Below are 57,671 nucleotides of genomic sequence, written 5' to 3' on the forward strand. Positions count from 1 at the left end.
AGGGCCATTGCATTCATGACCGTGGCGAGCATGCCCATATAATCAGCCGTTGCCCTGTCCATTCCCATCTGGCTGCCGATCTTGCCGCGCCAAATATTGCCGCCGCCGACGACAATCGCCACTTCAACGCCAAGCTCGACAATTTCTTTTACTTGCCGCGCGACGGACTGGATGACCGTCGGATGAATACCAAAGCCCTGCTCTCCAGCCAATGCCTCACCACTTAATTTCAATACGACACGTTTATATTTAGGGGTGTCCATTTTGAACCTCCAATATGGTTATGTAAAATTGCCCCGGTCCATCTTTGCCGGTAAACGGGGCGTTTTTTTTGCAAGGTTAAAATCCTGCCTTCTTTTAAAAAGAGGAACACACTGTGTTCCCCTTTTAAAACTAGTTTTTCTTCACTTGATTCATGACTTCTTCAGCAAAGTTTTCCTGGCGTTTTTCAATGCCTTCGCCGACTTCATAACGGACAAAATCTGCCACTTTTGCATTATGGGAAGCGACGAACTGCCCAACCGTTTGATCCGGATTTTTGACAAACGCCTGGTCTGCCACACAAATTTCCTCGAAGTATTTCTTCAAGCGTCCTTCCACCATTTTTTCCACAATCTTTTCCGGTTTGCCTTCGTTCAGCGCCTGTTGTTTTAATACTTCGCGTTCATGGGCCACTTCTTCTTCCGAAACCTGGTCGCGGGAGATGTATTTCGGATTCATCGCTGCAACATGAAGGGCAACGTCTTTTGCAACAGAAGCATCGGTTGTGCCTTCAAGAACAGTGAGCACACCGATACGGCCGCCCATGTGGAGGTATTCGCCGAACGCACCGTTATCCGTTTTCGTTTTCAGGGCAAAACGGCGGAGCGAAATTTTTTCACCGATTTTGGAAATCGCCTGTGTAATAAAATCATTGACAGTCGATCCGTTTGCCATTGTTGATTGTAAAGCGGCATCCAGATCGGCCGGTTTGCTTTGAAGCAAATGTTCAGCGATTTCTTTTACAAGGTTTTGGAATTCTGCATTTTTTGCAACAAAGTCTGTTTCGGCATTGACTTCGAGAATGACGGCGTGGTTGCCTTCGCTTAATACGTAAGTGGTTCCTTCTGCAGCAACGCGGTCTGCCTTTTTCGCCGCTTTTGCGATCCCTTTTTCACGAAGATAGTCCACCGCTTTTTCCATATCGCCGTTCGTTTCCGTCAGCGCTTTTTTGCAATCCATCATGCCTGCGCCGGTTTTTTCACGAAGTTCTTTCACCATTTGAGCTGTAATTGCCATCGGATTTCCTCCTTCAAGTTTATGTACGTCTCCCTAAAAAAAGGTGATAAGCACAAACCTTCTTATCACCTTTTTTATTGGGATATTTTGGGTAAGGTGCGGCCGCTGTCAAACCCCGGCCGGAAAACGGATCAGGCTTCGACAGTCGTTTCTTCCGTGCCCGCTGTTTCGCCGGATTCGGCCGGAACTTCAGCGGCACCTTCTTCGCCCTGTTTTGCTTCCACAATAGCATCCGCCATTTTGCTGGTCAAAAGTTTGACCGCACGGATCGCATCATCGTTTGCCGGAATGACATAGTCAATTTCATCCGGATCGCAGTTTGTATCCACAATCCCGATAATCGGAATGTTTAATTTTCTTGCTTCCGCTACCGCGATGCGTTCTTTGCGCGGATCGATTACAAACAATGCATCCGGCAGGTTCCGCATATCTTTAATGCCGCCAAGGAATTTCACCAAACGGTCGTGTTCTTTTTTCAACTGGACGACTTCTTTTTTCGGAAGGACATCAAATGTGCCGTCTTCTTCCATTTTTTCGATTTGTTTCAAACGGTCAATCCGTTTTTGGATCGTTTCAAAGTTGGTTAAGGTTCCGCCAAGCCAGCGGTGGTTCACGTAAAACATGCCGGAACGTTCCGCTTCATCTTTAACGGATTCCTGCGCCTGTTTTTTCGTGCCGACGAACAGAATATTTCCGCCGTTGCCTGCAAGATCTTTTACAAAGTTATAAGCTTCTTCTACTTTTTTGACCGTTTTTTGCAGGTCAATAATATAGATGCCGTTCCGTTCCGTGAAAATGTATTTTTTCATTTTCGGGTTCCAGCGGCGCGTCTGGTGGCCGAAATGGACACCGGCTTCGAGCAGTTGTTTCATTGAGATTACTGACATTTTATTTCCTCCTATGGTTTTTTTCCTCCGCCCCAATCCTTTTCAAAAGGAGACCGCTTAAAAGCAGCACCGTCCTTTAAATCATGAAGCGTGTGTGATAACACCAACGATTACTATACCATAAAAAAAAATGCGAATCAAGCATTATCCGCGTCCTGTCTGAAATTTGAGAAGCAGCTCGATTTCCGTGCGGCCTTTATTTAATTTTTGGGCAATTTCATCAACAGTATACCCGTTTTGTTGCAAATCATTCACTTTTTGCAAAAGGCTTTTTTCTTCCTGAAGCTGCCCATCGCTTTGTTCCCCTGAAATTTGCCGGGCCGCATTCCGGTACGCCCGGTTTGCGGATACCTGGATGAGCGCATCTGACTTCAGTTCCGCTGTTTCTTCTGTCTCAGGCGGTTGTTTTGTTTCCGAACCCGGCTGTCCCGTTTCCGGCCCTGCTTTTTCCCCCGGGCTTGCCTCTTTCATCCTGCCTGCTTTCATTTTTTTGATGAAAGCATCGTTTTCTTCTTTTAACTCCATCAGGTATACGGAAAAGATGTCTTCAATTTCTTTCACCATTTTATTGACGTTTTGTTCTGCCCGGGCAAAGCGGTTTTGCCGTAAATAGAGCAGGATGATGGCAAAAATGGAGAGCACATTAAATAGGAAAGAAAGAATGAGGAAAAAAATAACCGTTTGATTCACCCCCTCTGATTACAGCAGCCGTTTTTCCAAAATATTCCGCAGTTTGTAAATGGCCTTCGAATGGATCTGGGAAATCCGGGAAGTGGAAAGCCCCATCACTTCGCCGATTTCTGTCAGCGTGCATTCTTCCTGATAAAAGAGGCTCAGCACAAGCTGCTCTTTTTCCGACAGGGCACGGATGGCCTCCGCCAGTTCCTTTACGGTTTCCTTTTTTTCCAGCTCGGATTCCGGCTGGCCGGCATTCCTGTCCCCGGACACGAACCGGGATGCTGCTTCCGGTTCATCATTATCGGTGCCCGTTTCTTCAATCGACAGGACATTGGCAAAAAACTGTTCATTCATCGTTGTGCAGACTTCCGTTTCTTCCATGCCAAGCTCCAAAGCGACTTCTTTTGGAGAAACGGTGCGCAAGTATTTCTGCTCGAGACTTTCAATGGCGCTTTCAATTTTTTTCGCTTTTTCCCTTGTGCCTCTTGACAGCCAGTCTTCTTTCCGCAGGCCGTCCAAAATCGCGCCGCGGATCCGAAAAGAAGCATATGTATCAAATCTCAGTTCGCGGGACGGATCAAATTTGTTTAATGAATCCAAAAGCCCGAACATGCCAAGGCTTTTTAAATCCTCTTTTGACACGTTGCGGGGAAGCCCGGCGGCAATTCTTTGGACATGGAAAGAAACAAGCGGCATATATCTTTTCACAAGGGCATTTCCGGCTTCCGGATCACGGGATTTAAGCCACAAATCCCAATCTTTCTGCTCCTCACCCTGTTTTGGCTCCTCCGCCATATCGCATCCCTCCTTGTTGCCATCGCTTTTCCCGAAAACAAAGGGGCGGCCTCGTCATATTTCGACAGAACCCTGGTTGACCGTTCTCACGGTCAGTACGGCATTTCCCGGGTTAAATTCAATCGTGCGGCCGCTATTTCCCCCGGTATCTACGGCCACCAATTGAATGCGGTACTTTTTCAGTTCCTGTTTTACAGCCTCGACATTGCGCGGCCCGATCCGCATCGCTTCATTCATGGAAGAAAAAGAAAACATTTCGGCTCCGCCGGCGATTTTTGCTAGCAGTCTGCTCTGGTGGCAGCCTGCGCTTTTCAGCATGCCGATCAGTTCAAAAATAGCGGTATCCGCAAATTTTGCTTTATTCATATGCTCTCCATTCTTCGCAATGAAGGATGAAGGCAGCATTACATGGGCAAGCCCGGCTGTTTTAGCCGGCAAATCGTACAAAACGACGCCAACGCATGAGCCAAGCCCGGTTGTCCTGATCAGGCCGGGAGAAGTGACGATCTTCATTTCCGCAATGCCCACTTTGACAATGTTCATTTCGCTATCCATCTAATTCAACCCTTAGCGCACGGAATAGGATTTCATAAGAATCCGGATCCGGAAAGAGGAAAAAATGCCCCTTCATATCGGAATTTTCCGCCTGCTCATCGCTCAGCACTGTATCAATCACGATGGCATAATCGCTGACCTGGGACAGTTCAATCAAACCATAGCTGATAATGGAACCGAACATATCAATGCTGAGTGCCGGGACGGAAGGCAGCATATCCAGCTTCGTAAAATCGGAAAGCGCCGTTAAATAAGACCCCGACAAAATATTGCCCAGTTCCAGCATCGCCGACAGCCCGAGCTCCGGGTATGGCGGCTTTTCAAAGGAGAACGACGGATCCTCGATCATTTCTTTAATGAATCTTTCGCCCTGGGCAACCGGCACGATGAAAAAAATATTGCCGGGCGCATCGCCTTCAATCCGCAAAAACACGCTCACCACAACGAGCTCAGCGCCGCCGATCAGCTCCATAATTTCTTCAAAGGAGGCAATATGGACATCCGGGACCGTCATTTTGATTTTTTTATGCAGCAATTTGGAAAGCGCCGTTGCGGCATGTCCCGCTCCGATATTCCCGATTTCTTTTAAGACATCAAGGTGAAGATTTGTGATTTTATTTTTAATATCCATTTAAAATACCCCTATTGTAATGGCGTTAAAGTTTTTTCTAAATCAAGCAGCAGCAAAAGCCTCTGGTTTATATTCGCCACACCGGAAATAAAGTCCTCTTTGCCCGCGTTTACCACTTCCGGCTCGGGTTCCACTTTTTTTTCGTCGATATCCAGAACATCCGTCGCCTCGTCCACAAGCAGGCCCGTTTCAATTTCTCCAAACCGGACGATGATCAGCTTGCGTTCCTCCTTATCAGCGTCCGTGTCATCCTCCATGCCAAACCGTTTTTTCAGATCAATGACCGGAATAATGATACCGCGTAAATTCATCACGCCAAGTATAAAAGGAGCGGTAAGCGGCACTCTTGTAATATGCTGCAGCTTTTCAATGGCCAAAACCTGCGTAACCGGCAGGGCATACTCTTTATCATTCAACTGAAATACGATCACTTTCTCCAACGATCTCAACCTCTTTCCTGGGCAATGAAATGGGCGGCAAGCGCCTTGTTTTCTATTTGATCAGCGCATTGCTGTCGATGATAAGGGCAACCTGGCCGTTTCCAAGAATGGTGGCGCCTGATATGGCAAATACATTCGTTAAATAATTTCCTAAAGATTTTAATACGATTTCCTGCTGGCCGATAAAGGCGTCCACCACAAATGCAGCCAGTTTTTCCCCTTTTCGCACAATCAGTACGGAGACATATTCATCATTTTGCTTTGCATCCGGAACTTCAAATATTTCATTCAAAAAGACAAGCGGCACCACTTTGCCCCGGAAATCGATCACTTTTTGGTGATGCGCTTTTAATATTTCGCCCTTCTTAATAATGGCCGTCTCTACAATAGAGGATAACGGAACAGCATATTTTTCCGTCCCGATTTCCACAAGCATGACGGAAATGATCGATAAGGTAAGCGGCAGCTGAATCGTAAAGACGGACCCGCGCCCTTCTGCGGAATGGACAGAAATCGAGCCGCCCAATGATTGAATGGTTGATTTCACCACATCCAGCCCGACACCCCGGCCGGAAATATCGGATACATGGTCAGCGGTTGAAAAACCGGATTCAAAAATCAGGTTATAAATCTGGCTGTCTGTTAAACTGCCGGCTTCTTCCTTTTTGACAATGCCTTTTTCAATGGCTTTTTCCAACACTTTTTCACGGTTAATGCCGGCGCCGTCGTCTTCAATTTCTATAAACACATGGTTGCCGCTGTGATAAGCTTTTAACGTAATGGTTCCTGTTTCCGGCTTCCCTGCCCGCTTTCTTTCTTCCGGCTGTTCAATGCCGTGGTCGCACGAATTCCGGATCAGATGGACAAGCGGGTCGCCGATTTCATCAATGACGGTGCGGTCCAGTTCTGTTTCGGCGCCGATAATGTCGAGATCCATTTTTTTGTGCAATTCTCTTGCCAGCTGGCGGACAAGCCGCGGAAAACGGTTAAACACCGTTTCGACCGGCACCATCCGCATGTTCAAAATAATCGTTTGCAAGTCGCCGGAAATTCTGGACATCCTTTCAACGGTTTCATTGAGCTCCGGATGGTTCACTTCTTTTGCAATTTGTTCGAGGCGCCCGCGGTCAATGACCAGCTCTTCAAATAGATTCAGCAGATTATCCAGCCGCTCGATGTTCACACGGATCGTCTTGGTTGTATGTTTCTGTTTTTGCGGATGCTTTTTTGCCGGTTTTTGCGGATGCTTTTCCGCTGCGTCCGGTGCTGCCTGTTTTTTCTGCTCTGGTTCTGCCGGTTTCTCCGATTCTGCCGTTTCCGGGTGTTGACCGCGCCCATCCTGCTTTGTGAGAGTCACGGTGCTTGCTTTAACATCTTCAATCTCTGACACCTTGCAGATTTTTTCGCGAATCTCTTCCCTGTCTTCTTTTGAGATCAGTGTCACTTTAAATTCATTGTCAAACTGTTCTTCTTCCAGCTGGTCGGCCGGCGGATCGGAATGGATGATCTCGCCGCATTTTTCAAGGATATCAAAGACCATGAATACCCGCGCCGCTTTTAATAGGCAGTCGCTGCGCAATTTTACCGTGAACTGGTAACAGTTGTACCCTTGTTCTTCCGATTGAACAATCACGGCCTGTTCGTACTGGTCAAATTCGTCTTCCTCTGTTTCCGCCTTTTCCGCTGTCGCAGCTGAAGTTTCTTTCTCCGTCTTCTTCTCTCCGGCTGAACCATGATCTACCGCTTCGAGGCGGGCGATCGTCCCGCTCACATCCAATTTGCCGTCCCCACCGTTTGCAACCGATTCCACCATCGCTTCCAGATGGTCCACCGCAGTAAAAATCACATCGATAATGTCCGGGGTTACAGACAGCTTCCCGTTCCGGATGGCATCAAGCACATTTTCCATCTTATGGGTCAGATTGGCGAGATCTTCATACCCCATTGTTGCCGACATCCCTTTCAATGTGTGGGCGGAACGGAAAATTTCATTGACAATTTGCAAGTCATCCGGGCTTTTTTCAAGTAGCAGCACATTTTCGTTTAACGACTGGATATGTTCCCTGCTTTCTTCAATAAACACTTCCAAGTACTGGCTCATTTCCATCTATACCACACCCTAATCACTAATAAATTTCATGATTGCCTCCGCAATTTTTTCCAGCGGCAAAACTTCATCCACCACTTTCGCGGCAATGGCACTTCTCGGCATGCCGTAAACGATGCAGCTTTCTTCCGCTTCGGCAATCGCTCTTACGTGCCCGCGATTCTTTAAGGCGATCAAACCTTTTGTTCCGTCTGAACCCATCCCGGTCATGATGATGGCAAGTGTTTCATAGTTTTTTAGCATGCTCACCGATTCAAATGTTTTATCCACAGCCGGCCTGTGCCCGTTAACCGGCGCGGATTGCTCAAGCTGGATAAAGAGATGTGCGCCGTGCGCCTCCACGCCCATATGGAAGTCCCCGGGCGCAATATAAACCGCCCCCGGCTTGAGCATTTCGCCATCCTCGGCTTCTTTCACCCTGATGTTTGAAATGGCATTCAGCCGGTTGGCAAGCGACTTTGTAAATCCGCTTGGCATATGCTGGACAACCAGAACGGGCGCTTCCAAATTCCCGGGCAGGGAAGAAAGAACGGTTTGCAGGGCGCGCGGGCCTCCGGTCGATGTTCCGATGCAAACCAATTTTTTCTGTGCTATCCGTCCGCTTTGAACAGGATCGGACAAAGGTTGCGTGTTTTTTTCCGGTTCGCTTCCTTTACGTTTTTCCCATTTCACAAATCTGCCCCCTGTTTTTCAAAACTGTCATTTCATTGCCCTGTTATTGTCATGCATGTTTAAGATTTCAACAAAAGCCCCCTCAGTTTCCGCATAAATACCGGTGCGCGCTGGCTGGGCCCGTCCGAATTGCCGGATACATAGCGGTTAAGCAATTCATCGATTCTTCTTGCAGCCGCTGAATGTGGAAATGCACTGTAAAACGGCAGCTGCCTTGATACAGCTTTTTTTACATGCGCATCTTCCGGCACAACGCCGAGAATGTTCACTTCTTTCCCTAAAAATTTCTTAACTGTAAATTGAAGCCGGTTTAACGTCAACATCCCGTCTTTTTCTTTTTCCGCCCGGTTGCAAATTAAATAAAGGGGGGCGCTGAATTGCTGCATGTAAATATATTTCATCATCGAATAAGCATCGGTAATCGCTGTCGGCTCAGGTGTTGTGACAATAAAAATATCATCAGCCGAAAGCAAAATTTTAAGGCTTGATGGCGCGGCGCCGGCACCCATATCGAAAATGATGTAATCAAAATCATACTGGAGCAGTTCGAGCTCTGTGACAAGCCTGGTTACAGCAGCTTCTTCCATCTCGACAATCTGGGCAAACCCGTTGCCGGCAGAAATATAAGAAATACCGGCCGGCCCGTCGCATATCATTTGGGCAAGTGGGATATTCCGGTTGATAAAGTCCGAGATCGTGTATGGTGCGTCAAGCCCGAGAAGGACGTGGATATTGCCCATGCCGACATCCAGGTCAAATAAAAGGACTTTTTTTCCCCTTTCTGCAAGTGCCATTGCCAAATTGACCGAGATGTTGGACTTCCCGACGCCGCCCTTTCCACTTGCGACTGCAAGCGTTTTTGCCGGAATCCCGTGTTGCATTTTTAACTTTGCGCGCAGCTGTTCTGCCTGGTCTCTCATTTGTCGTTCTCCCCAAATACGTATTCGGCAAAAATACCGGGGGTTGCCTCGAGCATATCATCAGGGACATCCTGGCCGTTTGTCACATAAGCACAGCCTTTTCCATACTGTTCCATTAAATTGATCGCAGCGCCGTAAGTGGATGTCTCATCCAGCTTGGTGAAAATAAACCGGTCAATCCTGATGCTTTGAAAACTGTCAAAAACGGCTTTCATATCTTTCTCTTTCATCGTTAACGACAACGTCAGAAAGGTTTCCATTTCCGCATGAAAATCGATGAGTCCTGAAAGCTCGCGGACATATTGCAGCTCCCTGTAATTCCGGCCGGCGGTATCGATAAAAACACGGTCAAAATCGGAAAATTTTTCGATCGCTTTTTTGAAATCGGACAATTTATAGACCACTTCGAGCGGCACATTCAGCAGGTTTGCATACGTTTTTAATTGTTCAATCGCTGCAATCCGATACGTATCCGTTGTAATGAAAGCAATTTTTTCTTTTTTTTCGAGCACGGCCTGTGCAGCCATTTTGGCGAGTGTCGTCGTTTTGCCGACACCGGTTGGGCCGATCAGGTTCACGTACTTTTTCTGGCTCCCCCCGTATGTCAAATGGGCGAGCTTTTTTTGAAGCAGTGCCTTCGCCTGCTTTAAAATTTCGTTTTCCGTCAGATTGCCGTTTGCTTTCTCCCATTCTTCATACAGGGCATCTCCGATCACAACCAGCAGCGATTCATCCAGCCCTTGCTGCAAACCTGTGTTTAATCGTTTTTGAATCGGCAGTGGATACTTTTGGTAAGCGGGATTCCCAAATTTCGACACTTCCTGGACCACTTTTTTCAGCGCTGCGATTTCTTTTTGCAGGCTTTCTTTTTCTGAACGGACGGAGGCATCCGGTGCGCGCGCAGGTTTTTCACCACGGGCAGGGGCCGTTTGTACCGGACTGTTTTTCCCGGCATCCGGGTCAACGGCTGCAATTACTTCGATGTTCCGCTTTTTCATAAATCCAAGAAAGCCTTTGTGCTGGACCACTTTTGAATTTAAAATGACGGCCTGGTCCCCAAGCTCAAGACGGATCTGTTTCATTGCTTCAGACATATTGGGCGCCATAAACTTTTTAATTTTCATTCTATGTTCACCAGCCCTGTGCTTTGTACCTCAACGTTTGCTTCCAGTTCATTATAGGAAAGAACCGGCACCTGAGGAAAGAACCGTTCAATCATTTGCCGCAAATACATGCGGATGGCAGGCGAACAAAGGATGACCGCGGAACTGCCGGTAAGCGATACCCTCTCAACCTGCTGTGCAACGGATTCCACAATTTTTTGCGACACGGACGGGTCCAGGGAAAGATAATTGCCATGTTCCGTACGCTGGATGCCATCCGCAATCAATTTCTCTACTTTCCCCGAAACGGTGATGACTTTTAATTGCCCGTCTTGCGCATATTGCGCCGTAATTTGCCGCGCGAGACTTTGGCGGGCGTATTCCGTCAGCAAATCGGTATCTGTTGTTAATTTACCATAGTCGGCTAACGTTTCAAAGATAATCGGCAGTTTTCGGATGGAAACATTTTCTTTCAAAAGATTCGCCAGCACTTTTTGGATCTCGCCGACGGACAACGGGTTCGGTGTTACCTCTTCCACAAGCACCGGGTACGACTCTTTCAAATGGTCAATCAACGCTTTTGTTTCCTGCCTTCCGAGCAGCATATACGCGTTTTGCCGGATCGTTTCCGTAATATGGGTCGAGACAACCGTCGGGGGGTCCACGACCGTATAGCCCATCATTTCCGCCTGTTCTTTTTGTTCTTCCGTCACCCATTTTGCCGGCATTCCGAAAGCAGGCTCGACCGTCTCAATACCTTCAACGGAGCCGTCATCTTCGCCGGGCGCCATCGCTAAATAATGGTCGAGAAGAAGCTCGCCTTTGGCAAGTTCATTCCCGTTAATTTTCAACCGGTACTCATTCGGCTCAAGCTGGATATTATCGCGGATCCGGACAACCGGAATGACAATGCCGAGTTCGATGGCGAGCTGCCTGCGGATCATGACAATCCTGTCAAGCAAATCGCCCCCCTGGTTGGCATCCACAAGCGGGATCAGGCCGTAGCCGAATTCGAATTCGATCGGGTCAATATCGAGCAGGCTCATGACGCTTTCCGGGCTTTTCAATTCCTCAGGCTGGAGTTCTTCCGCTTTCTCCGCGCTTTCCTGTTCCGTCTTTTTCGGGACTTGCTGGAGCCGGAAACCGCCGATGAACAGCGCCGCTGCCACCGTCATGGTTAAAAAATCATTAATCGGCGTAAACAAGCCGAGCAGAAAGATCGTGCCGCCCGCGACATATAGCATTTTGGGATAGGACAGCATCTGCGCCATTACGTCCTGGCCAAGATTGCCGTCTGATGCCGCCCTCGTGACCACGATCCCGGTTGCTGTCGAAATGAGCAGAGCCGGCACCTGGCTGACAATGCCGTCACCAACGGTCATCAGCGAAAACTGGCTCGCGGCATCACTAATGGAGAGGCCGAGCTGGGTCATGCCGATAATGATCCCGAAGATAAGATTAATGAGAACGATAATGATGCTGGCAATCGCATCGCCCTTGACAAATTTGCTGGCACCGTCCATCGCGCCGTAAAAGTCTGCTTCCCGGCTGACTTTTTCCCGGCGAGCGCGCGCCTCCTGATCGGATATCATGCCGGCATTCAAGTCCGCATCAATGCTCATTTGCTTGCCCGGCATCGCATCGAGCGTGAACCGGGCCGCGACTTCAGCCACCCGTTCAGCGCCTTTTGTAATCACAATAAATTGGATAATAATCAAAATCGTAAAGACGACTAGCCCGACGACGATGTTGCCGCCGACAACGAACGATCCGAACGTCTCAATGACCCCGCCGGCATTGCCGGTGGAAAGGATCGAGCGGGTGGTTGAGATATTCAGCCCGAGCCGGAATAAGGTTAAAATGAGCAGCAATGACGGAAAGACGGAAAACTGAAGCGGCTCTTTCATATTCATTGAGATTAAAAGTACCATCAATGCAAGAGAAATATTACATATAATTAAAAAGCTCAATGCCCATGTCGGAAAAGGGATAATTAGCATAGTGACGATTAAAATGACACCTGCGATCACGGGAATATCTCTCAAATCTCTTGCACTCATACGGTTTCTCTCCTAACTTGCATGAAAAAGCTTAAATTTTATGCTTGATTTTGTATACGTACGCCAAAATTTCCGCTACTGCTTTAAAAAACTGTTCCGGAATGCGTCCGCCAACTTCCACCTGCTCATAAAGCGCCCTTGCCAGCGGCCTGTTTTCCAGCATGACAATGTCATGCTCTTTTGCGATCGATTTGATTTTTTGGGCAAGGAAGTCCGCTCCTTTTGCCACAACGATGGGCGCATCGCTCTTTGTTTCATCGTAGCGGAGGCAGACGGCAAAATGCGTTGGGTTCGTAATGACGACATCGGCGTTCGGCACTTCCTGCATCATTCTCCGCATCGCCATTTCGCGTTGCTTTTGCCTGATTTTTGATTTAATCAGCGGGTCGCCTTCCATATTTTTAAATTCTTCCTTGATTTCCTGCTTGGACATCCGGATATTTTTTTCAAAATCGAAACGCTGGTACAAGTAATCAAGAACGGCGAGCACAAACAGGGCAACAGAAGCGCTGATGCCGGTTATGGCGGCGAGATGCCCGACTGCAGCCAGCGTATCGCCCGCGCTTTTAAACGGCAGGCCTGAAATATCCTGGATATTGGCCCAAATGACGTAAAAAGCAACAACGCCGACCACCGCCATTTTTAAAACGGATTTTAACAATTCCACAAGCGCCCGGATCGAAAAAATCCGTTTTAATCCGGCGACGGGATTGATTTTGTTTATATTCGGTTTCAGCCCTTCACCGGTAAAAAGGAGGCCGGTTTGGGCCACATTTCCGACCACGCCGGCCAAAAGGGCAACGGCCATAACCGGCAAAAGCATCGAAGCCAGCTGTTTCATGACGCCGGTCATCAATTTGCCAACGCTTTGCTCCGTGACATCCTGCAGCATATATTTTGAAAAAGCCTGGCGAAAGAGTGCCATCATCGGGCTTCCGATCGAGGAGGCCCCGAAATACAAGAACAGAAACACCGCAAGAAGCATGACAGCCGTTACGATATCCTGGCTTTTGGCTGTCTGCCCCTTTTTGCGGGCATCACGCCGCTTTTTCGGCGTTGCCTTTTCTGTTTTCTCCCCTGCGAAAAACTGCAAATCGAGTGAGAGGTGCTTCAAACGGATCCCCCCAACAGTGCCATACAATTCCGCATCGCAACAAACATCCATTCAAACAAATGTTCAACCGCGATATAAATCGTGCCCATTGCCACCGCCAGCGCGATCAAACTAACGGCAATTTTGACCGGAAAGCCGACCACAAAAATATTAAGCTGCGGTACGGTCCGGGCGATGATGCCAAGCGCAATGTCCGTTAAAAACAGGACGGCGACAACAGGTGCCGACATTTGAAAAGCGACGAGAAACACACGGGCCAAAAGGGTTGCCAAATATTTTGCGAGATTGAAAGACCCGAGATGGACCCATGCCTGATCGAGCGGGATAAACGAATAGCTGTAATAAATCCCGTCCAAAAGCAGGTGGTGCCCGTTCAGGGAAAGCAATAAAAGCAGCGCAAAACTGTACAAATATTCCCCGGTAAGCGGCGTTTGCGCCCCTGATTGCGGATCAATCACATTGGCCATGGAAAACCCTGCCTGAAAATCGATAAACGTACCGGCCAATTGCACGGCCGACAAAATGAAATAGGCTACAAAGCCAAGCAGCAGGCCGACAAGTGCTTCTTTAATCATCAGCATAAAATAGGCGCCATCCATGGTGAACGGTTTGGCATGGATCGTGTATGTCACAAGGACGGACAAAAAGAAGCCAAGGCCGATCCGGAACCGGGCCGGTACGCTCCTGTGGGAAAATAACGGCATCATGATAAAAAAAGTGGTGACCCTAATGAAAACGAGTAAAAATATGCTGAATGACGGAATCAGTTCATCCATATGTTAACCTATATATTGTGTTAAATTGGATAAAATTTCTTTTGTGTATGTAAGCATGTGGCTTAGCATCCACGGGCCAAGCAGTACAAGGCCGAGCAGCACCGCAACAATTTTCGGGACAAATGCCAGCGTCTGTTCCTGGATTTGCGTTGCAGCCTGGAAGATACTGACAATCATACCGACGACAAGCGCAATCAATAAAAGCGGACCGCAGACCATAAAGGTCACCATGATGCCTTTTTCGGCCAGTGAAATGACCATTTCCTCACTCAATCCATTCACCTTCTTTAAAAACTTTCAAGCAGCGACTTCACAACAAGATACCATCCGTCCACGAGCACAAACAGTAAGATTTTAAAAGGCAGCGAGATCATCACAGGCGGCAGCATCATCATTCCCATCGACATCAGGACACTTGCCACGACCATATCGATGACAAGAAAAGGAATGAAAATCATGAAGCCCATTTGAAAAGCCGTCTTTAATTCGCTGATTGTAAATGCCGGAACAAGGGTTGTCATTGGAATATCCTGCACCGACTTAGGCTGCTTTTTATGGGCATAATCCAAAAACAGCTGCAAGTCTTTCTGCCGGGTCTCTTTCGCCATAAATTCCTTAAACGGCTTCTGGGCTTTGTCATAAGCCTCTTCCAGCGTCAGTTTATCATGGAACAACGGCGTGAGCGCCTGTTTATTTACCTGTTGAAACGTCGGAGCCATGATAAAAAACGTCAGAAACAGCGCAAGGCCTACGATCACCTGATTCGGTGGGGCTGTCTGCGTGCCGAGCGAAGTCCGGACAAAAGACAGGACAATGACAATCCGCGTAAAAGAAGTCAATAGGATTAAAATGCTCGGTGCCAATGAAAGAACGGTCATAAGCAAAAGGATTTTGACCGAAAGGGAAACGGTATCGCCGGATGTGCTGCTTAATGTATTCAACAACTCATTCATCGTTCTGTTTCTCCTTCTCCCTTTGTTCCAGTTCTTTCATCGCCTGCGCCCGCTCCTCCCTGATCGCGCTAATTTGCGACTTCAGCAAATGCCCGAACGGGGTTGCTTCTGTTTTTGCCCCAGTTTCCCTGTTTTTCACCGCTTTTATGAGCCTTGTCGCAATATCGCGCGGTTCCAGTTGCTGCTCGAGCTTTTGATTGTACTGGTCAACGAACTGCCTGACCTCTTCCTCGTCATCAATTTCTTTGACAAGCTGCACATCGTCCCCGACACCTAAAATAAGAATCCTGTCGCCCGCTTTTACAATTTGCAGCGACTTATTTCCGCCCAAAGGCGTGCCGCCGAAATTCTGTATCATTTTACTGCTTTGATAGGCACGGCTTCTTTTGTTGACAAATTTTAAAACAAAGTATAGTAAACAAATCACGAAAATAAGTGCGAGGATCATCCGCGCAATATCCCCGAAGGTTACCGCCGGATTTGCCGTTTCCGATTGTGTAGCCTGGCTTTCGGATTTTCCGTCCGTTTGTTTTTGACACTGTTTCGGATGGTCGATACATTCTTTCACATTTCCGTTAAAAGAAGCCGCGAGGGCATTGCCGGGTGCCGAAAACCCGTACAGCAGGCACAGCAGAATCCCAAACAGCAAAAGCCCCTTCGTCACTTGGCTTTGCAAATCATTGTCACCTTCCTGGCATCGTCAGCCGAGCGTTTTTTGGATGGCCTCAATTACACGGTCAGCTTGGAACGGTTTGACGATAAAGTCTTTTGCACCGGCCTGGATGGCATCAATGACCATCGCCTGCTGGCCCATTGCCGAACACATGATGACTTTTGCATCCGGGTCGATTTTTTTAATTTCCTTCAGCGCGCTGATCCCGTCCACTTCCGGCATTGTAATATCCATTGTCACAAGATCCGGCCGGTGTTCCTTATATTTTTCGATTGCTTGTGCGCCGTCTCCCGCTTCAGCGACAACGTCATATCCGTTTTTTGTCAGAATGTCTTTAATCATCATGCGCATAAACGCAGCGTCATCTACAATCAAAATTTTCTTTGCCATTTGGATCTTCCCCCATTATCTCAGTTTTTTCAGCCGGTCTTTCTGGCTCACGATATCTGTCACACGCACACCGAAGTTCTCATCAATCACCACCACTTCCCCAATGGCAATTAACTGATGGTTGATGAGAATATCCACGGGTTCTCCGGCGAGCTTGTCCAGTTCCACAATGGAGCCGGCGCCCATCTCAAGAATTTCCCTTACTGTTTTCGATGTCCTGCCCAGTTCAACAGTCACTTCAAGCGGGATATCAAGGAGCATGTCCAGATTTTTCGTTTCAACGCGCGGCGCTGTTTCTTCAAAACTCGTAAAAACAGCTGGCTGCACATTTTGGTACATCTCCTGTTTTGCTGCATTTTGAGCAGGCTCAGCCGGTTTTTCCGCAGCATGGCCGCGCATATTTTGATCCGGCTGCTTTTCCTCTGCTTTTTTTTCAGCTTCGGCGGGTTGTTCAGGATGAATGAGATCGCGCGCCAGTTTTTTCGCAAACGAAAGCGGCAACAGCTGCATGATCTGCGAATCGATTAATGACCCGATCATAATCCGGAACGAGACTTTCACAAGCAAATCCTGGTCCGGAAGCTTGTCCGTGCCTTCGCCTTCCAAAATATTTAAAAGTGAAACGGCCGGCGGGGAAATATCGATTCTTTTATTAAAAACCGTAGACATCGAGGTAGCGGCAGAACCCATCATCTGATTCATCGCTTCCTGTACCGCGCTCAAATGGATCTCATCCAGTTCGCTGCTCGGATTTTCGCCGGTTCCGCCCAGCATCAAGTCGGCAATAATGGCGGCATCGGATTGTTTAATGACGAGCACATTCACGCCGGAAAAGCCCTCCGTGTATTTCACCTGAATGGCCACGTAAGGATGCGGAAATTCATCCGCCAGTTTGTCGTGCCGGACAATGCTGACCTCAGGCGTTGTAATTTCAACTTTTTGTGAAAGCAGGGTGGACAATGCCGTCGCAGAGCTCCCAAACGAAATGTTACCAATTTCCCCAAGCGCATCCCTTTCCATGGAATCGAGATAATCTTCCACACGGAGGGAATCTTTGGCGCTTGCGTCTTCCAGATTTGCAGTGCCGTTAAGAAGGGCATCAATTTCTTCTTGCGACAGCATATCATCGCTCATACTGTTCTTCTTCCCCTTCCTCTATGATATCAAGGATTTGGACAGCCATTTTAGTGCCTTGCTTGCCCGGCTGCCCGATGAATTTCGGAATTTTATCCACCTTGACAACCAACGGCTCTTCAATGGTTTGGTTCAGCCGTATACAGTCGCCAATTTCCAGATTCAGAAAATCTTCAATTTTTATTGTTGCCGTCCCCAGTTCGGCGGTGAGCGGCACTTTTGCCTCCTTAATGCCTTCTTCGAGCAGGCGGATATTATTCGGGTCCGGTTCCTTTCCGGCGTGCTGCATCCAATAATGCCCGGACAATTTCGGCATCATCGGGTCAAGCACCACTTGCGGCAGGCATAAATTGATCATGCCGCTTGTATCGCCGATGGTCGTGTTGAGAGAAATGACGACCACGGTTTCATTCGGAGAAATCATCTGCAGAAACTGCGGATTGACTTCCAGTTCAGTCAGAAAGGGATTGATTTCGATGATCTCGCTCCACGCTTCCTTTAACTGGTCGATGGTCTGGTCAAAAATTCTCGTCATGATTTTCTTTTCAATCTCAGTGAGTTTGTCAATTTTATTGATGCTTTCCCCGTACCCTCCCAACACACGATCCATCATCGTATAGGCAATGTTCGGGTTAATTTCCATAATAATATTCCCGTCAAGCGGGGGAACTTCATAAACCGTCAAAAGCGTCATTTTCGGTATCGAACGGATAAATTCCTCATACGGAATCTGGTCAGCCGATGCAACGGAAATCTGCACGTAAGTCCGGAGCTGGGCAGATAAAAAGGTTGTCAGAATCCTTGAGAAGTTTTCATGAATTCTTGTCAGGCTTCTGATCTGGTCTTTTGAAAACCGGAGTGCCCGCTTGAAATCATATACTTTGACTTTCCGGGTTTCCTCTTTTTTTATTTCCTCCGCGTTCATTTCCCCCGTTGACAGGGCGGATAGCAGCGCATCAATTTCAGACTGCGATAAAATATCTTCCGGCAAGTTTACCCACCCCCCTTGTTTACATACAGGCACAGGGGCCGGACTGCCTGCTGCGGCACTGCCTGTTTGCTGCACTCTGCCTTTATTGCTTCAACAGGCGGCATACTTTTATTGGATAACAAAGGAAGTAATATATACATTTACAACTTCGCCGTCCTGCATCATTTTATTTAACCGGTTTTTTATGTCTGTTTTGAACTTTTGTTTCCCCTTTTCAGCTTGCAAATCCTGCATGTTCATATTTGACAGCTCGTCAATCATAATGTCTTTGATTTGAAAATCTCTTTTTGTCAGTTCATCTTTTGCTTTTTTATTGTTTCCTTCAATTTTGATGGCAATCTGGACGATGTGGTTGTCTTTCAGATTGGTTGTCATCGTGTCAATGTCCACGGAAGAATCGACAACTTCATCAATGTTTGGCCCTTTTGCCTTTGTTGCCTCGTTCGATTTATAGATGACGATGATGGTGATGATGCCGGCCAGTAAAATGACGGAAATCATCACAAGCATGATCCGCACCATTTTATTCATTCCGGCCCCTCCTCCCCGGTATTTCTTCCAAGCAAAGAAACAGACCGGAAAAAGGCGGTCACTTTTTGCTCGATTTCTTTGCTCGACTCCCTAACAATATAAGCGTGTCCGTTTGTCAGGATGATTCTTGTATCCGGCATGCTTTCCACCGTTTCAATATGAATAGCGTTTATCCAGAATGCCCTGCCGTTTAATTTTGTCACTTCAATCACATTATGCGGGCCGGGGCTAGAGCCCTGGCCCCCTTCCCCCTATCGTTTCAGATTGACAAGTTCCTGCAGAATTTCATCGGATGTCGTAATAATTCTTGTATTCGCCTGAAACCCGCGTTCTGCTACGATCATATTGGTCAACTCTTCCGACAGGTCGACATTGGACATTTCGAGATAGCCGGATTTGATTGTGCCTGCACCGTTTTGTCCCGGCTGGCTTACTGTGACCGTCCCCGCATTGGAATTCGTTGTGGTATATAAATTGCCGCCGACTTTTGTCAGCCCGGCAGGATTCTGGAAAGTGGCAATGCTGATTGTTCCAATTGTATTGCCATCCTGATCGGTAATGGTTCCGTCTGTTGCGACTGAAAAGCTTTTGACATTTGCGCCAAGGGTGATGGCTTGTCCATTTGTACCCAGCACAGTAAAACCTTCTGAATTGACGAGTCTTCTGTTATTATCAAAGTAAAAATTGCCGGCACGCGTATAGTACGTGTTGTTGCCATCTGCTACTCTGAAGTACCCGTCTCCAGTAATCGCAAAGTCAAGGGGACGCCCCGTTGATTCCGGACTTCCTGAAGTATCAACGGTATCAATTGAACCGATCTGAGACCCAAGGCCTACCTGCTGGGCGCTTGTGCCGGGCGTCGCGCTGGCCAGCGTCTGGCTGATTGCATCTTTAAACGTCACACGCCCTTTTTTGTACCCGTAAGTATTCACATTTGCGATGTTGTTTCCGATTGTATCAAGTTCTGTTTGAAAGTTTTTCATGCCGCTTACACCTGAATATAATGAACGTAACATTGCATTAACCCCTCTCCATTTTTGTTTTCAGCTGCGTCTGTCATTCGGCAGCTGCGGCCTTCCTTCCGGTCCGGCCGGTGATTCTAAAATGATGGCGCCGTTAATATTGCTGAAAATTTGGGAACCGGCTTCACTCCGGTCCATTGCAGTAATCACGGTTGCATTTTTTGCACTGACGATCAGCGCGGCATCATCTGCCAGAACCAGTGTCTCATCCAGCCCTTTTTGCTTTGCCTCCGCCACCTTTTCGCTGATCTGCTTCCAGGTGGAATCGTCGAGTTCAATCCCCCGTTCCTGCAGCCTTTCGCCGGCGTGTTTGCTGATTTTTAATGTGGCTGGTTCAGACTGCCCGGACAATGCCTGCTTGAAATAATCCGAAAAATGGCCGGTTTGGTTCTTCCCCTGGCCGGATTCTCGCGTTCCATCAAGAGAACGCACAGGCGCGGTTCGCTGCAATGGAATGGACGGATAGGATTGATCCATTCAATCACTTCCTAGTTTGCAATTTTCGTAAGCTGCCCGCTTGCGGCTTTTTGCCCGTTATCAAGTGTAAAGACGAGGCTGCCGTTTTGGATGGCAACGGCACTGACCGAAGCTGTTTCTTCTTTTCCGGCATCATTTGTATAGGCCACTTTTTTTCCAATCAAATGGCTTGCCTGAATCAATGCTGCTTCTTTTGAAGTGTTGCTATTGATCCCTCTCATATCGGAAGAACTGATTTTCGTTCCGTCATCCAGCGTGAAGGTAACTGCATTGTCATCCCCAAACGAAATGCCGGTAATCGTCCCGGTTCCCGACTTAACGGATGCTGTTCCGTCATCTGCTGTTTCCGTTTTCTCCCAGGAAACCGTTCTCCCGATATACTGCGTATATGCAATTTGTTGCGATTGCTGCGAAAGTTTGATCAGATTGTCGATATCGTTTTTCAGATTGGTCATTTGCTCCAATGAAGAGAACTGCGCCATTTGTGAGACAAATTGCGTGTCGTCCATTGGCTTGGTCGGATCCTGGTTTTGAAGCTGGGCAATCAATATTTTCAAAAAAGCATCTTTATCCAACGTCTTACTCCCCGTACGCGTGCCGGTAGCTGTATTTTGATTGCTTAACAGCAGGCTTGGGTCAATAGAAGTCAAAGTCATTTCACCTACGCTTCCGCATCAATCATATTGTTTTCCAGCATGGATGAGAAATGTCCCGGTTCCGGGTTTTCCCGACGTCTTTGCTGCTGTTGCCGTTGTTCGCGGCCCCCGCTGTCCCCGGGCTGGCCGTGGGCGGTTTGTGCCGCTGTGTCACGGTATTCAATATCCATTTTTGTTAACTGGACCTGCTGGCCTGCCAAAGCATGTTTAAGCTGCTGCAGCTGGGAATCAAGCAAATCTTTTGCCGCACCAGTGTCTGTCAGGATCTTTGCTGCCAGTTTTCCGTCCTGCTCAAGCAATTCCACGCGCAAAGAACCGAGGTTTTCAGGTTCAAGCCGGATCAACAGCCTGTTTGCGCCTTTATGGCTGGAATAGGCCGCCTTTTGAATGATATTGGCGAATTCCTGGACAAACTGCCGGTACGAAACCGGGTTGTGTTTTTCGCCGGTATAAAGGACGAGCTGTTCCACTTTGCCCGAGAGTGAAAATGCCGGGGCTGTATTGCCGTTCCCGTTTATTTCTTCTGCTGCTTGAAGATGGCTGCTGTTATGCGCAACGGGGCTTCTTTTTCCGGTTTCCCATCCGTTTGCCAATCCATCTTCGGTGCTATCGTTTCCGGATTGTCCTGTCTGCTGGATTTCCCGGGAAAAATCCAATGCGGCATGCCGGCTGCTGTCTTCTAGTTTTCCGTTTTCCTGCTGGGGACCCGCATTTTGGCCTGGCACAGCAATCCGGCCATTTTCACCAGCTGTTGCCTGCGTCTTCACCCTGCCGTTGCTTCCCGGTATCCCGTCTTCCATGAGCTCAATATGCTGGCTTGCAGTGGCCTGCACCTCATCAGCCGTTGCTTTTAGTGCCTTGAGCTGGCTGCCATCTGCAGGCTGCCCGGTATTTGCCTCTGGATGGGCGGTCGTTTGCACACTGGGCGCCTGATTTTGCAATGGCCCGCCTGTCCTGCTTTCACTTGGCGCATTGCCCCGAATCGCTGCTTTGCCATTTTGCGCGTCCGCTCCTGAAGTACCCGCCTGCAGCGGTTTTGCAGCCGGATTCCCAGCATTTTCATCCGCGGCGACGGATTCTGCTGCCAGACTAAACGGCACCCCTTCCTGCCGGGATGAGCGGCCATCCTTTGATAAGGCTTCCGTCACTTCATTGTTGTCTGTTTGTAGCAGTGCTGTTCCGGTGGTGCCCGTGCCTGCAGCAGCCGGTTCGCTTCTTTCATTTGCCGGCAATACCGCTTCGTTCATTTCCGGAATCGCCCCATTTGCAGAAACTGGGCCGTTTTGAAGCAATACCTGGTTACTTTCCCGTCCATTTTGCGCCGAGTTGGCATGATCCGGATTGGAAGCCATTCCTAGAGCCGCGGCAGCTGGAGATAAAGGAAGAACAGGTGCTTTTTTAAACAGCGATGGATCCGCCTTTCCGCCGGATAAATGCAAATAAGCAGTTTTTAATATTTCTTCTTTTACGGCAATGCCCGGCTGTTGCGGCGCGCTTGAAACCGTCTGCCCCGCGTTTAGCGCATCTGCTGAAATGGCCTTGAGAAAACGGCCGATTTTTTCGGACAACTGGGCTAATTGTTCCGTTGTCTGCATCATGTTGATGCCTGCTGCTGTATTTTCGGGAAACGTTTTTAGAACAGCCCCCACCTGCCTGAGCAATGTTTCCGCATCTTCAAGTCCGAGCTTTATTAAAGACGGGACTGGCATGGAGGCGAGCATTTGCGCCATATTCATGATGGCAGCTGCGGCATCGCCTGTTTCGATGGCCGTTTTTGTTTCTTGTATCTTTTTTTTGCTGTTTTCGTCTTCAGCGCCGGCAAACCGCACCAGCCGGTTGAAAAGAGCGGAAATGGTCTGCATATCAGCCCCTTCTTCCTGGCTTCCATCTTCTCTAGCCTGTTCCGTTGCCCCGGCCTTTTCCGTTAAAACCGCGACAATCCTTTGTTGAAGCTTTTGGCAAACATCCACTGCCTCCTCGTTTTCCGGCATCCGGCCGCTGTCCTGGCCGGCAAGGCTCAATTGCTGAAAAAACCCGGATGGCTGCGTCTGCAGCTGTGCGCCAGCCGTTTGCGTACTTGGCGGAGAAAATGGTACAGCCTGAAGAGCCGAATTTACATTCATGTTTTCACCTCCTTTCAAGTTTAATGGATGGCTTATGATCCTGTACGCCCGAGCATTTGGGTGTATTTTGCTGCTTTATCGGCACTCATTTTTTCAAGGACGTTCGCCAATGTTTCCGAACTGAGCTGGGAAAGGATCCCCGTTGCTTCCTGATCGCTCATTTTTTGAATAATGGCAGCCGCATTTTCCGGATTCATATTTTCATAGGTGCTTGCGATTTCTTTTAATTTTTTCTGATTGGCTGCCTGTTGTTGCTGGGCTTTCTTCAATTGCTGCTTCAGATCAGAGACGGTTTGTTTCATTTTCAAATTGTTCTGTTGGCTTTTGTCCAGTTCGGATTGCAGCTTGCTGATTTCTTTGTCTTTTTCTGACGCCTGTTTTTGTAAAGAACGGATCTGGCTTTTATACTGTGTTTCACTGAACGTGCCGCTTTGCTTCTTCCCTTTTTCATTCCCGCCTGTGCCAAATATCCCGGTCACCTGATGGGCGAGGCCCGATGCTTTACTGATCACATTGACACCCGAGATAGTAGCGATAATGATCGCCATCGCGGTGGCAAACAGTAGCGGAATCAGGATCACGTAAAAAAACCACTGCAGTTTACCGCCTTTTTTTTCTTCTGCTGCTGTCTCGATTTCTTCCATTTGTTTGCGCATAACATCACCCGGTTTTCAGGCTTTAGTGATAAAAAGTCTGGGTTGAAATTTCATCTGCCTGCTTTTCTTCCTGTATTTTCAGTTTCATCAGAAAACGGCCATAATCTTTGTCTTTCAGTTTTTCGTATTTTTTGACTTCTATATTTTTCTCCTGCAGTTTCTGCTGATGCCAGTTCATCCGGTTTCGTGCATTCATGACGAGGCTCTGATAATAATGGATTGATTTTTCAATATCATCAATAAACCGCCGGTAATGCCGGATTTCCTGGACGGAAAGGCCCGCTTTCATTTTTTCAGCCTGGTGGGCTTCCAGGTCTTCTTTCTTTTTCAAAAGCGCGTACAGCTCCCGGGCCACATTTTCAAATGCCTGTACCGCATTTTTGTATGCACTGAGCGCCTCGTCTTTTTCCTTTTCTTTGACATCAAGGATTTTCTCGAATTTATAATGATAATTCATGCCCACTCACCCGTTTCCGCAAGTCCGATTAAAGCCCGGATACTGCTTTCCATACTATAGGTTTCGTCGGTGCTTTGTTTGATAAAAGAAACGATTTTCGGATAGCGTTCGATCGCTTCATCAATTTCTTTTGATGCGCCCGGTTTATAAGCGCCGATATTGATCAGGTCCTCTGAATTCAAATAAGTGCTTAACTGTTCGCGAATCTTTTCTGCGGCTTTTTTGTGTGCAGGACTGGCAAGTTGGCTCATCAGTCGGCTAACGCTTTTTAAAATATTGATAGCCGGGTATTGCCCTTTATTTGCCAAATCCCTGTCCAGAACAAAATGCCCGTCTAAAATGCCGCGCACCGTATCGGCAATCGGTTCATTCAAATCATCCCCGTCGACAAGCACGGTGTAGATCCCGGTAATCGTGCCGGACTCATTTGTTCCGGTCCTTTCCAAAAGTTTCGGCAAAATCGCGAAAACGGACGGGGTATATCCTTTTGTAGCCGGCGGTTCCCCCGTTGCCAGTCCGACTTCACGCTGGGCCATCGCGACCCGGGTAACCGAGTCCATCATAAACATGACATTTAGCCCCTGGTCCCTGAAATATTCCGCTATCGCTGTTGCTGTATAGGCGCCTTTAATCCGCATCAATGCCGGCTGGTCGCTTGTTGCCACGACAACAATGGACTTTTTTAAACCTTCAGGGCCGAGATCTTGTTCAATAAATTCCCTTACTTCCCTGCCCCGCTCCCCGATTAGGGCGATCACATTCAGATCGGCATTTGTGTTGCGTGCAATCATGCCGAGCAGGGTGCTTTTGCCGACGCCGCTTCCAGCAAATATGCCGATCCGCTGGCCTTTTCCAACCGTCAGCAGACTGTCGATCGCGCGGACGCCAAGCTCAATCGGTTCCCTGATCGGCGGGCGCTTGAGCGGGTTGGGGGGCGTCCGGTCGATCGGAATCGGTTTTAGGCCGGCGGGAAGCGGGGAATGGTCGAGCGGCACGCCCAAAGGATCAATGACTTTCCCCAACAGCCGTGGGCCTGCTTTCACCCGCATCGGTTTCCCTGTTGCTTCCACAAGGCTGCCGGGAGAAATTTCTTGGATGTTCGTATAAGGCATTAAAATAACATTCCCGTCACGGAACCCGACAACTTCGGCAATGATTTTTTTCGTATTTTTTTTGTTATCCACATGAATATAACAGACGTCACCGATGGAGCTTTTCGGCCCGAGTGATTCGATCATTAAGCCGATCACTCTTTTTACTTTTCCGTAATGTTTAAACGTCCCAATTTCGGGTATATAGTCTAAGAGATCGGTTGCTTTCATTCCGCATCCTCCCCGATCAGTTCCAAAAGCTTTGCCTTAAGTTCAGACAGCTGGCTGTCAATGCTTGCATCAATCCTGCCGCTGCCGCTTTCGATAAAGACCTGGTACGGTTCAAGCGAATCATCCGGGTAGACATAGCATTTTGTATCGTTCGGGAAGAGGGCATCCAGTTCTTCCTTGTTGTCCATGACGAAGGCGTACTGCCCCGGATGGATATGGAGATCGACTTCTTTATACCCGGTCGCTTCTTTTAATACGTTTTTTACGATGGCAAACATTTTTTCGGGGGATGTTTCAAGTGTGTCTTGCAAAATTTTCCCCGCTGCTTTCATCGCAATTTCCAAAATATCTTTTTCCGATGCTTCTAAATGTTTTTTGAACGCCTCTTTGGAACGGTTGACGATGTCAATGGACTTGTTTAAATGGTCGCGGATGCTTTCAAACCCTTCCTTGCGGCCATCTGCATAACCGGCTTCAAACCCTTGGCGCTGTGCTTGTTCGGTGAGCTTTGCTTTTTCCTGCTCCCACTGTTTTTTCTCTTCGGCAATTTGCCGGCGTACTGCTTCTGCTTCTTTTTGACTGTCTAAAAGCAGGCGCTCTGCCTCGGTTTGATATTTTGCGAAAATATCCTCTTTCACAGCGGTTGCATCTCCCGTTTCTTCGGGCAACGCCGGGAGCCGGCGCACGCTGATTACGCGCATTTTGGAAACAACACCTGCATCTTGCTTTGTTTTAATAATATTAGACAATGATGTCGTCGCCTCCGTTCCTTGCGATAATGATTTCGCCGCTGTCTTCCAGCCTGCGGATAATGGACACAATTCTCGACTGGGCTTCTTCGACTTCACGCAGCCGCACCGGGCCCATATATTCCATTTCTTCTTTCATGGAATCGGCCATCCGTTGCGACATATTGCGGAAAATAATTTCTTTTACTTCGTCGCTTGAGACTTTCAGTGCAAGAAGCAGGTCTTCATTTTCGCATTCGCGGATGACGCGCTGAATGGAACGATTGTCAAGGGTGACGATATCTTCAAATACAAACATTCGTTTTTTGATTTCTTCGGCAAGTTCGGGATCTTTCTGTTCCAGCGAGTCAAGGATCGTTTTCTCTGTCGTACGATCGACCCCGTTCAACACTTCGACAACGGATTCCACCCCGCCTGTCTGCGTATAATCCTGTGTCACCGTCGCGGACAGCTTTCTTTCCAAAATGGCTTCCACTTCGCTGATAATTTCAGGGGATGTGCCTTCCATTAAGGCAATTCTTCTGGCAATGTCCCCCTGCATTTCAGGCGGAAGCTCGGAAAGAATCTGCCCGGCTTTTTCCGGATCCAGGTAGGACAGAATCAAGGCGATCGTCTGCGGGTGTTCATCCTGGATAAAATTCAGAATCTGGGCCGCATCTGCTTTTCTAGCAAAATCAAACGGGCGCACCTGCAGCGATGAAGTGAGCCGGTTGATGATGGATGCCGCCTGTTCCGGGCCGAGTGCTTTTTCGAGAATCATTTTGGCATAACCGATTCCGCCCTGGGTAATATAGTCCTGTGCCAAAGCAATATGGTGAAATTCGGTCAGCACTTTTTCCTTCGTTTCATTGTCGACTTTTCTGACGCCTGAGATTTCCAGCGTCAGCTTTTCGATTTCTTCTTCTGTTAAATGTTTGTAGACGGATGCCGATACGTCCGGGCCGAGAGAAATCAGGAGAATGGCTGCTTTTTCTTTGCCGGATAATGTTTTTTCTTTACTTGCCATCTTGTTTCCCTCCTATTCTTCGGAAAGCCATGACCGCAATAGTTTCGCAAACTCATCCGGTTTTTCCTTTGCCATTTTTTCAAGCTGTTTCCGCCTTGCTGAAGCGTCGGTTTCCTGTTCCTCATTTACGTCCGGAATGCGGGGCGGTGCCGGTTTTTCCGGCGTTTCTTCCGCCATCTCTTCTTCAGCCTCCGAAGCGGCCCGCCTTCTGTTGCGGATCATGAAGAAGATGAGCCCGGCTATCACGAGAAGCAAACCTCCGCCAATCGCGTATACCCACCACGGAATCGAAGCTTTTTTCGCCTTCTCCGGCGCATTGGCTGCAAATGGCTGGACGGAAACTGCGATTTTATCGGCAACCGTTTGATTGGTCAGCCTTGTGCCGCTTGACTTGTCAATCGACGTTCTGACAATCGTAGAAAGCATCGATTTAATATCTTTTAACCGGGAAGCGGGCAAGGAAGACCGTTTTGTTCTGACCGGCGGCTCGACCATGACTTCTATGCCGAGATCGCGGATTTTGTACGGGCTCTCTGTAATTTTCCGTTTAATCCGGTTTACTTCGTAGTTGATCGTGTCACTTGTTTTGGAATACGTCCCGTTCCCGTTCGACCCGGATACATACGAAGAGCCGACAGAATCTGTACTGCCAGATGGCGTTCCGGCTGCTGCGCCTGTACCCTGGTATGTTTCCTGGATTTTTTTGGCGCTGATTTCAATGCCTTTCATATTCGTCTTATCAACCGGTTCAACGAGATCTTCCTCGCGTTTTTCCTGCGTAAAATCGATATCCGCTGTAACGGTGACAACCGCTTTTCCTGCACCCATCAGTGTGGAAAGCATCGTTTGCACCTGCTGCTGAATATCCCGTTCAATTTGTTTTTTGATCGCCTGCTGCTGTGTATAAGCATTTCCGGAAGAATTTGAAGAATTTAAGTCATAGTACTCAAAATTCTGGTTCATAATGACGATATTATCGGTAGGAAGATTCGGAACGCTTTTTGAAACAAGATTGTAAACGGCTTTTATCTGGTTTTGGTCCAATTCATAACCGGGTTTTAACGTCAGGACAACCGATGCGGAAGCTTTTGCCTGGCTGTCGGCTACGAAGACGCTTTGGTTCGGAAGATTGATCATCACCTTTGCTTTTTCGACGCCGTCCATCTGTTCAATCAGATTTTCCAGTTCCGTCTGCATCGCATCGAGCTTTACGACGTTAAATTCATTGTCTGTCATCCCGAATTTTGCATTCTGGCTGAAAAAAGAATAGTCGATGCTGCCGGTCTTTGGCAGCCCTTTTGCAGCCAATGTGACTTTCAAATCGTCCACCTGGTCTTCAGGCACTTCGATCGTTTTGCCACCATCCGTGATTTTGGACGGTACGCCTTCCTGGTCCAGTTCGTCCTTGATGGATCCTGTTTCGGAGACATCCAGCCCGCTGTAGAGCGGCGCGTATTTTGTTTTTGTCATAAAATAAGTGATTCCGGCAGCAAGTACCAGCATAAGGGCAACGGCGGATATGCCGATTGTTTTCTGCTTCTTGCTCCTGCTTTTCCAAAACCCCTTCAGGTTTTGAAAAGATTGTTTTAACTTTTCATTCATCATTATCCCCCGGGATAAAAAATTCACGGTGTTTCATCAATAGAACAGTCGGACAGCAAACGTTCCGGCATCCTTTTCGCCTTTAGGGCAGACGGAAAGGATCCGGGCGTTACGGCCGGGAAACGGCTTTTATGTACGCCGGATCAGAACGTTACACTTGCATCTGCATCATTTCTTTATAGCCTTCGACTGCTTTATTTCGGACTTCGAGTGCCGTCTGCATTGAAAGGTTTGCTTTTTGTACGGCGACCATTACCTGGTACAGGTCCACATTTTCGCCGTTCGATAGTTTTGTAATCAAGGTGTCGGAATGGTTCTGCTGTTTGTTCAGTTCATTGACAGACTGCTTCAGCAGGTCCGAAAATGAAACGGAGCCGTTAGCGGACGAAGCGGCGCCTGCTGATTTTGGCGACAGCCCGCTCAAACTTGCGAACGGCGTCTGACTGATTGATTGAACAGACACATCATTCGCCTCCTTTCATATGCGGAATTTTCTCTGTTATTGGCCGAGTTCGAGCGTCTTCATCAGCATCGCTTTGGAAGCATTCAGCGCCGTGACATTGGCTTCATACGAGCGGGTGGCGCTGATCATACCGGTCATTTCCGTTAAAAGATCCACATTTGGTTTTGTCACATATCCGTTTGCATCCGCATCAGGATCATCCGGATTGTATTCTTTTTTAAAATCGCTGTTATCTTCGACAATGCCGGCCACCTGGACGCCGGACCCAGCACCCTGCATTCCGAGTTTCGAACGAAATATGGAGGCAAAAGAACCGCCTCCTGCAGCAAGTACCACTTCTTTCCGGCGGTATGGCTGCCATTTCCCATTTACATACGTATCTCTTGTTGTATCAGCGTTCGCAATATTGGAAGAGATGACATCCATCCGCAGGCGCTGTGCCGATAAGGCTTCAGAAGAAATGTTCATTCCGGTGAACATGGACATCTTACTGTCCTCCTCTCACGACATTTAATAAGGATGAGAGCTTTCCTTTTTCCAGCTCAATCAGTGACTCGTAATAAATCTGGTTGCTGGCAAGGTTCGCCATTTCGGTATCGATGTCAACACTGTTGCCATTGCTGTTGTAAGTGGTGCCGGATTCCGTCACGATTTCTGGACTTGAATCCCCGGCAGAAAAACGGAAGTGCCGGGGGTCGGTCCGGTTCGCTGAAATGGCATTGACCGAATCCTCCAGCACATTTTTAAAACTGACATCCTGCGCCTTATAATTCGGTGTATCCGCATTGGCAATATTGTTTGAAATCACTTTCTGCCGGAGCGAAGCATACTGCAATGCATGCTCAAGCGACCGCAACGTATTGGAAGAGAGACTCATCAATGGACACCTCATTACATAAACTTGACATTTTTTTCTTTTATACGACAAATTGTTTGCTATTTTTTATTTTAATTGTTTCATAACGGGCTGTAAATGAACATATTCTTAAATCACAAAAAAAATTTTTTGATAGTAGGACTTTTGGATTAATCCCTTACTCCCACACCGCGAAAAAGATGCCGAAAAATTTTTCAAGCACCTTGATACGCCTAGGATTACAAAAATTTACAATTACTGGGAAACACTATTGGCAGGTCGGATTTCCTTAAATTTTATTAGTATCCATATATTAGTATTTGTGCGTTTTTATGGTAAATTAAATACCAATAAAAAAAAGGATACGAATCGTATCCTTTTTTGGCGCAAATTGCCGTAAAGCTTATCCGTTAGTTAGAACGGACTTTTTCCAGTTCAACGAGGAATTTGTTATTCAATACTTTAATATAGGTCCCTTTCATGCCAAGGGAACGGGATTCAATGACCCCTGCGCTCTCCAGTTTACGCAGCGCATTCACGATGACAGAGCGGGTAATGCCAACGCGGTCCGCAATTTTGGACGCGACAAGCAGGCCTTCCTTCCCGTTTAATTCTTCAAAAATATGCTCAATGGCTTCCAGCTCGCTGTAGGACAAAGAACTGATGGCCATTTGCACGACCGCTTTGCTGCGCGCTTCTTCTTCAATTTCTTCTGTTTTTTCACGGAGGATTTCCATGCCGACAACCGTCGCACTGTATTCTGCCAAAACAAGATCTTCGTCATCGAATTCCCGCTCAAGACGAGCCAGAATCAACGTACCGATTCTTTCCCCGCCGCCGACGATCGGAACAATCGTTGTCAGGCCTTTTTCAAACAGGTCTTTGTTTTCAATCGGAAATGCCGTGTACTCACTTTCAATCGTCAAATTGGATGAGGTTTCCGTAATGTTAAACAGGCTGTTCGTGTATTCTTCCGGAAACTGGCGGTCTTCAAACATTTGTTTCATCCGCTCGTTTTCAATTTTCTGGTTGATGGCGAGACCGAGTAATTTCCCGCGGCGGCTGACGATGTAAATATTGGCCTCAATCACATCGCTCAGCGTTTCCGCCATTTCTTTAAAATTCACCGGACGTCCGGCTGCTTTTTGCAACATCGAATTAATTTTCCTTGTTTTATCTAACAAACTCATTTCCATTCCTCCTAGATTGATTCGGTATTTGAACTGCATTGAATTGCCGGGACCTGCCGCAAAAGAGAGAAAGCCTTCATTACACGTCTACCCTTATCCGATTTTTCAAAACGGTTATAAAATATACTGGCTTAAATCTTTGTTCTGTGAAATCGCACCGAGCTTTTCGTCCACATACTGCGGGGTGATGGACACTTTTTCCAAATGGATGTCCGGTGCTTCGAAAGACAGATCTTCAAGCAGTTTTTCCATGATGGTATGAAGTCTTCTCGCCCCGATATTATCGGTATTTTGGTTCACTTCAAAAGCAATTTCAGCAATTCTGGTAATAGCTTCGTCAGAAAATTCTATTTGTATACCTTCTGTTTCCAATAATGCAATATATTGTTTTACCAGGGCATTATCCGGCTCGACAAGAATTTTGACAAAATCGCTGACGGTCAGTTTCTCAAGCTCCACTCTGATCGGGAATCGTCCTTGCAGTTCGGGGATCAGATCGGACGGTTTTGCCATATGAAAAGCGCCGGCAGCAATAAACAAAATATAATCCGTTTTAATGGAGCCGTATTTTGTGACAACCGTCGATCCTTCGACAATCGGCAGAATATCCCGCTGGACGCCTTCCCTCGATACGTCCGCTTGGGACCCGTTCCCGTTTTTGGAGGCAATTTTGTCAATTTCGTCAATGAAGATAATGCCGGTTTGTTCTGCCCGGAAAATGGCTTCCTGGGTCACTTCGTCCATGTCGATCAGTTTCTGTGCCTCATCCTGTGCAAGCACTTTTCTTGCTTCCCTGACCGGCAATTTCCGCCGTTTTGTTTTTTTCGGTAGCAGATTGCCAAGCGCGTCCTGCACACTCATGCCCATTTGTTCCATGCCGGAACCCTGGAACAAATCAAACATGGACGGAGCCTGCTCTTCCACTTCCACGGTAACCGGTTCATCTTCCAGTTCACCGTTTAAGAGCTTTTCCCGTATACGCTGTTTCTGTTCCCTTTTGGAGTATTCTTCCTCCTCTTCATCCGGTGCCGTGTCCTGCTGCCCGCCGCCGCCAAAAATCATTTCAAACGGGTTTTTGAAATTCCCTTGCTTCTTCCGCGACGGGACAAGCAAATCGACGAGGCGTTCATTTGCATTTTTCTCCGCCTGATCGCGCACGCCGTTCATTTTTTCCTCTTTTACAAGCCGGACAGCCGTCTCGACAAGGTCGCGTACCATCGACTCCACATCCCGGCCGACATATCCGACTTCCGTAAACTTCGTGGCTTCTACTTTGACGAACGGGGCACCGACAAGCCGTGCCATTCTTCTTGCGATTTCCGTCTTTCCGACACCGGTCGGCCCGATCATCAAAATGTTTTTCGGAATAATTTCTTCCCGCATTTTTTCAGACAGTAGGCTTCTTCTGTAACGGTTCCTGAGCGCCACGGCAACAGCCCGCTTTGCTTCTTTCTGGCCGACAATATACTGGTCCAGGCGCTCAACAATCTGCCTTGGTGTCAAACTGTTTGTTTTTCTAAACGTGTTGGCCAATCCGCTCACTCCTTTATGGAAATATACCGGTACGGGAACCTTTCCGCTTATAGTTCTTCCACGATAATGTTTGAATTTGTAAATACACAAATTTCAGATGCGATTTCAAGGGAAGCCCGCGCAATTTCTTTTGCGGTGAAGTTCTCTGCCGCATGCCGTTTCAGTGCACGGCCGGCAGCGAGCGCGTAATTGCCGCCCGAGCCGATAGCGAGGATGCCGTCATCCGGTTCAATGACTTCCCCCGTTCCCGAGACAAGCAGCAAATTGTTTTCATCCATGACAATCAGCATCGCTTCGAGCTTTCGGAGCACTTTATCGCTTCTCCACATTTTGGCCAGTTCCACTGCTGCCCGCGTCAGGTTGCCGTTATATTCCTGCAGTTTTCCTTCAAACATTTCGGAAAGCGTAAAAGCATCCGCAACCGAGCCGGCAAAACCGGCCAGCACTTTTCCGTTAAACAGCCGGCGGACTTTTTTGGCCGTATTTTTCATCACGACAGAGTTTCCGAGCGTCACCTGCCCATCCCCAGCCATTGCACTTTTTCCGTTATGGCGGATGGCAAATATTGTGGTTGCGTGAAAATCACCCATATCAGCACCTCCTATGTAATCAAAGCGAACCGCCTTGCATTGCTATGCTCTCGGGTGGTAAGCCATATAAGTTTGCCGCAAATGCTCCTTGGTTACATGTGTGTAGACTTGCGTGGAAGACAAGCTTTCATGCCCAAGAAGGTCCTGTACTGTGCGCAAATCAGCCCCATGGTTCAGCAAATGGGTTGCAAATGTATGCCGCAACATGTGTGGATGAATTTTTCCGGTCAGTGCCGCTTTTTTGATCATTTCATTTAAAATATAGCGGACACCTTTATCGGTCAATGCGCCGCCGCGTGCATTTACAAATAAATAGGGATGGTCTTCTTTACCGCGCATCAACGTTTTCCGTGCATGCGCCATATAATCCGAAACGGCTTCCCCTGCAAAATGGCCGAACAGCACGATCCGTTCTTTTTTTCCTTTCCCTTTTACATGGATCGTCTCGAATTCAAAATCAATATCCTGCAACCGAATATTGACGCATTCGCTCACGCGGATGCCGGTCGCATACAGGATTTCGAGCAAAGCACGGTTGCGCCGGGACAGTGCATCATCGCCTTCACATGCCGCAAACAGTTGCTCCATTTCTTCCTCATAAAAAAATTTGGGCAGGCGCTTATGTTGTTTCGGCTGTGATAAAAGTGCAAAGGGATTTTCTTTGACGATTCTCTCCCGCATCAGGAATTTGAAAAAACTGCGAATGCTGGATATTTTCCGTGCTACCGTGGCGCGGCTGTATCCGTGTTCATGCAACATTGTCAAATACAGTCTCCCTGCCGGATACCCCACCTCGTCCAGCGAGGCAATCCCCTGTGCGGTTAAAAACGCAAAAAAATCCTCCAGGTCCAGGCGATAAAATTTGATTGTGTATGCGGAATAGTTTTTCTCCACTTGCATGTATTCCATAAAAGAAAGCAAATAGCCGGACAGTTCGCCGTTCATCTGTTTAACACCTCACATGTGCGGGGAAACGGGCCTGCTTTACGCCACTCTTCACGTTGATAGACAACAATAGGCTTTCCGGGGTTATTGCCATTTTTTTCAGCCGGTAAAACGGCCCGGACAAACCCGCCAGCCGGGCTTTTTGCGCCGGTCCGGGTATCCGTAAGCCCCGGCTTGCGCCAACCGAAACCCCGTCTCCCGCCGGCTCATATGCTTCGAAGCCAAGGGACGGCATTCGGAAATCCGGTTAAATCATAACACATTTCCGGATCGGATTGCAACGAATGTTACATATTTTTCATAAATTTTCGAATTGTCCTTTTGACTGGCGCTTCCTGCCGTGAAAAGCCGGGAATGCCGTTTATTGAAAAGCTTTTGGCCGCTGCCCGCCAACGATTCGGGAATTCTGTCGTTTTTTGTCGCAACTGTCCTTTAAGCATTTTACAACAGCTGCTCCAAGAAGTAAAAGAATAAGATGCATTTTCTCGTAAAAATGTAAATATTCATTTTGATCAACCGGAACTTTGCCGCCCGCTCCACGCAAGGCCGCCAAAGTTCCGGCAAGGTCGATCATTACTTCACCGACTGCTCTTTATAGTCACAGTGCACACATTGGATCTGCGTCCCTTTTTTCAGCTTTTTCTCAACGAGCATGTCGCCGCACTTCGGGCACTTCCTGCCAACCGGCTTATCCCAAGAGACAAAATCACATTCCGGATAACGGTCGCACCCGTAAAAAATGCGGTTTTTCTTTGTTTTCCGCTCAATGATTTCACCTTTACCACATTTCGGGCAAGTGACGCCGATTTTTTTGACGATTGGCTTCGTATTGCGGCAATCAGGAAAATTGCTGCAAGCCATAAACTTGCCATAACGCCCCATTTTATACACCATCGGACTTCCGCACAGCTCGCACATTTCCCCGGTTTCTTCATCTTTGATCTCGATTTTTTCCATTTCGGTTTCCGCTTTTTTCAGGCGGGCTTCAAAATTTTGATAAAACGCATCAATGATTTGGACCCATGGCACTTTTCCTTCTTCAATTTCGTCCAGGTCTTTTTCCATATCAGCGGTGAATTCGACATCTATGATTTCCGGGAAAAATTCCCGAATCAATTCGAGCACGATTTCGCCGAGCTCTGTCGGGACAAACCGCTTATTCTCAAGCGCCACATAGCCGCGCTTTTGGATTGTATCCAATGTCGGCGCATAGGTGGACGGCCGCCCAATTCCAAGTTCTTCCAGCGTTTTGACAAGCCGGGCTTCGGTATAGCGTGGCGGCGGCTGGGTGAAATGCTGTTTCGGTTCGATCGACTCAGATTGGACAACATCCCCTTCTTCGAGATGCGGCAAATAACGTTCGCCTTCTTCCTGCTGGTCGTCGGAACCTTCCACATACACTTTCATAAAACCCGGAAACTGGATTTTTGACCCGGACGCCCGGAACAAAACCGTGCCGTTTGCCAGCGTGGCACTCATCGTATCCAGTATTGCAGGGGCCATCTGGCTGGCCATAAAGCGTTCCCAAATCAATTTGTACAGCTTATACTGGTCTCTGCTTAGAAAGGACTTGACCGAACCCGGATCCCGGAAAATGCTTGTTGGCCGGATCCCTTCGTGTGCATCCTGGGCATTTGCCTGTTTTTTCTCTTTTCTTTCTTCCTGGCGCAAATAGTTTTCCCCGAATTTTTCCCGAATATATTGATTGGCTTCTGTTTTTGCGACTTCCGAAATCCGGGTCGAGTCTGTTCTCATATACGTGATCAGCCCGACAGTCCCTTCTTTTCCAAGGTCGATGCCTTCATACAGCTGCTGGGCCACCATCATTGTTTTCTTTGCCCTGAAGTTCAGCTTCCGGGCGGCTTCCTGTTGCAAGGAAGAAGTCGTAAACGGCGGCGCCGGATTCCGTTTCTTCTCTTTGTGCGTGACGGAAGAAACCTGGAACTTGTCGCTTTTCAGCATGCCGGTAATTTTTTTCACATCCGCTTCTGACTTCAGCTGTATTTTTTTTCCGTCCACACCGTAAAAAGATGCCTGGAACGTGTCTTTCCCTTTTTTAAAGGACCCGGCAATCGTCCAGTACTCTTCCGGCACAAACGATTTAATTTCATTTTCCCGGTCGATGATAAGGCGGACGGCAACGGACTGTACCCTGCCCGCACTCAAACCTTTTTTCACTTTCTTCCATAAAAGCGGGCTAATGTTATAACCGACGAGACGATCCAAAATCCGTCTTGCCTGCTGGGCATCGACAAGGTCCATATTGATCGGGCGCGGATGTTTAAATGATTCTTTAATCGCGTCCTTTGTAATTTCATTAAACACGACGCGGCAGTCCGAATGCACATCCAGATTCAAGCTGTTGGCGAGATGCCAGGCAATTGCTTCCCCTTCGCGGTCAGGGTCGGCGGCAAGATAGACTTTTTTTGCTTTTTTGGCCGCGTTTTTCAAATCTTTTAAGACCGGCCCCTTGCCCCTGATTGTAATGTACTTCGGCTTAAAATGGTCGTCCACATCCACCCCCATTTGGCTTTTCGGCAAGTCGCGCACATGCCCCATGGAAGCTTTCACTCTATATTTTTTTCCCAAATATTTTTCAATCGTTTTCGCTTTTGCAGGTGATTCTACAATCACTAAGTAGTCTGACATTCAAAAATCCTCCCTGGAGAGCTTATACCCTCTCTTTGCAGCAACTTTGCTTTCATTTTTCAAACAAAATCATTTGTAATTATGGGCATGGATGCCCGCATTTGTCAATTGTAACAGCACGAATGATGAAAAATCAACATCGCAAGCGGTTTCATTTTGAAAATTTTATCTTTTCTTTCTCTATTTTATAACCATTTTATCCAAAAATCATGCGTTTTTTCACAAAATCGGAAAATCACTGCCCATTTATGAATTTTCTCTAACTATTTTTTACCTTGTCGGAAGCAGTTCTTCCAAAATGTCTCCGCTGCATGTTACCAATTTTGCGCCCTGCTGGATAAGATGGTTTGTTCCTTTCGACAGGCTGTCCAGCACGTTTCCCGGCACGCTGAAAACTTCCCGGCCTTCCTGGAGGGCGTAATCTGCCGTGATCAGGGAGCCGCTCCGTTTTTCCGCCTGAAGCACGAGCACACCTTCAGAAATGCCGCTGATGATCCGGTTGCGTTCCGGAAAACGCCATTTTTCCGGGCGCGTAAACGGCGGATATTCCGACAGCAGTAAATGGCCCTGTTTTATTTTTTCCGCCATTTGTATATTTTCCCGCGGATAAATATGAAAAAACCCACTTCCGAGCACCGCAATCGTCTTCCCCCCGTATTTCATGGCGGCACGGTGGGCAATCGAATCCGCCCCTCTCGCCAGCCCGCTGACAATGGCAAACTGTTTTTCGATCAGGGGTGGCAGCAAATGATCGGCGACTTTTTCTGCATAGGAACCGGCCTTTCTTGACCCGACAACGGCCAGCGCACGGTTTTTCAGCAATGATACATTTCCGATTGAATAGAGTACGGCAGGAGGCTGGTACGTTTCTTTCAGAAGCGGCGGATATTCCGGTTCAAAACGGGCTGTCATTCGGATCTGTTTTTTCTGGTAGAGGGTTAAATAGGGTTTGATGTCAAGATGGAGAAGATCTTCATAAAAGCGTTCAAATGTTTCCTTTTGCATATGAAGCATGGCGCGCAGTGTTTCAGGGGGAATCCGGCAGATTTTTTCAAGCAGCGGATCAAATTCGAGGATTTTCATTTTTTGCACGCGGGAAATTCCCCTGCAATGATCCAAATGAATGTATTTGATTTTTAATGGTTCCATTGTTTGCCTCGCTTTCAAACCGTATTTCATTGAAAAAGAAAAACATTTAGGACCCGGCTGCACGCTTAAAAATGGCAGCCGGATCCAGGCAGTTTTACCGGACTGTCCCGGAAAATGCGGGTTCCGGGACGGCCGGTGCCGCCGCTTAAAGGTTTTTACATTTCTCGTAAAGGCCTCTTTCCTTCAGTACACGAACGAGCGTTTCCCCAATGACAGCCGGCGTTTCGGCTACTTGGATGCCGCATTCGTTCATCGTGCGGATCTTTTCCGCTGCGGTTCCTTTGCCGCCTGAAATGATGGCGCCGGCGTGGCCCATCCGTTTTCCAGGAGGCGCGGTGACACCGCCGATAAATCCGACAACCGGTTTCTTCATGTTTGCCTGCACCCATTTGGCGGCTTCTTCTTCCGCCGTCCCGCCGATTTCACCGATCATAATGACCGCTTCCGTTTCCGGATCATTGTTAAATTCTTTTAATACATCAATAAAATTGGTGCCGTTCACAGGGTCGCCGCCGATGCCGATCGCCCCTGTCTGACCGATGCCGGCGCGCGTCAGCTGATGGACGGCTTCATAAGTCAGCGTACCGGAACGGGAAACAACGCCGACATGGCCTTTTTTATGAATATAACCCGGCATAATGCCGATTTTGCATTCGTCTGGCGTGATGATGCCCGGGCAGTTCGGCCCGATCAGGCGCGTTTTCTTTCCTTCCATATAACGTTTCACTTTGACCATATCCAATACCGGGATATGCTCCGTAATACAGATGACAAGATCGAGTTCTGCATCGACCGCTTCCATAATCGCATCTGCCGCAAACGGAGCCGGCACATAGATAACTGAAACGGTTGCGCCCGTTTTTTCAACGGCTTCTTTCACCGTATTAAAGACCGGCACGCCTTCTACTTCAGTCCCGCCTTTGCCAGGGCTTGTGCCGCCGACAATTTTCGTCCCGTATTCCAAGCATTGTTTTGTATGGAAAAGCGCCGTTTTCCCGGTAATCCCCTGGACAATGACTTTCGTGTCTTTATTTACATAAATGCTCACTTTTTTCCCCTGCCTTCTTCATTCAAGAATATTTGTTCGCATTTGGTCTGAATGAACAGCTGCTGTCAGCTGACCAGTTCGACAATTTTTTGCGCGCCGTCTGCCATCGATTCAGCGGCAACAATTTTCAGCCCGGATTCGTTTAAAATTTTCTTCCCAAGTTCCACATTGGTCCCTTCAAGACGGACAACGAGCGGGATGTCGAGTCCGACTTGTTTTGTGGCTGCAACGACGCCGGAAGCAATGACATCGCACTTCATAATGCCGCCGAAAATGTTGACAAAAATGCCTTTGACTTTTTCATCCGATAAAATGATTTTAAACGCTTCCGTTACTTTTTCTTCCGTTGCGCCACCCCCGACATCAAGGAAGTTGGCCGGATCGCCGCCGTAATATTTAATAATGTCCATTGTCGCCATCGCAAGGCCGGCGCCGTTTACCATGCAGCCGATATTGCCGTCAAGGGCGACATAGCTCAAATCGTATTTCGACGCTTCAATTTCTTTCGGATCTTCTTCTTCGAGATCGCGGTACGCCAGAACATCCTGCTGGCGGAACAAGCCGTTCGAATCAAAATTCAATTTGGCATCGAGCGCCATTACTTTTCCGTCGCCGGTTACAACAAGCGGATTGATTTCCGCGATCGAGCAGTCTTTTTCCACAAATACTTGATAAAGGCCTGTCATAAATTTAACGGCCTGATTTACAAGTTTAGCAGGAATATTGATGTTGAACGCAATGCGGCGCGCCTGGAATGGCAAGAGCCCGACTGCCGGGTCAATGGTTTCTTTAAAAATCTTTTCCGGTGTTTTCGCCGCCACTTCTTCAATTTCCGTGCCGCCTTCTTCAGAAGCCATCAGCACAACCCGGCTTGTGGCACGGTCCAAAACAAGGCCGACATAGTATTCTTTTTGAATGTCGCACCCTTCTTCGATCAAGAGGCGCTTCACTTCTTTTCCTTCAGGGCCTGTCTGATGCGTCACAAGCGTTTTGCCAAGCAGTTCCTGTGCGTATGTACGAACCTCATCCAAATTTTTTGCCACTTTGACGCCGCCTGCTTTTCCGCGGCCGCCGGCATGAATTTGCGCTTTTACCACACATACTTGTGTACCGAGCGATTTCGCTGCTTCCACCGCTTCATCCACGGTGAAGGCCACTTTCCCGTTCGGCACAGCGACCCCGTATTTTCTCAGGATCTCTTTGCCCTGATACTCGTGAATATTCATGTTCCATCCTCCTATCAAACTGTTCAAAAAATTAACTGCGCTTTCATTTTAATAAACATCGGAAAAGATGTCTACCATAATGAACTAAAATGGCTATTATTATTCAAAAATATTTTTTTCGGTATAAAATGGACGTGATTTTACTGGTCGTTGGCCTATTGTCACCGCAGCCTTTATGCAAATGGGTGCCCAGGCTTAATGGTCAGCTTTCGTTCATTTTTTATCCTTGTTTTTTAGCGACTGGTCGAGGCGGTAAATCATGGCAAACACCTCGGCCACAGCTGCATACAGTTCTTCCGGGATCGCTTCGTTGATGTCAAGCCGGCCGAGCAGTGCGGCAAGATCCGGGTCCTGCTGGATCGGAACATTCGCTTTTTTTGCTTCTTCAATAATCCGCCTGGCCACATCCCCTTTACCTTTTGCCTTCACGACAGGGGCGGAATGCGCATCCGGGCTGTACTGGAGCGCGACCGCTTCTTTTATGTCCTTTTGTGGATCCTTCATATCCTAAGATCAACCCCTTTCCCGGAAACCTCCGGCCGGCTGAGCGTGGCACGCACAGCATCCGGCTGGAATTCCCCGAACCGAACGTCAGACAATGTGTAACCGGTTTTGGAAAGGCCTTCCTTTAAAGCCGGCAAAAAAGGCTTCACGGCTTCCTGAAGACCCTTTTTCAAACTGGAAATGCGGATGGAAACGATCCGGTTTTGCACATTCATCTCGACCAATGTTTCTTTCATAAACTGAAGATTCAAGTAAAAAATGATTTTACAATAATTACTGTCTATTTTTCCGCCATTTTTCCGCCTGCCTGACCATTGTACAACGGCATTCGTTTGAAAGTGCGCGAATGAAAGCGGAATTTCCATCCAAATGTGCTGCACTACCCCGCCGGGAAGCGCGAGCAGCTGCTGGCCGTTCAGTTTCTGTACGATTTCGTCTGCTGCATCCCGGGCAGCTTTTGTTCCCCCGCCTTTTTGCAGCAAATCAACAAGCAGCGCTTTTAAAGGCAGCCCGTCCTTGTCCGCGGCTTTGTCCTCATGCAAAAGCCCCGCCTCATAAAAAAGTCCCATTTTTTGAATCTTCTCTTTGATTTGCCGGCGTAACGCCTCTCCTGTCACCTGCTCGCTGCCTGTCCCAAGCTCCCCGATAAGTGCAAGCAATTGCCTCGTTTCCGGCGTCTGTTCCCCCTGCTTGAGCGCCTGCTGCAACCGGTTTAAAAGCTGATCCGCCGGTATGTTTTGACCTGCGGCAAGGAGCGAAGTGAACACGCCCTCTGACACAGGAAAGCCTTCTTGGAGCATAAAGGCAGCCGTTTCCAGCCCGTTTGCCAGATCCGGTACATGCTTCAGCCATGCGCCGATCGCAGCAATGTCATTTTTCGTAAACGGAATTTCCTGTTCAGCCAAGTACGAAACAAGGGACTGGAACGTTTTTCCTGGCGGCAGTTGCATTTGCGGGAGCAAAGCTTTCCCGGCCATGCCGTTTGCATCGGCTTCCGAAAGCATTTTCAACTGCACTTCACCGTCGGCCAAAACCGTTTGAAACCAGTAGTTTTTTCCGGCTTCAAGCGGCACTTCGAGTTTCGCGGCAAATGTACGCCCGCCTGCCTGGACAAGTGCGGTGTCATTTGGAAACAGTTTTTGGATGGCACCGGAAAAAATCTGCCCCGTTTGAAATGCAAACGTGCGGATATTTGAGCCGGCATCAATAGAAAATGGCTGTTTGCCTAAAAAAATTTGCATGCTATTCCCCCGCCCTGTTTCTTTCTTCTTGCTTATTTATCGGCGGATTGCCGGTCTGTCTTTAATCGGCGCAAACGATTTTCGATGGATCGGGCACGGGCCAAGCTTCATGAGCGCTTCCAGATGTTTTTTCGTCCCGTACCCCTTATGTATGGCGAAACCGTAACCGGGATATTTTTCATCCATTTCCTGCATATACCGGTCTCTCGTTACTTTTGCAACTACAGATGCCGCGGCAATTGAAATGCTTTTCGCATCCCCTTTTACAATCGAAGTTTGCGGGTACGAAGCGGGAATTTCCATCGCATCGATCAGCAAATGGTCAGGAGCAGCAGGCAAATGGCCCAAAGCCGCAAGCATCGCCTTTTTGGCCGCCTCGTAAATATTCATCCTGTCAATTTCTTCTGCGCTGGCAAAGCCGACGCCGACAAGGGTTTCTTCCTGGATCCGCGCAAAAAAGGCCTCCCGCTGTTTTTCGGAAAGCTGTTTGGAATCGTTCAGGCCGGGCAGGTAAAAATCTTCTGGAAGAATGACGGCAGCGGCTACAACTGGCCCGGCAAGCGGCCCCCTGCCTGCCTCGTCAATTCCGGCGATCAGGCGGCAGCCGTGGCTGCGCAGGGCGTCTTCAAACCGTCCCATCTCCCGGAATTTTTCAAGCTGTTCACGCTCTTTTTGTAATTTTCTCATCCATTTTTCCAGCGCTTTTTGTGCGCCTTTCCGTTCGTCCCGGCCTAGCGCCTGGATAAACGGATCGGACGGGTTTGTGATTTCCTGAAGACGCGCTTCAATTTCACTGATTTTCAATGTTTCCCCTCCCCGAAAAATAAGCACTCCCTTACGGAGAGCGCTTATTACAAATCAAATGTCAGAGGCCCCAGTTTCATGCCGCGGATATCACGGATAATCACTTCAGCCGTTTTGTCGTAATCGATTTCCCCTCCCGCCCGCAAGCAGCCGCGCAGGCGACCGATATGGTCAAAAAGGGGGACAATATCCGGGATATCCTCAAGCTTGTACCGGGCTTTTAATGTGCCGGGATAATGTTTTTCAAGAAAACGCAGGCCAAATACGGAAACGTCCTGCAGGTTGAGGATCGTGTCTTTAATCGCACCGGTTAAAGCGAGCTTATAACCGGTTTCTTTGTCTTCGAATTTCGGCCAAAGGATCCCAGGCGTATCGAGGAGCTCCATCGTTTTCCCGACTTTTATCCATGCCTGCGCTTTTGTCACGCCCGGCGTATTGCCGGTTTTGGCGATATTTTTCCCGGCAAGCCGGTTAATGAGCGTCGATTTACCGACGTTCGGAATTCCGACAATCATGGCCCGGATCGCACGCGGCCGGATGCCTTTTGCCCGCATCCTCTCCCATTTTGGCTCCAAAATCTGTTCAGCCAGTTTCACCATTTTGTCGAGCCCTTTTCCGCTTTGCGCGTCAATGGCAAGGACATGCGTATTGCCGCCGGACAATTTTTCAAGCCAGCGGGCTGTAGCGGCCGGATCTGCCATATCGGCCTTGTTCAGCAATTTGATCCGCGGCTTTTGCTGAATCAGTTCATCCAGCATCGGATTGGCGGAGGAAACCGGGATCCTTGCATCAAGCAATTCAAAAACAATATCGACCAGTTTTAATTTTTCGGTCACTTCTCTCCTTGCCTTCGCCATATGGCCCGGAAACCATTGTATTGCCATCATGCGTCAACTCCATAACGGTTACTTTTTTCCGTAAAATGCGCAACGAACGGGCGCTTATTTATTGATCATATGGGCATCTTTCACCGGCCAGTATACAAAGTTTGTCTCCCCGACCACCTTGCTGAGCGGAATCGTCCCGATCTGGCGGCTGTCTTTGCTGTACCGGCGGTTATCGCCCATCACAAAAATCTGCCCTTTTGGCACCGTGTCGCGCCCGATATAGTCTTTTAAGGTAAAATCTTCCGTAAGCGGTCCGTCGGCTACGGCTTTTTTATATTTATCGAGATAAGGCTCTTTATACGCTTTCCCGTTAATATACAGGATGTCATTTTTATACTCGATCCGGTCGCCCGGCAGCCCGATGACCCTTTTGATATAATCTTTGCCTTCCGGGGCGTGGAAAACGATGATGTCGAACCGTTTCGGGCTCCCGATTTTATTCACAATCATCCGGTCGCCGTTTTTCAAAGTCGGCATCATGGAAGAGCCGTCGACCACGATCGGGGCGAAGAAAAAGTAGCGCAAAATGCCGGCCAGTGCCACAGCAATCAGCAGCGCTTTCACCCATTCGAACAGTTCATTTTTTGGTTTTTTCTGTTTTGCCATTTATTTACACCGCCTCATTCCATGTATCCATAAGCGTATATTCCCTGATATTTTGCATTATAACAGGATTGGTTGCCGATTGAAAACCTCAGAGACACCCGGGTTATTTATGTATAAGTATGAAGAAAAGGGGCCATGATAGCCCCTTTTCGAACAGCCGTTGCAGCAAATTAGCGAATTTCTTTAATACGGGCAGCTTTACCGCGCAGATTACGCAGGTAGTAAAGTTTCGCACGGCGAACTTTACCGCGACGCACGACTTCAAGCTTCGCAATTTTTGGTGTATGGAGCGGGAATGTACGCTCAACGCCGACACCGTAAGAAACTTTCCGGACTGTAAACGTTTCGCTGATCCCGCCGCCGCGGCGTTTAATGACCACACCTTCAAAAACCTGGATACGTTCGCGTGAACCTTCGATAACTTTTACATGGACGCGGACCGTATCCCCCGGGCGGAAAGCAGGCAGATCAGTGCGAAGTTGATCTTTTGTAATTTCGTCAATAATATTGTGCATCGTATTCAACTCCTTCCAACAAATGCTCTTGCAAATCTTCCATCGTATTTGCAGCGGAACATCGTTTTACGGCGGTCTGCCTTGTTTTCAAGCAAACCACAAAAGCAATCTTAGCATAAACGCATGCTGATTGCAACAGCTACCCGCGTTTTTCTTCCCATTCTTTCAGCCACGCTTTTTGCTTTTCAGATAGCGGATATCCGCGTAAAAGATCCGGCCTTCTCGTATAGGTGCGGTACAGCGACTCTTTTTCGCGCCATTCTTCAATCAGCCGGTGATTTCCGGATAATAACACGTCCGGCACCTTCATTCCGCGAAAATCCGCCGGCCGCGTATAATGCGGATGTTCCAGCAGCCCGGTCGAAAAAGAATCAGTAACAGGCGAGGTTTCATTGCCCAAAACACCGGGAAGCAGGCGGACGATGCTGTCGATCATGACCATTGCGCCCAGCTCGCCGCCCGTTAACACATAGTCTCCGATTGAGATTTCATCGGTTACAAGCGTCCGGATCCGTTCATCATACCCTTCGTAATGGCCGCAAATAAAGATCAGATGTTCTTCTTCCGCAAACGCTTCCGCTTTTTGTTGCGTATACGTTTCCCCCTGGGGGCAGAGCAAAATGATGCGCGGCTTTTTTTCGCTTCCCTCAAGCCGGTCTTCGATAGCATCGAACACCGGCTGGGGCTTTAACACCATGCCCGCCCCGCCGCCGTACGGGTAGTCATCGACGGTTTTATGCTTGTTGTCGCTGTATTCACGGAAATTGACCAGATGATAATGGACGATCCCTTTTTCTTCTGCTTTTTTTAAAATGGAGGATCCGAGAACGCCTTCAAACATTTCCGGGAACAGCGTCAATATATCTATTTTCATGGCAAAAGCCCTTCCATCGGTTCAATCACAATTCTTTTTTCTTTTTTGTCGACTTTTTTGACGACGTCTTCAATATACGGGATCAGCGCTTCTTTCTGCTGCGCTGTTTTCACCACCCAGACGTCATTTGCCCCGGGCGTTAAAATCTCTTTTACCGTCCCGACTTTCTCGCCTGCGGTTGTCACGACTTCACAGCCGATGATTTCATGAAAATAAAACTCATTTTCGCCAAGCTCATCCAGCTGTTCTTCGGAAACTTTCAACATGCCGCCTTTCCATTTCTCGGCTTCCTCAATCGAATCAAAGCCCTCAAACTTCAGCAAATCAAACTGCTTATGCACCCGGTGCGATTCAATCGTAACAGCAAGCGGCTCATCGCGGCCGGGAAGAAACAAGTAAAGCGTATTGCCCGGTTTATAGCGCTCCGCTTTGAAATCCGTTTTGGAAATCACCCGCACTTCTCCGCGGATGCCGTGTGTATTGACGATTTTGCCGACATTAAACCATTGTGTCATATGCTCACCTCTCGCGAATTTCATGGATGATGCCATCTTTTATAATAATCGATTTCTCTTTTGTCACCGCATTCCAATCGTCGCCTTCCCGGACGTCAACAATGGCGTGAATTTCTTTTTCTTTTAATTCTGTCCCGATCGGAAGCAAAAGCAGTTGTTCAATTTGGAACTCCACCAGTTTGATTTTCTCCTGCCGGCTTTCAATTTCTTTTTCAAAATGCATTTTTAAATTGGTTCCCGAAAACTTTTTTTGCTTTTCCAGTTTTTTTGTTTCAAACCGGAGCTGCTCACACTCTTTTTGAAGTTGTTGTTTCTTTTGCCGGTATGTATCCAAAAGCATTCCTTTGCTCTTTTCGGTCAGGATTTGCTTGACCGTCACTTTTTGAAGGATTTTCAAAATGCCCTGCCCTCCTTTTCGCGCCATTCAATAAAAAACCCAAAAAATGCAGCCGGAAAAAGCGGATGTCGGTTAAGATGAGGGGGAAAGCCCGAAAGATGTATAAAAAAGGGAGGTGTGCCCCTCCCTTTCACTGGTGTTCTATCCATCGTTGTCCATTATTCGGCAATTTCAAGACGGATTTTTTTATGTCCGTGCACGCCGGCCGCCGCATAAACGACCGTACGGATGGCCTTTGCGGTACGCCCCTTTTTACCAATGACCATGCCGGCATCATCCGGATGGACAATCAGGCGGTAGAGCGTTCCGGATTCTTGTTCATCCCGTTCTACCCGCACTTCATTCGGATGGCTGACAATCGGCCTGACGATCGAAAGGATTAAATCATCCATCTGTTGGTCCATGATTATTTGCCGTGTTTTTCGTTATGGTATTTTTCCATAATACCTTGTTTTGAAAACAAGTTACGTACCGTATCAGACGGTTGGGCGCCGTTTTTCAGCCATTGGAGCGCGGCTTCCTCGTTGATTTTTACTTCTGCAGGATCTGCAACAGGATTGTAAGTTCCTACTGTTTCAATAAAACGTCCATCACGCGGTGAACGGGAATCTGCCACAACAATGCGGTAAAACGGGGATTTTTTTGCACCCATGCGTTTCAAGCGGATTTTTACTGCCATTTTAATCATACACCTCCAAAAAAGTTTCTCACAAGACTGTATCATATCAGAAAATCATGATGGTGTAAAGTCTTTTCTCTTAACACCCTCGTTTTTTACATAAAAGGGAATTTAAAGCCTTTTTTCCGGCCTTTTTGATTCATGCCCTGCAGTTGTTTCATCATTTTCTTCATTTCTTCAAACTGTTTCAAAAGCCGGTTGACTTCCTGTACCGGGCGGCCGGAACCTTTCGCAATCCGTTTTTTCCGGCTTGCATTGATGATGTCCGGGCGGATTTTTTCCTGCTTTGTCATCGACTGGATAATCGCTTCAACATGCGCAATTTGTTTCTCATCAATTTGCAGATTATCCATCCCTTTCATCCGGTTGGCCCCCGGGATCATTTTCAAAATGTCGCCGAGCGGCCCCATTTTCCGGACCTGGCCGAGCTGTTCAAGGAAATCATCGAGCGTAAATGACTGGTCCCGCATTTTCTTTTCGAGCGCGCGCGCTTTTTCTTCGTCGACAGTTTCCTGTGCTTTTTCAATCAGCGACAGAATATCGCCCATGCCGAGAATACGGGAGGCCATCCTTTCCGGGTGAAACGGTTCGAGCGCATCCATTTTCTCGCCCATCCCGGCAAATTTAATCGGCTTTTCGGTTACGGCCCGGATCGATAAAGCCGCCCCGCCGCGCGTGTCGCCGTCAAGCTTCGTCAGGATGACGCCAGTGATGCCGAGCTGGTCATTAAAACTTTGTGCGACATTTACGGCATCCTGGCCTGTCATCGCATCGACGACAAGAAAAATTTCATCCGGATGCGCAAGTTCCTTGATTTCCTTCAGTTCATTCATCAGCTCGCTGTCAATATGGAGGCGGCCGGCCGTATCGATGATGACGGTATCGTGATGTTCTTCTTTTGCTTTTTCAATCGCTTGCCTGGCAATTTCCACCGGGCTGATTTTGTCGCCAAGCGAAAACACCGGCATGCCGAGTTGTTTGCCGAGCGTTTCCAGCTGCTTGATTGCAGCGGGGCGGTAAATATCGGCCGCAACGAGCAGCGGGGTCCGGTTGTATTTTTTTCGCAACAGGTTGGCCAGTTTCCCGGATGTCGTCGTTTTCCCGGCACCCTGCAGGCCAACCATCATGATGACGGTTGGCGGGCGCTTTGCAACGGCAATCTTGCTCTGTGATCCGCCCATAAGGTTGGTCAGCTCTTCCTGGACAATTTTGATGACCTGCTGCCCGGGCGTCAGGCTTTTCAGCACATCCTGGCCAACCGCACGTTCGCTCACTTTTTTTACAAAATCTTTTACCACTTTGAAATTGACGTCAGCTTCCAGAAGGGCAAGACGGACTTCCCGCATCATTTCTTTGACGTCGCTTTCCGTGACCTTGCCTTTTCCGCGGATTTTCTGCATCGTGCCCTGCAGGCGTTCTGCGAGTCCTTCAAATGCCATTTTTCCGCCCCCTATTCCAATTTTTCGAGCGCATCGACAAGCCGCAACAGTTCCGGATTGGCATCATGCGCCAAAAGATTGCGCATCGACCGGAAAATGCGTGTGCGCGCTTGAAATTTTTCCAATAAACCAAGCTTTTTTTCATAGTCTTCAAGCGTTTGTTCGGTGCGTTTGATATTATCGTAAACCGCTTGACGACTCACACCGTATTGTTCGGCGATTTCGCCAAGCGATAAGTCGTCGAGATAATAGAGGGACATATAGCTGCGCTGCTTCGGAGTCAACAACGATTGGTAAAAATCGTACAAATCATTCATTCGCGTTGTTTTCTCCAGCATGGCTTCTTCCCCCTGTTAAGTGAAAATGCTTTACATAAACACAGAATACAAAGATTCCTGTTTTTTGTCAATGAAAACAAGTTCGTTTCCCCACAACCGATTTGAAGCGCTCCCGGCGGGCTTTAATACCGCGGCCTTCTGATTCGCAGTACGGCCCACATACGGTCAGGCTTGTTCTTCCGGCACTTCATCGATCAGATCGGAAAACAACCCGTACACATATTTTTCCGCATCAAACGGCTGAAGGTCATCCATTTTCTCGCCGAGGCCGACGAATTTGACGGGAATATGGAGTTCGTTCCGGATCGCGAGCACAATCCCGCCTTTTGCCGTGCCATCCAATTTTGTCAGCACAATCCCGGTTACGTCTGTTGCTTCTTTAAACGTCTTAGCCTGCACCATCGCATTTTGCCCGGTGGTGGCATCCAAAACGAGCAGCACTTCATGCGGGGCGCCCGGGATTTCCCGTTCGATGACACGCTTTACTTTTTCCAGTTCCTTCATCAAATTGACCTTGTTTTGCAGGCGGCCCGCCGTATCACAAAGCAGCACATCTGCATTTCTTGCTTTCGCTGCCTGGACGGCGTCAAACATGACAGCGGCTGGATCGGATCCTTCCGAATGTTTGATCACTTCCACGCCGACCCTCTCTCCCCAGACTTCAAGCTGTTCAATCGCGCCGGCGCGGAATGTATCGCCGGCTGCCATGATCACTTTTTTCCCCTGCTGCTTCAGCATATGGGCGAGCTTACCGATCGTAGTCGTTTTGCCGACGCCATTTACGCCGACAAACAAAATAACGGTCAAGGCGCCGTCCTGGATGTTAAGCCGGTTCGGGGCATCTTCGCCGGCCGAATAAATGTCAACCAGTTTTTCGGAAATCACGGACTGGACTTCAGAAGGGTCTTTAATGTTTTTCCGTTTCACTTCCATTTTTAATTCATCGATTAGTTCCATCACGGTCTGGAAGCCGACATCCGCCTGAATTAAAATTTCTTCCAGTTCTTCGAAAAAGTCTTCATCGATTTTCCGGTAACGCGCGACAAGATTGTTGACTTTGTTCGAGAAATTATCGCGCGTTTTTGCAAGCCCGGTTTTAAATTTATCGGTTACCGTATCGGCTTGCCGGGTGAATTTGTCTTTTAATGTTTTAAAAAAGCTCATTTGTCCACTTCCTTTGGCTTTCCTGAATTTGCGTATCAGCTTGTGCGGCATAAAAGCCGCACGAGCAGTCGTAAAAATCGCCGGCCTGATTTTTATCCCTGCCGGCCCGCTTGTGGCACGGGCGCTTCTTTTTAAACACGGCGCTGATTCGCCTGTTTAAGACGTTTGAAAAGCGAGGTCGGTTGATTCTTCCAGTTTGACCGACACAAGCTTCGATACGCCGGATTCCTGCATCGTAACCCCGTAGAGGACGTCCGCTTCCTCCATCGTTCCTTTCCGGTGGGTGATGACAATAAACTGGGTTTCCGCACTGAATTGTTTCAAATATTTGCTAAACCGGTATACATTGGCTTCATCCAGCGCAGCTTCCACTTCATCGAGAATGCAAAACGGCACCGGGCGCACACGCAAAATCGCAAACAAAAGCGCGATCGCGGTCAGCGCTCTTTCGCCGCCTGAAAGCAGCCCGAGATTTTGCAGTTTTTTCCCCGGCGGCTGCGCGAAAATTTCCACGCCTGTCGTAAGCAAATCTTTCGGATCCGTCAGCCGCAAATCCGCTCTCCCACCGCCAAAAAGCTCGCGGAAAACCGGTTCGAATTCGTTCCGGATGGCGTTAAACGTCTCATCGAACCGGCGGACCATTTCGCCGTCCATTTCCGTAATCACCTGGTCAAGGGTGTCTTTTGCTTCAAGCAGGTCGGTCTCCTGTTCTTTTAAAAACTGGTAACGTTCCGATACACGCTCATATTCTTCGATCGCGCCGAGATTGACGGCGCCAAGCTCATCAATCGACAGTTTGATCAGCTTCACTTTTTTGCGTGCTTCCTCCAGGGAAACATTGAGCGGGCGGGCTTCTTTCGCGGCTTCAAAGGTGAGCGTGTATTCTTCGCGGAGCCTTTGAAGCCGGTTCTCAAGTTCCACATCCAGCCGGTTTGCTTTGACTTCTTCATCCTGAATGGCCTGCTGGAGCCCTTTTTGCTGCCGTTTCCATTCCTTCAGGCCGCGTTCCAGGTCTTCCATCTCTGCTGTCAGCCGGGCCCGTTCTTCCCTGCGCACGGCGATAAAGGCGAGCGTATCGTTTTTGTCACGCGCTTTTTGTTCGGCCGCTTCTGCCAGTTCGCTTTCCGACATGTGATGCTTCTTCGATTCGTCCGTAAGAAAGTGGTACTGCTCATCGTAACGCGCTTTACGTGACGCCCACTCCTTTATTTCACGGTCGAGCCGCGCAAGCTCTTCGCGGTCGCGCGCCGCCTGTTCCATCTTTACGGCAAGCGTCGATTTTAAATCGCTCAGTTCGCCCTGGAGCCTGCTTTTTGCCGTCGAATCATCGTTTTTCTTTACGGTCAGGGCTTCAATTTCCGCTTCCAGTTGCTGCGCTTTTTCGCCGGTACGCGCCAGCATATCTTCCAGTTCGCCGATCCGTTTACGGGCTTCATCCTGCTGCTTTTCCGCCTCTTGTTTTTCCATATCGTAGACGAGCAGGTGCTCATCCAGATTTTTTTCCTCAACCGCAAGCCGTTCCAGTTCCGCTTTCGCCTGCTGTTCTCCAAGTCTCAGCGCTTCGCCGTTTTTCCTCGCTTCATCCAGCTCCTGTTGCATGCGGGAAGCTTCGGCTTTCAATGCTTTGACTTCCGTTTCAAGCGCCATCGTTGTTTTTTCCATGCCGGCAAGCTTTTCTTTTAATGCTTCCAGTTCGCTTTTTCTCGAAAGGAGTGACACACTGTTTTGTTTCGAAGCCCCGCCTGTCATCGAGCCGCCCGGATTAACAACATCCCCGTCAAGCGTCACGATGCGGTAGCGGTAGCCGAGCATTTTGGCGATTTTGTTTGCACTTTTTAAATCACGGACTACAAGGACATGGCCGAGCAGATTGGACACAATGGACTGGTAGCGGCTTTCAAAGCGGACAAGCTCCGCGCACACGCCGACGTACGCCTCTTCATTGCGGAGCGGTTTGAGGCTTGCTTCCGGAATGGCCCGCGGCTTAATAATATCGAGCGGCAAAAAAGTCGCCCGCCCGGCCTTTCGTTCTTTTAAAAATGCAATGGCGTGCCGCGCATGCCGTTCCGTTTCTGTCACAATATGCTGCATCGAAGCACCCAGTGCTGTTTCAACCGCTTTTTCGTAAGGCGCGGGCACCCGGACCAGTTCAGCCACAGCACCTTCAATGCCTTCCAGCTGTTTGCCGCGGGCTTTCAAAATTGCACGCACGCCTTGGTAAAAGCCGGTATAATCTTCTTCCATCTCTTCAAGCGTTTCTTTCCGTGATTTCGCTTTTTGCAAATATTGGTATGCCTGATACAGATTGGACTCCTGTTTTTGATACCGACTGTTTACGGATTCCAGCTGCCTTTGCTTTTCCATATAGGCACCGGCTGCCGCTTCCAGCTCCTGTTTGATTTTTGCAAGGCGGCCGGTCGCCATTTTTTTCTTTTCCCGCACTTTTTCCCGTTCTTCGACATATTTCCGGTTGTCGGCTTCAAGCCGGCTGAGGCGGTTTAACGACGTTTGCAGCTGCTGCATAAGCAGGCGCTTTTCATTTTTTCCGCTTGCCTGCTCATTCAGCAGTTCAATATAGTCGCTTTTTAAAGACTCAATTTTTCCCTCCAGATTCGTGCTGAGGCGGAAAAGGCCCGCTTCCTTCTCTTTCACGCTTTCTTTCAGGGACGATAAGGCTTGTTCATTTTCCGCCGCCGTTTGCAAAAGCTTTTCCTTTTGGGCTTCCAGTTCTTTTAAAGCGTTCTCCGCTTCATTTATATTTTTCTCAAGCTGGGCTTTGTTCTCGCTGGCGTTCTTTTTGCGTTCCTTCAGCACTTCTTTTTGCCCTTCGAGTTTTTCCAGCTCTTCTGTCGCTTGAAGCAGCACATTCTGCAAGTCTTGAATCGATTCATCGAGCGCGTCCAGCTGATTGCGCTTTTCTTCCAGCTGTGCTTCCTGTTTGCGGATTTCGGAAGAGAGCCCCGCTTCTTTATCCCGGTGTGCTTCAAGCTGCGATTTAAGCGATTCCCACTCGCCATGCAATGATTCTATTTCATACGCCAAAACGGCAATTTCATAATTTTTCAATGCTTCCTTTTGTTCCAGATAATCTTTTGCGACCGATGCCTGCATTTTCAACGGCTCAAGCTGGCTTTCCAGTTCATACAGAATGTCGCTAACACGGTTTAAGTTATCCTGCGTTTCGGCAAGCTTCACTTCCGCCTTTTTCTTGCGCGTCTTATATTTTAAAACGCCGGCTGCCTCTTCAAAAATGCTGCGGCGTTCTTCCGCTTTGCTGTTTAAAATTTCTTCCACTTTCCCCTGGCTGATAATGGAAAAAGCTTCTTTGCCAAGGCCGGAATCCATAAACAATTCCACAATATCCTTCAACCGGCATTGCTGTTTATTGATATAAAACTCGCTTTCCCCTGAACGGTACACCCGCCTTGTCACGCTCACTTCCTGGTAATCAATTGGAAGGGCGCGGCCTTCGTTTTCAAGCGTTAACGTCACTTCTGCAAAATTCAGTGGTTTTCTTGTATCGCTGCCGGCAAAAATAACATCTTCCATCTTTCCACCGCGCAGGCTTTTCGCTGATTGTTCACCGAGCACCCAGCGGACGGCGTCGATCACATTGCTTTTGCCGCTGCCGTTCGGGCCGACAACCGCTGTCACGCCCGGAACAAATTCAAAGGAAATCCGGTCCGCAAATGACTTAAATCCGATCACATCGAGACGTTTCAGAAACAATCCGTTCCCCCTCCATTCTTTACGGCTTCTTTTTTTCTTCTTTCTGCAAATTGGATAAAGCCGTTTGCGCAGCCTGCTGTTCCGCTTCTTTTTTGGAGCGGCCTTTTCCTGTCCCGAGCGCTTTATTGTTTAGCGACACGCTGGAGATGAACTCCTTGTCATGCGCAGGGCCGCGTTCATCGAGAATCGTGTATTCCAACACACCGGATGTTCTTTTTTGGACGTACTCCTGCAACTTGCTTTTATAATCCGCCGTGCTGCTGAAGAGCCCCTCGTCTATTTTCGGGAATACAACTTTTTCAAGAAGGGAAACAACAGCCTTTAACCCCTTGTCCAAATAAAGCGCGCCGATAAACGCTTCAAACACATCGGCTAAAAGAGCCGGGCGCGTTCTGCCGCCGGTCATTTCCTCGCCTTTACCGAGCAGGATATACTCGCCGAAATGCAGCTCATTGGCAAAAATGACAAGCGACGGCTCACAGACGACGGACGCCCGCAATTTCGTCATTTCCCCTTCGTTCATCGACGGGAACCGATTAAATAAATAATGGGAAACGGTCAGTTCCAGGACGGCGTCGCCTAAAAATTCAAGCCTTTCATTGTCGTGCCTGCGCTTTTCCGGATGCTCGTTCACATAGGAGGAATGCGTAAAAGCCTGTTTCAGCAGGTTTACGTCTTGAAAATGGATCCCGAGTTGTTCCTGCAGGTTGCCGAATTTGTTTACTACATGTTCTTCATCTGATTTTATTTTTTTACCCATCGTTCATCCACCCGATATCTTGATATAGTTTCAACTTAACTTAAATATATAGAAAAATACTGCTGAACGCAAAGGCATCTCCCAGGACCCGGGCGGTCGTAAATAGGCAAAAAGGGATCGCGCTTTTTTGCCCATTTACCATCCTCAGGCAGGAGACGATTGACGCCGGATTAGAGAAAAATGTCCCGCTTTATGGGGCGGGACATTTTACATGAAGACGATTACTGCTGATTTTGTATGTAATTTACAGCGTCACCCACTGTTACAATTTTCTCAGCATCCTCGTCAGAAATTTCCATTCCGAATTCATCTTCCAATTCCATCACCAATTCCACTACATCAAGGGAATCAGCGCCAAGATCTTCTTTGAATTTCGCTTCCAGTGTAACTTTGGATTCTTCGACACCAAGGCGGTCAACGATGATCTTTGTCACACGCTCTAATACGTCTGCCATGCGGTTCACCTCCCCTCAAGGTATTATAGAGGATTTTTTATAATTAATAAAGCGAAACTTAAAAACAAGCTTTGCCGCGACCGTTACATGACCATTCCGCCATCGACGTGGATCGTTTGCCCGGTAATGTAGTCGGAACTGCTGCTTGCCAAAAACAGGGCAGTCTTTGCTACATCTTCCGGCTTGCCGAAACGGGAAAGTGGGATTTGGCCCAGCATGCCTTCTTTGATGTCTTCCGTCAGCTTATCGGTCATATCCGTTTCAATCATGCCCGGGGCAATGGCGTTTACAGTAATACCGCGGCTTGCCAGCTCACGCGCCGCCGTTTTTGTAAGCCCAATGACGCCGGCTTTGGCAGCGGTATAATTGGCCTGACCGGGGTTGCCGCTGATACCGACAACCGAGGCAATATTAATGATTTTGCCGCTCCGCTGCTTCATCATCGGCCGCGCCGCCGCTTTTGTGCACAGGAAGACCCCTTTTAAATTGGTATCGATGACTGCATCCCATTCTGCTTCTTTCATCCTCATCAAAAGGTTATCACGGGTGATGCCGGCGTTATTCACCAATATATCAAGTTTGCCGAATTTTTCCAGCACCTGTCTGAACATTTCCTGCACTTCCGATTCATTCGAAACATCAGCCCGGATGGAAAAGGCTTCCACACCATAAGAACGGACGGCGTTTACCACTTCTTCCGCTTTTTCAGCATTCCCTGCATAGTTGACCACAACATGCGCGCCGGAAGCGGCAAACGCAAGCGCGATTTCGTGGCCGATGCCGCGGGACGCACCGGTCACAAGCGCAACTTTGTCTTTTAAAAGCATTCGGTCTCCTCCTCCATTATTTTTGCAGCGCGCCAACCGCAGCTTCCAGGGTTTCCATATCCTGGACGGCATATGTTTTTACGCTGCGGTCAATTTTCCGGATTAATCCGGAAAGCACTTTGCCCGGCCCGACTTCAATAAAGGTATCAACGCCGAGGCTGATCATTTTTTTGACAGAATCTTCCCATAAAACAGGGGAATAGAGCTGGCGGATACAATTTGCTTTGATGTCCTGAGCGCCCGTTTCCACTTCGGCATCAACATTGGCGATCACAGGAACCGCCGCATCCCGGATAGCAATTTCGTCAAGAACCGCCTTATATTTTTCCGCTGCCGGCTCCATCAATTTGGAGTGGAAAGGCCCGCTTACCTGAAGCGGGAGGACGCGTTTCGCCCCTCTTTCCTTGGCAAGGGCGCCCGCTTTCTCAATTCCGGCAGCTGTCCCGGAAATGACTATCTGGCCGGGACAGTTCAAATTCGCGAGCTGGACCGTTTCCCCTTCACGGCTCACTTCATCTGCAACTTCCTCTAGCACGCCGCGGTCAAGCCCGAGCACGGCGGACATTGCCCCGGCACCGTTCGGGAATGCTTCATCCATATATTCGCCACGTTTGCGTACCGCATATACGGCATCTTCAAAAGACAAAGCGCCAGCTGCCACAAGCGCCGAATATTCGCCAAGGCTGTGCCCGGCTGTGAAATCTGCATGGATGCCCGCTTCCTGAAGCACCTGTAAAATCGCAGTGCTTACCGTTAAAAGGGCCGGCTGGGCATTTTCGGTACGGGTCAGTTTGTCCAGCGGGCCGTTTTGAATGAGCCCGGATAAGTCCATCCCAAGCTTTTCATCTGCTTTTTGAAAAACAGCCGCCGCTTTTTCATTTGCACCGGCAACCGACTGCCCCATGCCAACCGTCTGGGATCCCTGCCCCGGAAAAACAAATGCTATTTTCCCCATCTCTTTTCCTCCATCCTTACTTTTGTTCAAGTTGTTGAATTGCGTGTTTGATTTTGCCGGTGACGTCAGACTGTACCATTTCACGCGCCTGCCGCACCGCATTGTAAATTGCATTGGCGTTTGATGACCCGTGTGCTTTAATGACGGGCGCATTCAGCCCCATTAAACCCGATCCGCCGTATTCCGAGTAGTCCATGATATTTTTCAGGCCTGACAGTTCTGATTTGATCATCGCAGCGGCCAGTTTTGTCTTCAGATTGTGCATGAACACTTTTTTGATCATGGAAAACAAGGATCCGGCCGTACCTTCAATCGTTTTCAGCACCATATTGCCGGTAAACCCGTCTGTGACAACGACATCCGCCGCCCCCTCGAGCAAGTCGCGGGCTTCAACATTGCCGGTAAAATTCAAATCAGTTTCTTTTAAAAGTTGAAATGCTTTTTTTGTTAATTCATTGCCTTTCTTTTCTTCTGTTCCGATATTTAAGAGGCCGACGCGCGGATTTTTTAAGCCTCTTACCTTTTCGGCATACAGCGAGCCCATGATGGCAAACTGCAGCAAATGTTCCGGCTTG

Annotated in this window: 65 protein-coding genes (2 of these 65 cut by a window edge); all 65 read right to left on the reverse strand. The window is 48.3% G+C overall.

The window, feature by feature from the left end; translation table 11 throughout:
- Positions 1-263 carry the 5' portion of a UMP kinase gene (gene pyrH / locus P9687_RS12785; RefSeq protein WP_014095425.1) on the reverse strand. 463 nt of this gene lie to the left of the window's left edge, so only the first 263 of its 726 coding nucleotides appear in the window; it begins with the start codon at positions 261-263; the stop codon falls past the left edge of the window.
- 130 nt (positions 264-393) lie between these two features.
- Positions 394-1,278, reverse strand: a complete 885-nt coding sequence (gene tsf, locus P9687_RS12790) for a translation elongation factor Ts (RefSeq protein WP_014095426.1) — start codon at positions 1,276-1,278, stop codon at positions 394-396.
- A 131-nt stretch (positions 1,279-1,409) separates the two neighbouring features.
- Positions 1,410-2,165, reverse strand: a complete 756-nt coding sequence (gene rpsB / locus P9687_RS12795; RefSeq protein WP_328228529.1) for a 30S ribosomal protein S2 — start codon at positions 2,163-2,165, stop codon at positions 1,410-1,412.
- A gap of 144 nt (positions 2,166-2,309) precedes the next feature.
- Positions 2,310-2,855: a hypothetical protein gene (locus tag P9687_RS12800; protein ID WP_061565825.1), complete on the reverse strand. Its 546-nt coding sequence runs from the start codon at positions 2,853-2,855 to the stop codon at positions 2,310-2,312.
- 9 nt (positions 2,856-2,864) lie between these two features.
- Positions 2,865-3,638 carry a FliA/WhiG family RNA polymerase sigma factor gene (locus P9687_RS12805; protein WP_014095429.1) on the reverse strand — a complete coding sequence of 258 codons (774 nt, stop codon included), beginning with the start codon at positions 3,636-3,638 and terminating at the stop codon, positions 2,865-2,867.
- Positions 3,639-3,692: 54 nt separating this feature from the next.
- Complete coding sequence (locus P9687_RS12810; protein WP_328228902.1) at positions 3,693-4,193, reverse strand: chemotaxis protein CheD; 501 nt, start codon at positions 4,191-4,193, stop codon at positions 3,693-3,695.
- Positions 4,186-4,824, reverse strand: a complete 639-nt coding sequence (locus tag P9687_RS12815) for a chemotaxis protein CheC (RefSeq protein ID WP_014095431.1) — start codon at positions 4,822-4,824, stop codon at positions 4,186-4,188. The genes P9687_RS12810 and P9687_RS12815 overlap by 8 nt, the downstream gene beginning before the upstream one ends.
- An 11-nt stretch (positions 4,825-4,835) precedes the next feature.
- A complete protein-coding gene (locus tag P9687_RS12820) occupies positions 4,836-5,264 on the reverse strand; it encodes a chemotaxis protein CheW (RefSeq protein WP_017551531.1) in 429 nt (142 codons plus the stop codon).
- 52 nt (positions 5,265-5,316) lie between these two features.
- Entirely contained in the window at positions 5,317-7,371 is a 2,055-nt protein-coding gene (locus P9687_RS12825) for a chemotaxis protein CheA (RefSeq protein ID WP_014095433.1), read from the reverse strand.
- 12 nt (positions 7,372-7,383) lie between these two features.
- Positions 7,384-8,043, reverse strand: a complete 660-nt coding sequence (locus P9687_RS12830; RefSeq protein ID WP_014095434.1) for a CheB methylesterase domain-containing protein — start codon at positions 8,041-8,043, stop codon at positions 7,384-7,386.
- 59 nt (positions 8,044-8,102) lie between these two features.
- Positions 8,103-8,963 (reverse strand): MinD/ParA family protein, encoded by an 861-nt coding sequence (locus P9687_RS12835; protein WP_014095435.1) that lies wholly within the window; start codon positions 8,961-8,963, stop codon positions 8,103-8,105.
- A complete protein-coding gene (flhF, locus tag P9687_RS12840) occupies positions 8,960-10,087 on the reverse strand; it encodes a flagellar biosynthesis protein FlhF (RefSeq protein WP_014095436.1) in 1,128 nt (375 codons plus the stop codon). The genes P9687_RS12835 and flhF overlap by 4 nt, the downstream gene beginning before the upstream one ends.
- Positions 10,084-12,126, reverse strand: coding sequence for a flagellar biosynthesis protein FlhA (gene flhA / locus P9687_RS12845; protein ID WP_014095437.1), 2,043 nt, complete (start codon positions 12,124-12,126; stop codon positions 10,084-10,086). The genes flhF and flhA overlap by 4 nt, the downstream gene beginning before the upstream one ends.
- A gap of 31 nt (positions 12,127-12,157) precedes the next feature.
- Positions 12,158-13,240, reverse strand: coding sequence for a flagellar biosynthesis protein FlhB (gene flhB, locus P9687_RS12850; RefSeq protein WP_017551525.1), 1,083 nt, complete (start codon positions 13,238-13,240; stop codon positions 12,158-12,160).
- Positions 13,237-14,016 (reverse strand): flagellar biosynthetic protein FliR, encoded by a 780-nt coding sequence (gene fliR / locus P9687_RS12855; protein WP_017551524.1) that lies wholly within the window; start codon positions 14,014-14,016, stop codon positions 13,237-13,239. The genes flhB and fliR overlap by 4 nt, the downstream gene beginning before the upstream one ends.
- Before the next feature lie 3 nt (positions 14,017-14,019).
- The gene (gene fliQ / locus P9687_RS12860; protein WP_014095440.1) at positions 14,020-14,289 is read right to left on the reverse strand and encodes a flagellar biosynthesis protein FliQ; all 270 of its coding nucleotides are present in this window, start codon (positions 14,287-14,289) and stop codon (positions 14,020-14,022) included.
- Positions 14,290-14,303: 14 nt separating this feature from the next.
- The gene (gene fliP / locus P9687_RS12865; RefSeq protein WP_014095441.1) at positions 14,304-14,969 is read right to left on the reverse strand and encodes a flagellar type III secretion system pore protein FliP; all 666 of its coding nucleotides are present in this window, start codon (positions 14,967-14,969) and stop codon (positions 14,304-14,306) included.
- Positions 14,962-15,645 carry a flagellar biosynthetic protein FliO gene (locus P9687_RS12870; protein WP_014095442.1) on the reverse strand — a complete coding sequence of 228 codons (684 nt, stop codon included), beginning with the start codon at positions 15,643-15,645 and terminating at the stop codon, positions 14,962-14,964. Before P9687_RS12870 ends, fliP begins: the two co-directional genes overlap by 8 nt.
- A 24-nt stretch (positions 15,646-15,669) precedes the next feature.
- Entirely contained in the window at positions 15,670-16,032 is a 363-nt protein-coding gene (locus P9687_RS12875; protein WP_014095443.1) for a response regulator, read from the reverse strand.
- A gap of 15 nt (positions 16,033-16,047) precedes the next feature.
- The gene (fliY, locus tag P9687_RS12880; protein ID WP_017551523.1) at positions 16,048-17,166 is read right to left on the reverse strand and encodes a flagellar motor switch phosphatase FliY; all 1,119 of its coding nucleotides are present in this window, start codon (positions 17,164-17,166) and stop codon (positions 16,048-16,050) included.
- On the reverse strand, positions 17,156-18,157 hold the full coding sequence (gene fliM, locus P9687_RS12885) for a flagellar motor switch protein FliM (protein ID WP_014095445.1): 1,002 nt from the start codon (positions 18,155-18,157) through the stop codon (positions 17,156-17,158). Before fliM ends, fliY begins: the two co-directional genes overlap by 11 nt.
- 108 nt (positions 18,158-18,265) lie before the next feature.
- Positions 18,266-18,688, reverse strand: a complete 423-nt coding sequence (gene fliL, locus P9687_RS12890; protein ID WP_014095446.1) for a flagellar basal body-associated protein FliL — start codon at positions 18,686-18,688, stop codon at positions 18,266-18,268.
- Entirely contained in the window at positions 18,685-18,900 is a 216-nt protein-coding gene (locus P9687_RS12895; RefSeq protein ID WP_017551521.1) for a flagellar FlbD family protein, read from the reverse strand. The genes fliL and P9687_RS12895 overlap by 4 nt, the downstream gene beginning before the upstream one ends.
- 39 nt (positions 18,901-18,939) lie before the next feature.
- The gene (gene flgG, locus P9687_RS12900) at positions 18,940-19,704 is read right to left on the reverse strand and encodes a flagellar basal body rod protein FlgG (RefSeq protein ID WP_104851384.1); all 765 of its coding nucleotides are present in this window, start codon (positions 19,702-19,704) and stop codon (positions 18,940-18,942) included.
- Positions 19,705-19,731: 27 nt separating this feature from the next.
- On the reverse strand, positions 19,732-20,187 hold the full coding sequence (locus tag P9687_RS12905) for a TIGR02530 family flagellar biosynthesis protein (RefSeq protein WP_328228528.1): 456 nt from the start codon (positions 20,185-20,187) through the stop codon (positions 19,732-19,734).
- 11 nt (positions 20,188-20,198) lie between these two features.
- Positions 20,199-20,843 (reverse strand): flagellar hook assembly protein FlgD, encoded by a 645-nt coding sequence (gene flgD / locus P9687_RS12910; RefSeq protein WP_193352489.1) that lies wholly within the window; start codon positions 20,841-20,843, stop codon positions 20,199-20,201.
- Positions 20,844-20,848: 5 nt separating this feature from the next.
- Positions 20,849-22,966, reverse strand: coding sequence for a flagellar hook-length control protein FliK (locus P9687_RS12915; RefSeq protein ID WP_328228527.1), 2,118 nt, complete (start codon positions 22,964-22,966; stop codon positions 20,849-20,851).
- Positions 22,967-22,998: 32 nt separating this feature from the next.
- Positions 22,999-23,622: a MotE family protein gene (locus P9687_RS12920; RefSeq protein WP_014095451.1), complete on the reverse strand. Its 624-nt coding sequence runs from the start codon at positions 23,620-23,622 to the stop codon at positions 22,999-23,001.
- A gap of 22 nt (positions 23,623-23,644) precedes the next feature.
- Positions 23,645-24,079 (reverse strand): flagellar export protein FliJ, encoded by a 435-nt coding sequence (gene fliJ, locus P9687_RS12925; protein WP_013859091.1) that lies wholly within the window; start codon positions 24,077-24,079, stop codon positions 23,645-23,647.
- Entirely contained in the window at positions 24,076-25,401 is a 1,326-nt protein-coding gene (gene fliI / locus P9687_RS12930) for a flagellar protein export ATPase FliI (protein ID WP_104851382.1), read from the reverse strand. Before fliI ends, fliJ begins: the two co-directional genes overlap by 4 nt.
- Positions 25,398-26,150: a flagellar assembly protein FliH gene (gene fliH / locus P9687_RS12935; RefSeq protein WP_035188467.1), complete on the reverse strand. Its 753-nt coding sequence runs from the start codon at positions 26,148-26,150 to the stop codon at positions 25,398-25,400. Before fliH ends, fliI begins: the two co-directional genes overlap by 4 nt.
- Positions 26,143-27,156 (reverse strand): flagellar motor switch protein FliG, encoded by a 1,014-nt coding sequence (gene fliG, locus P9687_RS12940; protein WP_013859088.1) that lies wholly within the window; start codon positions 27,154-27,156, stop codon positions 26,143-26,145. The genes fliH and fliG overlap by 8 nt, the downstream gene beginning before the upstream one ends.
- A gap of 12 nt (positions 27,157-27,168) precedes the next feature.
- The gene (gene fliF, locus P9687_RS12945) at positions 27,169-28,758 is read right to left on the reverse strand and encodes a flagellar basal-body MS-ring/collar protein FliF (RefSeq protein WP_014095455.1); all 1,590 of its coding nucleotides are present in this window, start codon (positions 28,756-28,758) and stop codon (positions 27,169-27,171) included.
- A gap of 151 nt (positions 28,759-28,909) precedes the next feature.
- Positions 28,910-29,221, reverse strand: coding sequence for a flagellar hook-basal body complex protein FliE (fliE, locus tag P9687_RS12950; protein WP_017551517.1), 312 nt, complete (start codon positions 29,219-29,221; stop codon positions 28,910-28,912).
- A gap of 36 nt (positions 29,222-29,257) precedes the next feature.
- Entirely contained in the window at positions 29,258-29,707 is a 450-nt protein-coding gene (gene flgC, locus P9687_RS12955; protein WP_013859084.1) for a flagellar basal body rod protein FlgC, read from the reverse strand.
- Position 29,708: 1 nt separating this feature from the next.
- Positions 29,709-30,098 (reverse strand): flagellar basal body rod protein FlgB, encoded by a 390-nt coding sequence (gene flgB, locus P9687_RS12960; RefSeq protein WP_035188464.1) that lies wholly within the window; start codon positions 30,096-30,098, stop codon positions 29,709-29,711.
- Between the two features lie 389 nt (positions 30,099-30,487).
- Positions 30,488-31,267: a GTP-sensing pleiotropic transcriptional regulator CodY gene (codY, locus tag P9687_RS12965; RefSeq protein ID WP_014095458.1), complete on the reverse strand. Its 780-nt coding sequence runs from the start codon at positions 31,265-31,267 to the stop codon at positions 30,488-30,490.
- Between the two features lie 114 nt (positions 31,268-31,381).
- Positions 31,382-32,800 (reverse strand): HslU--HslV peptidase ATPase subunit, encoded by a 1,419-nt coding sequence (gene hslU, locus P9687_RS12970; RefSeq protein ID WP_017551516.1) that lies wholly within the window; start codon positions 32,798-32,800, stop codon positions 31,382-31,384.
- Positions 32,801-32,847: 47 nt separating this feature from the next.
- Positions 32,848-33,390 carry an ATP-dependent protease subunit HslV gene (hslV, locus tag P9687_RS12975; RefSeq protein WP_014095460.1) on the reverse strand — a complete coding sequence of 181 codons (543 nt, stop codon included), beginning with the start codon at positions 33,388-33,390 and terminating at the stop codon, positions 32,848-32,850.
- Positions 33,391-33,432: 42 nt separating this feature from the next.
- On the reverse strand, positions 33,433-34,335 hold the full coding sequence (gene xerC / locus P9687_RS12980) for a tyrosine recombinase XerC (RefSeq protein WP_014095461.1): 903 nt from the start codon (positions 34,333-34,335) through the stop codon (positions 33,433-33,435).
- A 361-nt stretch (positions 34,336-34,696) separates the two neighbouring features.
- Entirely contained in the window at positions 34,697-34,909 is a 213-nt protein-coding gene (locus P9687_RS12985; RefSeq protein ID WP_014095463.1) for a hypothetical protein, read from the reverse strand.
- Complete coding sequence (topA, locus tag P9687_RS12990) at positions 34,909-36,984, reverse strand: type I DNA topoisomerase (protein ID WP_017551515.1); 2,076 nt, start codon at positions 36,982-36,984, stop codon at positions 34,909-34,911. Before topA ends, P9687_RS12985 begins: the two co-directional genes overlap by 1 nt.
- Positions 36,985-37,254: 270 nt before the next feature.
- Positions 37,255-38,067 carry a DNA-processing protein DprA gene (gene dprA, locus P9687_RS12995; protein ID WP_235221803.1) on the reverse strand — a complete coding sequence of 271 codons (813 nt, stop codon included), beginning with the start codon at positions 38,065-38,067 and terminating at the stop codon, positions 37,255-37,257.
- Positions 38,068-38,278: 211 nt separating this feature from the next.
- Positions 38,279-39,181, reverse strand: a complete 903-nt coding sequence (gene sucD, locus P9687_RS13000; protein WP_014095467.1) for a succinate--CoA ligase subunit alpha — start codon at positions 39,179-39,181, stop codon at positions 38,279-38,281.
- A 65-nt stretch (positions 39,182-39,246) separates the two neighbouring features.
- Positions 39,247-40,407, reverse strand: coding sequence for an ADP-forming succinate--CoA ligase subunit beta (sucC, locus tag P9687_RS13005; protein WP_014095468.1), 1,161 nt, complete (start codon positions 40,405-40,407; stop codon positions 39,247-39,249).
- Positions 40,408-40,620: 213 nt separating this feature from the next.
- A complete protein-coding gene (locus P9687_RS13010) occupies positions 40,621-40,911 on the reverse strand; it encodes an EscU/YscU/HrcU family type III secretion system export apparatus switch protein (RefSeq protein WP_014095469.1) in 291 nt (96 codons plus the stop codon).
- Positions 40,908-42,152, reverse strand: a complete 1,245-nt coding sequence (locus P9687_RS13015; RefSeq protein WP_014095470.1) for a hypothetical protein — start codon at positions 42,150-42,152, stop codon at positions 40,908-40,910. Before P9687_RS13015 ends, P9687_RS13010 begins: the two co-directional genes overlap by 4 nt.
- A gap of 36 nt (positions 42,153-42,188) precedes the next feature.
- The gene (locus tag P9687_RS13020; protein ID WP_014095471.1) at positions 42,189-42,956 is read right to left on the reverse strand and encodes a ribonuclease HII; all 768 of its coding nucleotides are present in this window, start codon (positions 42,954-42,956) and stop codon (positions 42,189-42,191) included.
- Between the two features lie 47 nt (positions 42,957-43,003).
- On the reverse strand, positions 43,004-43,843 hold the full coding sequence (ylqF, locus tag P9687_RS13025; protein WP_014095472.1) for a ribosome biogenesis GTPase YlqF: 840 nt from the start codon (positions 43,841-43,843) through the stop codon (positions 43,004-43,006).
- A 54-nt stretch (positions 43,844-43,897) separates the two neighbouring features.
- Positions 43,898-44,449, reverse strand: a complete 552-nt coding sequence (gene lepB / locus P9687_RS13030) for a signal peptidase I (protein WP_014095473.1) — start codon at positions 44,447-44,449, stop codon at positions 43,898-43,900.
- Positions 44,450-44,619: 170 nt separating this feature from the next.
- Positions 44,620-44,964: a 50S ribosomal protein L19 gene (gene rplS, locus P9687_RS13035; protein ID WP_014095474.1), complete on the reverse strand. Its 345-nt coding sequence runs from the start codon at positions 44,962-44,964 to the stop codon at positions 44,620-44,622.
- 139 nt (positions 44,965-45,103) lie between these two features.
- Positions 45,104-45,838, reverse strand: coding sequence for a tRNA (guanosine(37)-N1)-methyltransferase TrmD (gene trmD, locus P9687_RS13040; protein ID WP_014095475.1), 735 nt, complete (start codon positions 45,836-45,838; stop codon positions 45,104-45,106).
- Entirely contained in the window at positions 45,835-46,353 is a 519-nt protein-coding gene (gene rimM / locus P9687_RS13045; protein ID WP_017551514.1) for a ribosome maturation factor RimM, read from the reverse strand. The genes trmD and rimM overlap by 4 nt, the downstream gene beginning before the upstream one ends.
- A 4-nt stretch (positions 46,354-46,357) precedes the next feature.
- Positions 46,358-46,750, reverse strand: coding sequence for a YlqD family protein (locus P9687_RS13050; RefSeq protein ID WP_014095477.1), 393 nt, complete (start codon positions 46,748-46,750; stop codon positions 46,358-46,360).
- Between the two features lie 158 nt (positions 46,751-46,908).
- Positions 46,909-47,157 carry a KH domain-containing protein gene (locus tag P9687_RS13055; RefSeq protein ID WP_026104620.1) on the reverse strand — a complete coding sequence of 83 codons (249 nt, stop codon included), beginning with the start codon at positions 47,155-47,157 and terminating at the stop codon, positions 46,909-46,911.
- Positions 47,157-47,429, reverse strand: a complete 273-nt coding sequence (gene rpsP / locus P9687_RS13060) for a 30S ribosomal protein S16 (RefSeq protein ID WP_014095479.1) — start codon at positions 47,427-47,429, stop codon at positions 47,157-47,159. The genes P9687_RS13055 and rpsP overlap by 1 nt, the downstream gene beginning before the upstream one ends.
- Before the next feature lie 95 nt (positions 47,430-47,524).
- On the reverse strand, positions 47,525-48,868 hold the full coding sequence (ffh, locus tag P9687_RS13065; protein WP_014095480.1) for a signal recognition particle protein: 1,344 nt from the start codon (positions 48,866-48,868) through the stop codon (positions 47,525-47,527).
- An 11-nt stretch (positions 48,869-48,879) separates the two neighbouring features.
- Positions 48,880-49,206 (reverse strand): putative DNA-binding protein, encoded by a 327-nt coding sequence (locus P9687_RS13070; protein ID WP_014095481.1) that lies wholly within the window; start codon positions 49,204-49,206, stop codon positions 48,880-48,882.
- Positions 49,207-49,371: 165 nt separating this feature from the next.
- Positions 49,372-50,370 carry a signal recognition particle-docking protein FtsY gene (ftsY, locus tag P9687_RS13075; RefSeq protein ID WP_017551511.1) on the reverse strand — a complete coding sequence of 333 codons (999 nt, stop codon included), beginning with the start codon at positions 50,368-50,370 and terminating at the stop codon, positions 49,372-49,374.
- Positions 50,371-50,526: 156 nt separating this feature from the next.
- Complete coding sequence (gene smc, locus P9687_RS13080) at positions 50,527-54,099, reverse strand: chromosome segregation protein SMC (protein ID WP_035188452.1); 3,573 nt, start codon at positions 54,097-54,099, stop codon at positions 50,527-50,529.
- Between the two features lie 19 nt (positions 54,100-54,118).
- Entirely contained in the window at positions 54,119-54,859 is a 741-nt protein-coding gene (gene rnc, locus P9687_RS13085; protein WP_017551508.1) for a ribonuclease III, read from the reverse strand.
- Between the two features lie 221 nt (positions 54,860-55,080).
- Positions 55,081-55,314, reverse strand: coding sequence for an acyl carrier protein (gene acpP, locus P9687_RS13090; RefSeq protein ID WP_014095485.1), 234 nt, complete (start codon positions 55,312-55,314; stop codon positions 55,081-55,083).
- Positions 55,315-55,397: 83 nt separating this feature from the next.
- Positions 55,398-56,141: a 3-oxoacyl-[acyl-carrier-protein] reductase gene (fabG, locus tag P9687_RS13095; RefSeq protein ID WP_035189893.1), complete on the reverse strand. Its 744-nt coding sequence runs from the start codon at positions 56,139-56,141 to the stop codon at positions 55,398-55,400.
- Positions 56,142-56,157: 16 nt separating this feature from the next.
- A complete protein-coding gene (gene fabD / locus P9687_RS13100) occupies positions 56,158-57,096 on the reverse strand; it encodes an ACP S-malonyltransferase (protein WP_017551506.1) in 939 nt (312 codons plus the stop codon).
- Between the two features lie 16 nt (positions 57,097-57,112).
- Positions 57,113-57,671: the 3' portion of a phosphate acyltransferase PlsX gene (gene plsX, locus P9687_RS13105; protein ID WP_026104619.1), read on the reverse strand. 434 nt of this gene lie beyond the right edge of the window; the window shows 559 of its 993 coding nt (coding positions 435-993); its start codon lies beyond the right edge, outside the window; the stop codon is at positions 57,113-57,115.

This window comes from Weizmannia sp. CD-2023 (assembly GCF_036225245.1).
Taxonomy (GTDB): domain Bacteria; phylum Bacillota; class Bacilli; order Bacillales; family Bacillaceae_C; genus Weizmannia; species Weizmannia faecalis.

Coding starts and splice junctions, on each gene's coding strand:
- rpsB (WP_328228529.1), bottom strand. CDS start 2,165: ATGTCAGTAATCTCAATGAAACAACTGCTCGAAGCCGGTGTCCATTTC.
- tsf (WP_014095426.1), bottom strand. CDS start 1,278: ATGGCAATTACAGCTCAAATGGTGAAAGAACTTCGTGAAAAAACCGGC.
- hslV (WP_014095460.1), bottom strand. CDS start 33,390: ATGGGTGATTTTCACGCAACCACAATATTTGCCATCCGCCATAACGGA.
- fliJ (WP_013859091.1), bottom strand. CDS start 24,079: ATGAATTATCATTATAAATTCGAGAAAATCCTTGATGTCAAAGAAAAG.
- rnc (WP_017551508.1), bottom strand. CDS start 54,859: ATGGGTAAAAAAATAAAATCAGATGAAGAACATGTAGTAAACAAATTC.
- P9687_RS13010 (WP_014095469.1), bottom strand. CDS start 40,911: ATGAAGGATCCACAAAAGGACATAAAAGAAGCGGTCGCGCTCCAGTAC.
- lepB (WP_014095473.1), bottom strand. CDS start 44,449: ATGGCAAAACAGAAAAAACCAAAAAATGAACTGTTCGAATGGGTGAAA.
- flgD (WP_193352489.1), bottom strand. CDS start 20,843: ATGACTTTGACTTCTATTGACCCAAGCCTGCTGTTAAGCAATCAAAAT.
- fabG (WP_035189893.1), bottom strand. CDS start 56,141: ATGCTTTTAAAAGACAAAGTTGCGCTTGTGACCGGTGCGTCCCGCGGC.
- P9687_RS12915 (WP_328228527.1), bottom strand. CDS start 22,966: ATGAATGTAAATTCGGCTCTTCAGGCTGTACCATTTTCTCCGCCAAGT.
- fliP (WP_014095441.1), bottom strand. CDS start 14,969: ATGAATGAGTTGTTGAATACATTAAGCAGCACATCCGGCGATACCGTT.
- fliY (WP_017551523.1), bottom strand. CDS start 17,166: ATGAGCGATGATATGCTGTCGCAAGAAGAAATTGATGCCCTTCTTAAC.
- fliG (WP_013859088.1), bottom strand. CDS start 27,156: ATGGCAAGTAAAGAAAAAACATTATCCGGCAAAGAAAAAGCAGCCATT.
- P9687_RS12815 (WP_014095431.1), bottom strand. CDS start 4,824: ATGGATATTAAAAATAAAATCACAAATCTTCACCTTGATGTCTTAAAA.
- flhA (WP_014095437.1), bottom strand. CDS start 12,126: ATGAGTGCAAGAGATTTGAGAGATATTCCCGTGATCGCAGGTGTCATT.
- fliI (WP_104851382.1), bottom strand. CDS start 25,401: ATGAAAGCAACCGATCTCTTAGACTATATACCCGAAATTGGGACGTTT.
- rpsP (WP_014095479.1), bottom strand. CDS start 47,429: ATGGCAGTAAAAATCCGCTTGAAACGCATGGGTGCAAAAAAATCCCCG.
- ffh (WP_014095480.1), bottom strand. CDS start 48,868: ATGGCATTTGAAGGACTCGCAGAACGCCTGCAGGGCACGATGCAGAAA.
- codY (WP_014095458.1), bottom strand. CDS start 31,267: ATGAGTTTGTTAGATAAAACAAGGAAAATTAATTCGATGTTGCAAAAA.
- P9687_RS12985 (WP_014095463.1), bottom strand. CDS start 34,909: ATGATCGACCTTGCCGGAACTTTGGCGGCCTTGCGTGGAGCGGGCGGC.
- flhF (WP_014095436.1), bottom strand. CDS start 10,087: ATGAAAATTAAAAAGTTTATGGCGCCCAATATGTCTGAAGCAATGAAA.
- xerC (WP_014095461.1), bottom strand. CDS start 34,335: ATGAACGGCGAACTGTCCGGCTATTTGCTTTCTTTTATGGAATACATG.
- ftsY (WP_017551511.1), bottom strand. CDS start 50,370: ATGAGCTTTTTTAAAACATTAAAAGACAAATTCACCCGGCAAGCCGAT.
- P9687_RS12875 (WP_014095443.1), bottom strand. CDS start 16,032: ATGGCAAAGAAAATTTTGATTGTAGATGACGCTGCGTTTATGCGCATG.
- fliF (WP_014095455.1), bottom strand. CDS start 28,758: ATGAATGAAAAGTTAAAACAATCTTTTCAAAACCTGAAGGGGTTTTGG.
- P9687_RS12920 (WP_014095451.1), bottom strand. CDS start 23,622: ATGCGCAAACAAATGGAAGAAATCGAGACAGCAGCAGAAGAAAAAAAA.
- flgB (WP_035188464.1), bottom strand. CDS start 30,098: ATGAGTCTCTCTTCCAATACGTTGCGGTCGCTTGAGCATGCATTGCAG.
- P9687_RS13070 (WP_014095481.1), bottom strand. CDS start 49,206: ATGCTGGAGAAAACAACGCGAATGAATGATTTGTACGATTTTTACCAA.
- P9687_RS12825 (WP_014095433.1), bottom strand. CDS start 7,371: ATGGAAATGAGCCAGTACTTGGAAGTGTTTATTGAAGAAAGCAGGGAA.
- ylqF (WP_014095472.1), bottom strand. CDS start 43,843: ATGATGGCAATACAATGGTTTCCGGGCCATATGGCGAAGGCAAGGAGA.
- trmD (WP_014095475.1), bottom strand. CDS start 45,838: ATGAAAATAGATATATTGACGCTGTTCCCGGAAATGTTTGAAGGCGTT.
- P9687_RS13015 (WP_014095470.1), bottom strand. CDS start 42,152: ATGCAAATTTTTTTAGGCAAACAGCCATTTTCTATTGATGCCGGCTCA.
- fliR (WP_017551524.1), bottom strand. CDS start 14,016: ATGGATGAACTGATTCCGTCATTCAGCATATTTTTACTCGTTTTCATT.
- dprA (WP_235221803.1), bottom strand. CDS start 38,067: ATGAAAATCCTCGAATTTGATCCGCTGCTTGAAAAAATCTGCCGGATT.
- flgG (WP_104851384.1), bottom strand. CDS start 19,704: ATGTTACGTTCATTATATTCAGGTGTAAGCGGCATGAAAAACTTTCAA.
- flgC (WP_013859084.1), bottom strand. CDS start 29,707: ATGTCCATGTTCACCGGAATGAACATTTCTTCTGAAGCCTTATCGGCA.
- P9687_RS12835 (WP_014095435.1), bottom strand. CDS start 8,963: ATGAGAGACCAGGCAGAACAGCTGCGCGCAAAGTTAAAAATGCAACAC.
- sucC (WP_014095468.1), bottom strand. CDS start 40,407: ATGAATATTCACGAGTATCAGGGCAAAGAGATCCTGAGAAAATACGGG.
- rimM (WP_017551514.1), bottom strand. CDS start 46,353: ATGACACAATGGTTTAATGTCGGCAAAATCGTCAATACACACGGCATC.
- acpP (WP_014095485.1), bottom strand. CDS start 55,314: ATGGCAGACGTATTAGAGCGTGTGACAAAGATCATCGTTGACCGCCTT.
- fabD (WP_017551506.1), bottom strand. CDS start 57,096: ATGGGGAAAATAGCATTTGTTTTTCCGGGGCAGGGATCCCAGACGGTT.
- P9687_RS12810 (WP_328228902.1), bottom strand. CDS start 4,193: ATGGATAGCGAAATGAACATTGTCAAAGTGGGCATTGCGGAAATGAAG.
- P9687_RS12805 (WP_014095429.1), bottom strand. CDS start 3,638: ATGGCGGAGGAGCCAAAACAGGGTGAGGAGCAGAAAGATTGGGATTTG.
- rplS (WP_014095474.1), bottom strand. CDS start 44,964: ATGCACAATATTATTGACGAAATTACAAAAGATCAACTTCGCACTGAT.
- topA (WP_017551515.1), bottom strand. CDS start 36,984: ATGTCAGACTACTTAGTGATTGTAGAATCACCTGCAAAAGCGAAAACG.
- fliL (WP_014095446.1), bottom strand. CDS start 18,688: ATGAATAAAATGGTGCGGATCATGCTTGTGATGATTTCCGTCATTTTA.
- P9687_RS12905 (WP_328228528.1), bottom strand. CDS start 20,187: ATGGATCAATCCTATCCGTCCATTCCATTGCAGCGAACCGCGCCTGTG.